General features: G+C 70.0%; 54 protein-coding genes and 1 riboswitch (1 of these 55 cut by a window edge). Of the genes, 29 read left to right on the top strand and 25 right to left on the bottom strand.

Annotation, left to right across the window (positions count from 1 at the left end):
• On the top strand, positions 1-385 hold the end of the coding sequence (locus PV721_RS03185; protein WP_319721223.1) for a glycosyltransferase. Its footprint begins 734 nt before the window's first position; the window shows 385 of its 1,119 coding nt (coding positions 735-1,119); the start codon falls outside the window, past its left edge; its stop codon occupies positions 383-385.
• 214 nt (positions 386-599) lie between these two features.
• On the opposite strand, the gene thiC is transcribed toward PV721_RS03185, so the two are convergent.
• On the bottom strand, positions 600-2,387 hold the full coding sequence (gene thiC, locus PV721_RS03180) for a phosphomethylpyrimidine synthase ThiC (protein WP_319721222.1): 1,788 nt from the start codon (positions 2,385-2,387) through the stop codon (positions 600-602).
• Positions 2,382-2,527: riboswitch (TPP riboswitch) on the bottom strand. (Overlaps the previous gene by 6 nt.)
• 72 nt (positions 2,528-2,599) lie before the next feature.
• Between thiC and PV721_RS03175 the strand changes: the two genes are divergently transcribed.
• The gene (locus PV721_RS03175) at positions 2,600-4,015 is read left to right on the top strand and encodes a YibE/F family protein (RefSeq protein WP_319721221.1); all 1,416 of its coding nucleotides are present in this window, start codon (positions 2,600-2,602) and stop codon (positions 4,013-4,015) included.
• A 126-nt stretch (positions 4,016-4,141) separates the two neighbouring features.
• On the opposite strand, the gene PV721_RS03170 is transcribed toward PV721_RS03175, so the two are convergent.
• From PV721_RS03170 to PV721_RS03155, 4 genes are all read right to left on the bottom strand, one after another.
• Complete coding sequence (locus PV721_RS03170) at positions 4,142-4,591, bottom strand: SsgA family sporulation/cell division regulator (protein ID WP_319721220.1); 450 nt, start codon at positions 4,589-4,591, stop codon at positions 4,142-4,144.
• Positions 4,592-4,688: 97 nt separating this feature from the next.
• Entirely contained in the window at positions 4,689-5,426 is a 738-nt protein-coding gene (locus PV721_RS03165) for an IclR family transcriptional regulator (RefSeq protein ID WP_416371013.1), read from the bottom strand.
• Positions 5,427-5,723: 297 nt separating this feature from the next.
• The gene (locus tag PV721_RS03160; protein ID WP_319721240.1) at positions 5,724-5,942 is read right to left on the bottom strand and encodes a DUF5326 family protein; all 219 of its coding nucleotides are present in this window, start codon (positions 5,940-5,942) and stop codon (positions 5,724-5,726) included.
• Between the two features lie 152 nt (positions 5,943-6,094).
• A complete protein-coding gene (locus tag PV721_RS03155) occupies positions 6,095-6,412 on the bottom strand; it encodes a cupin domain-containing protein (RefSeq protein WP_319721218.1) in 318 nt (105 codons plus the stop codon).
• Between the two features lie 89 nt (positions 6,413-6,501).
• On the opposite strand from PV721_RS03155, the gene PV721_RS03150 reads away from it, so the two are divergent.
• The 5 genes from PV721_RS03150 (at position 6,502) to PV721_RS03130 (ending at position 10,166) form a co-directional block, all read left to right on the top strand.
• Positions 6,502-6,882 (top strand): phage holin family protein, encoded by a 381-nt coding sequence (locus PV721_RS03150; protein ID WP_319721217.1) that lies wholly within the window; start codon positions 6,502-6,504, stop codon positions 6,880-6,882.
• Between the two features lie 11 nt (positions 6,883-6,893).
• A complete protein-coding gene (locus PV721_RS03145) occupies positions 6,894-7,391 on the top strand; it encodes a low molecular weight protein-tyrosine-phosphatase (protein ID WP_319721216.1) in 498 nt (165 codons plus the stop codon).
• On the top strand, positions 7,388-8,545 hold the full coding sequence (locus PV721_RS03140) for a cystathionine gamma-lyase (RefSeq protein ID WP_319721214.1): 1,158 nt from the start codon (positions 7,388-7,390) through the stop codon (positions 8,543-8,545). The genes PV721_RS03145 and PV721_RS03140 overlap by 4 nt, the downstream gene beginning before the upstream one ends.
• Positions 8,546-8,720: 175 nt before the next feature.
• Positions 8,721-9,626: a LysR family transcriptional regulator gene (locus PV721_RS03135; protein ID WP_319721213.1), complete on the top strand. Its 906-nt coding sequence runs from the start codon at positions 8,721-8,723 to the stop codon at positions 9,624-9,626.
• Between the two features lie 60 nt (positions 9,627-9,686).
• Positions 9,687-10,166, top strand: a complete 480-nt coding sequence (locus PV721_RS03130) for an NUDIX hydrolase (RefSeq protein WP_319721212.1) — start codon at positions 9,687-9,689, stop codon at positions 10,164-10,166.
• Between the two features lie 34 nt (positions 10,167-10,200).
• On the opposite strand, the gene PV721_RS03125 is transcribed toward PV721_RS03130, so the two are convergent.
• Together PV721_RS03125 and PV721_RS03120 are read right to left on the bottom strand one after the other, a co-directional pair.
• Positions 10,201-11,415 carry a globin domain-containing protein gene (locus PV721_RS03125; RefSeq protein WP_319721211.1) on the bottom strand — a complete coding sequence of 405 codons (1,215 nt, stop codon included), beginning with the start codon at positions 11,413-11,415 and terminating at the stop codon, positions 10,201-10,203.
• Between the two features lie 121 nt (positions 11,416-11,536).
• Positions 11,537-12,187, bottom strand: a complete 651-nt coding sequence (locus tag PV721_RS03120) for an HAD-IB family phosphatase (RefSeq protein WP_319721210.1) — start codon at positions 12,185-12,187, stop codon at positions 11,537-11,539.
• Between the two features lie 180 nt (positions 12,188-12,367).
• Here PV721_RS03120 and PV721_RS03115 point away from each other — a divergent pair, with 180 nt between their 5' ends.
• The 3 genes from PV721_RS03115 to PV721_RS03105 all read left to right on the top strand — a co-directional run bounded on the left by PV721_RS03115 (position 12,368) and on the right by PV721_RS03105 (position 14,981).
• Complete coding sequence (locus PV721_RS03115) at positions 12,368-13,270, top strand: GNAT family N-acetyltransferase (RefSeq protein ID WP_319721209.1); 903 nt, start codon at positions 12,368-12,370, stop codon at positions 13,268-13,270.
• An 83-nt stretch (positions 13,271-13,353) separates the two neighbouring features.
• A complete protein-coding gene (locus PV721_RS03110; RefSeq protein WP_323806073.1) occupies positions 13,354-13,749 on the top strand; it encodes a GNAT family N-acetyltransferase in 396 nt (131 codons plus the stop codon).
• 56 nt (positions 13,750-13,805) lie between these two features.
• Positions 13,806-14,981: a winged helix DNA-binding domain-containing protein gene (locus tag PV721_RS03105; protein WP_319721207.1), complete on the top strand. Its 1,176-nt coding sequence runs from the start codon at positions 13,806-13,808 to the stop codon at positions 14,979-14,981.
• Between the two features lie 39 nt (positions 14,982-15,020).
• On the opposite strand, the gene PV721_RS03100 is transcribed toward PV721_RS03105, so the two are convergent.
• Positions 15,021-16,406: a serine hydrolase domain-containing protein gene (locus tag PV721_RS03100; RefSeq protein ID WP_319721206.1), complete on the bottom strand. Its 1,386-nt coding sequence runs from the start codon at positions 16,404-16,406 to the stop codon at positions 15,021-15,023.
• A 9-nt stretch (positions 16,407-16,415) separates the two neighbouring features.
• The gene (gene dnaB, locus PV721_RS03095; RefSeq protein WP_319721239.1) at positions 16,416-17,879 is read right to left on the bottom strand and encodes a replicative DNA helicase; all 1,464 of its coding nucleotides are present in this window, start codon (positions 17,877-17,879) and stop codon (positions 16,416-16,418) included.
• Positions 17,880-18,332: 453 nt separating this feature from the next.
• Here dnaB and PV721_RS03090 point away from each other — a divergent pair, with 453 nt between their 5' ends.
• Entirely contained in the window at positions 18,333-19,670 is a 1,338-nt protein-coding gene (locus PV721_RS03090) for an MATE family efflux transporter (RefSeq protein ID WP_319721205.1), read from the top strand.
• 114 nt (positions 19,671-19,784) lie between these two features.
• Here the strand turns inward: PV721_RS03090 and rplI are convergent, their stop codons facing one another.
• The 4 genes from rplI to rpsF form a co-directional block, all read right to left on the bottom strand.
• Positions 19,785-20,231: a 50S ribosomal protein L9 gene (gene rplI, locus PV721_RS03085; RefSeq protein ID WP_319721204.1), complete on the bottom strand. Its 447-nt coding sequence runs from the start codon at positions 20,229-20,231 to the stop codon at positions 19,785-19,787.
• Positions 20,232-20,249: 18 nt separating this feature from the next.
• Positions 20,250-20,486, bottom strand: a complete 237-nt coding sequence (gene rpsR / locus PV721_RS03080; protein WP_005315025.1) for a 30S ribosomal protein S18 — start codon at positions 20,484-20,486, stop codon at positions 20,250-20,252.
• A 43-nt stretch (positions 20,487-20,529) separates the two neighbouring features.
• Positions 20,530-21,126 carry a single-stranded DNA-binding protein gene (locus PV721_RS03075; RefSeq protein WP_319721203.1) on the bottom strand — a complete coding sequence of 199 codons (597 nt, stop codon included), beginning with the start codon at positions 21,124-21,126 and terminating at the stop codon, positions 20,530-20,532.
• A gap of 72 nt (positions 21,127-21,198) precedes the next feature.
• Positions 21,199-21,489 carry a 30S ribosomal protein S6 gene (gene rpsF, locus PV721_RS03070; protein WP_004950685.1) on the bottom strand — a complete coding sequence of 97 codons (291 nt, stop codon included), beginning with the start codon at positions 21,487-21,489 and terminating at the stop codon, positions 21,199-21,201.
• Between the two features lie 248 nt (positions 21,490-21,737).
• Here rpsF and PV721_RS03065 point away from each other — a divergent pair, with 248 nt between their 5' ends.
• From PV721_RS03065 to PV721_RS03055, 3 genes are all read left to right on the top strand, one after another.
• Positions 21,738-22,043: a hypothetical protein gene (locus tag PV721_RS03065; RefSeq protein WP_319721202.1), complete on the top strand. Its 306-nt coding sequence runs from the start codon at positions 21,738-21,740 to the stop codon at positions 22,041-22,043.
• A 142-nt stretch (positions 22,044-22,185) separates the two neighbouring features.
• Positions 22,186-23,304: a lipid II:glycine glycyltransferase FemX gene (locus PV721_RS03060; protein WP_319721201.1), complete on the top strand. Its 1,119-nt coding sequence runs from the start codon at positions 22,186-22,188 to the stop codon at positions 23,302-23,304.
• Between the two features lie 43 nt (positions 23,305-23,347).
• Positions 23,348-24,379 (top strand): alanine racemase, encoded by a 1,032-nt coding sequence (locus PV721_RS03055; RefSeq protein ID WP_319721200.1) that lies wholly within the window; start codon positions 23,348-23,350, stop codon positions 24,377-24,379.
• A gap of 9 nt (positions 24,380-24,388) precedes the next feature.
• Here the strand turns inward: PV721_RS03055 and PV721_RS03050 are convergent, their stop codons facing one another.
• Both PV721_RS03050 and PV721_RS03045 read right to left on the bottom strand, forming a co-directional pair.
• Entirely contained in the window at positions 24,389-25,849 is a 1,461-nt protein-coding gene (locus PV721_RS03050; RefSeq protein WP_319721199.1) for a glycosyltransferase family 87 protein, read from the bottom strand.
• 94 nt (positions 25,850-25,943) lie between these two features.
• Positions 25,944-28,490, bottom strand: a complete 2,547-nt coding sequence (locus tag PV721_RS03045) for a transglycosylase domain-containing protein (protein ID WP_319721198.1) — start codon at positions 28,488-28,490, stop codon at positions 25,944-25,946.
• 274 nt (positions 28,491-28,764) lie between these two features.
• Here PV721_RS03045 and PV721_RS03040 point away from each other — a divergent pair, with 274 nt between their 5' ends.
• The 3 genes from PV721_RS03040 (at position 28,765) to PV721_RS03030 (ending at position 31,874) form a co-directional block, all read left to right on the top strand.
• Entirely contained in the window at positions 28,765-29,367 is a 603-nt protein-coding gene (locus PV721_RS03040; RefSeq protein ID WP_215139795.1) for a PadR family transcriptional regulator, read from the top strand.
• Positions 29,368-29,416: 49 nt separating this feature from the next.
• Positions 29,417-30,499, top strand: coding sequence for an inositol-3-phosphate synthase (locus PV721_RS03035; protein WP_319721197.1), 1,083 nt, complete (start codon positions 29,417-29,419; stop codon positions 30,497-30,499).
• A 106-nt stretch (positions 30,500-30,605) separates the two neighbouring features.
• A complete protein-coding gene (locus PV721_RS03030) occupies positions 30,606-31,874 on the top strand; it encodes an MFS transporter (RefSeq protein ID WP_319721196.1) in 1,269 nt (422 codons plus the stop codon).
• 64 nt (positions 31,875-31,938) lie between these two features.
• Here the strand turns inward: PV721_RS03030 and PV721_RS03025 are convergent, their stop codons facing one another.
• Positions 31,939-33,405: a CCA tRNA nucleotidyltransferase gene (locus PV721_RS03025; protein WP_319721195.1), complete on the bottom strand. Its 1,467-nt coding sequence runs from the start codon at positions 33,403-33,405 to the stop codon at positions 31,939-31,941.
• Between the two features lie 185 nt (positions 33,406-33,590).
• Here PV721_RS03025 and PV721_RS03020 point away from each other — a divergent pair, with 185 nt between their 5' ends.
• From PV721_RS03020 to trxA, 7 genes are all read left to right on the top strand, one after another.
• Positions 33,591-35,855 carry a DUF6049 family protein gene (locus tag PV721_RS03020; RefSeq protein ID WP_319721194.1) on the top strand — a complete coding sequence of 755 codons (2,265 nt, stop codon included), beginning with the start codon at positions 33,591-33,593 and terminating at the stop codon, positions 35,853-35,855.
• A gap of 46 nt (positions 35,856-35,901) precedes the next feature.
• On the top strand, positions 35,902-38,076 hold the full coding sequence (gene murJ, locus PV721_RS03015; protein WP_319721193.1) for a murein biosynthesis integral membrane protein MurJ: 2,175 nt from the start codon (positions 35,902-35,904) through the stop codon (positions 38,074-38,076).
• Positions 38,077-38,193: 117 nt separating this feature from the next.
• Positions 38,194-39,903, top strand: a complete 1,710-nt coding sequence (locus tag PV721_RS03010) for a protein kinase family protein (RefSeq protein WP_319721192.1) — start codon at positions 38,194-38,196, stop codon at positions 39,901-39,903.
• Positions 39,904-40,027: 124 nt separating this feature from the next.
• The gene (gene sigM, locus PV721_RS03005) at positions 40,028-40,723 is read left to right on the top strand and encodes an RNA polymerase sigma factor SigM (protein WP_319721191.1); all 696 of its coding nucleotides are present in this window, start codon (positions 40,028-40,030) and stop codon (positions 40,721-40,723) included.
• The gene (locus tag PV721_RS03000; RefSeq protein ID WP_319721190.1) at positions 40,720-41,646 is read left to right on the top strand and encodes a hypothetical protein; all 927 of its coding nucleotides are present in this window, start codon (positions 40,720-40,722) and stop codon (positions 41,644-41,646) included. The genes sigM and PV721_RS03000 overlap by 4 nt, the downstream gene beginning before the upstream one ends.
• A 123-nt stretch (positions 41,647-41,769) precedes the next feature.
• Entirely contained in the window at positions 41,770-42,729 is a 960-nt protein-coding gene (gene trxB, locus PV721_RS02995; protein ID WP_319721189.1) for a thioredoxin-disulfide reductase, read from the top strand.
• Between the two features lie 50 nt (positions 42,730-42,779).
• Positions 42,780-43,121, top strand: coding sequence for a thioredoxin (gene trxA / locus PV721_RS02990; protein WP_319721188.1), 342 nt, complete (start codon positions 42,780-42,782; stop codon positions 43,119-43,121).
• A gap of 64 nt (positions 43,122-43,185) precedes the next feature.
• Here the strand turns inward: trxA and PV721_RS02985 are convergent, their stop codons facing one another.
• The 9 genes from PV721_RS02985 to rpmH all read right to left on the bottom strand — a co-directional run bounded on the left by PV721_RS02985 (position 43,186) and on the right by rpmH (position 49,641).
• A complete protein-coding gene (locus PV721_RS02985; RefSeq protein WP_319721187.1) occupies positions 43,186-43,803 on the bottom strand; it encodes a GNAT family N-acetyltransferase in 618 nt (205 codons plus the stop codon).
• Positions 43,804-43,905: 102 nt separating this feature from the next.
• Complete coding sequence (locus tag PV721_RS02980) at positions 43,906-44,997, bottom strand: ParB/RepB/Spo0J family partition protein (RefSeq protein WP_319721186.1); 1,092 nt, start codon at positions 44,995-44,997, stop codon at positions 43,906-43,908.
• Entirely contained in the window at positions 44,994-46,082 is a 1,089-nt protein-coding gene (locus PV721_RS02975) for a ParA family protein (RefSeq protein WP_319721185.1), read from the bottom strand. Before PV721_RS02975 ends, PV721_RS02980 begins: the two co-directional genes overlap by 4 nt.
• A 264-nt stretch (positions 46,083-46,346) precedes the next feature.
• Positions 46,347-47,063, bottom strand: a complete 717-nt coding sequence (rsmG, locus tag PV721_RS02970) for a 16S rRNA (guanine(527)-N(7))-methyltransferase RsmG (protein ID WP_319721184.1) — start codon at positions 47,061-47,063, stop codon at positions 46,347-46,349.
• A 131-nt stretch (positions 47,064-47,194) separates the two neighbouring features.
• Positions 47,195-47,707: a protein jag gene (locus PV721_RS02965; RefSeq protein WP_030008408.1), complete on the bottom strand. Its 513-nt coding sequence runs from the start codon at positions 47,705-47,707 to the stop codon at positions 47,195-47,197.
• 15 nt (positions 47,708-47,722) lie between these two features.
• Positions 47,723-48,826 (bottom strand): membrane protein insertase YidC, encoded by a 1,104-nt coding sequence (gene yidC / locus PV721_RS02960; protein ID WP_319721183.1) that lies wholly within the window; start codon positions 48,824-48,826, stop codon positions 47,723-47,725.
• Between the two features lie 3 nt (positions 48,827-48,829).
• Positions 48,830-49,111 carry a membrane protein insertion efficiency factor YidD gene (gene yidD, locus PV721_RS02955; protein ID WP_076043740.1) on the bottom strand — a complete coding sequence of 94 codons (282 nt, stop codon included), beginning with the start codon at positions 49,109-49,111 and terminating at the stop codon, positions 48,830-48,832.
• Entirely contained in the window at positions 49,108-49,482 is a 375-nt protein-coding gene (gene rnpA, locus PV721_RS02950; protein ID WP_078892724.1) for a ribonuclease P protein component, read from the bottom strand. The genes yidD and rnpA overlap by 4 nt, the downstream gene beginning before the upstream one ends.
• 21 nt (positions 49,483-49,503) lie before the next feature.
• Positions 49,504-49,641 carry a 50S ribosomal protein L34 gene (gene rpmH / locus PV721_RS02945; RefSeq protein WP_008741645.1) on the bottom strand — a complete coding sequence of 46 codons (138 nt, stop codon included), beginning with the start codon at positions 49,639-49,641 and terminating at the stop codon, positions 49,504-49,506.
• Positions 49,642-49,997: 356 nt separating this feature from the next.
• On the opposite strand from rpmH, the gene dnaA reads away from it, so the two are divergent.
• The 5 genes from dnaA to PV721_RS02920 form a co-directional block, all read left to right on the top strand.
• On the top strand, positions 49,998-51,797 hold the full coding sequence (gene dnaA, locus PV721_RS02940) for a chromosomal replication initiator protein DnaA (RefSeq protein ID WP_319721181.1): 1,800 nt from the start codon (positions 49,998-50,000) through the stop codon (positions 51,795-51,797).
• Positions 51,798-52,672: 875 nt separating this feature from the next.
• Complete coding sequence (gene dnaN, locus PV721_RS02935; RefSeq protein ID WP_319721180.1) at positions 52,673-53,803, top strand: DNA polymerase III subunit beta; 1,131 nt, start codon at positions 52,673-52,675, stop codon at positions 53,801-53,803.
• Between the two features lie 247 nt (positions 53,804-54,050).
• Complete coding sequence (gene gnd / locus PV721_RS02930) at positions 54,051-54,926, top strand: phosphogluconate dehydrogenase (NAD(+)-dependent, decarboxylating) (RefSeq protein WP_319721179.1); 876 nt, start codon at positions 54,051-54,053, stop codon at positions 54,924-54,926.
• A 77-nt stretch (positions 54,927-55,003) separates the two neighbouring features.
• Entirely contained in the window at positions 55,004-56,140 is a 1,137-nt protein-coding gene (gene recF, locus PV721_RS02925; RefSeq protein WP_319721178.1) for a DNA replication/repair protein RecF, read from the top strand.
• On the top strand, positions 56,137-56,716 hold a 580-nt coding region (locus PV721_RS02920; RefSeq protein ID WP_416371011.1), incomplete at its 3' end, for a DUF721 domain-containing protein. The genes recF and PV721_RS02920, both read left to right, overlap by 4 nt.

Here is a 56,716-nt window from a genome sequence, read left to right as displayed (position 1 = left end):
GAGCCTCAAGAAGCCGCCGGCCGAGGTCGTGGACCGCTTCCTCCGGGCACACGAGAGCCGCCCCTCACGCGCGGAGGCGCTCGGCAGTCTCGCCCGCCTCTGCCGCAACGAAAGCCGCTGGCCGCTGGCGTACCTGTTCGCCCGGCAGGCGGTCCGCGTCCCCCGCCCGGACGACATCCTCTTCGTCGAGTTCGACTGGCACGACTGGCGCGCACTCGACGAACTCGCCGTTGCCGCCTACTGGGTCGGCGAGTACCAGGAGTCGCTGGAATGCTGCGAACGCCTGCTGGCGGAAGGCAGGCTTCCCGCCGACCAGCACGACCGGGTCACCGCCAACCTCGACTTCGCCCGCCGCAAGGTGGACCCGTACCTCGTCGTCGCCTGACGCCGGAGGGCGGGTGAGACCGAGGCCGGCTCCGGGTCCGGACCCGGCTCGGTCAAGACGGATACGGGGACCTGGGACCTGGGACCTCGAAACGGAACCACCGTCCGGGGCGGGCCACCGCGGTCGACGGTCCGCATCGACGGCGGCGGAGAGCGCTCGATGAGCGGCGAAGGCCCGGACGGGATCCTCCGCCGCTCACACGGAGCGTGAGTGGTCAGTCGGCCAGCGGCAGGTAGACGCGGTTGCCCGAGGCCGCGAACTCGGCGGACTTCTCCGCCATGCCCGCCCGGATCTCGTCGGCCTTCAGGTCGCCGCCGTGCTCGCGGCGGATGTCCTGCGAGATCTTCATCGAGCAGAACTTCGGACCGCACATGGAGCAGAAGTGCGCGGTCTTGGCCGGCTCGGCGGGAAGGGTCTCGTCGTGGAACTCGCGGGCCGTGTCCGGGTCGAGGGCCAGGTTGAACTGGTCCTCCCAGCGGAACTCGAACCGCGCGTCCGACAGGGCGTCGTCCCACTCCTGGGCGCCGGGGTGCCCCTTGGCCAGGTCGGCGGCGTGCGCCGCGATCTTGTACGTGATGACGCCGGTCTTCACGTCGTCGCGGTTGGGCAGGCCCAGGTGCTCCTTGGGCGTGACGTAGCAGAGCATCGCGGTGCCCCACCAGGCGATCATCGCGGCGCCGATGCCCGAGGTGATGTGGTCGTACGCGGGCGCGACGTCCGTGGTGAGCGGGCCGAGCGTGTAGAACGGCGCCTCCTCGCAGATCTCCTGCTGGAGGTCGATGTTCTCCTTGATCTTGTGCATCGGGACGTGGCCCGGGCCCTCGATCATGGTCTGGACGTTGTGGCGCTTGGCGATCGTGTTCAGCTCGCCCAGCGTCTTCAGCTCCGCGAACTGCGCGGCGTCGTTGGCGTCCGCGATGGAGCCGGGGCGCAGGCCGTCGCCGAGCGAGTACGTGACGTCGTAGGACGCCAGGATCTCGCAGAGCTCCTCGAAGTTCGTGTAGAGGAAGTTCTCCTTGTGGTGCGCCAGGCACCACGCGGCCATGATCGAGCCACCGCGCGAGACGATGCCGGTCTTGCGGCGGGCGGTCAGCGGCACGTAGGGCAGCAGCACGCCGGCGTGGACCGTCATGTAGTCGACGCCCTGCTCGGCCTGCTCGATCACCGTGTCCTTGTAGATCTCCCAGGTCAGGTCCTCGGCGCGGCCGTCGACCTTCTCCAGCGCCTGATAGAGCGGCACGGTGCCGATCGGGACGGGGGAGTTGCGCAGGACCCACTCGCGGGTGGTGTGGATGTTGCGGCCCGTCGAGAGGTCCATGACCGTGTCGGCGCCCCACTTGGTCGCCCAGGTCATCTTGTCGACCTCCTCCTCGATGGAGGAGGTGACGGCCGAGTTGCCGATGTTGGCGTTGACCTTCACCAGGAACCGCTTGCCGATGATCATCGGCTCGATCTCGGGGTGGTTCACGTTCGCCGGAAGCACGGCCCGGCCTGCGGCGATCTCCTCGCGCACGACCTCGGGGGAGACGTTCTCGCGGATCGCGACGTACTCCATCTCCGGGGTGATCTCACCCCGGCGGGCGTACGCGAGCTGCGTGACGGCGGCGCCGCCCCGGCCGCGGCGGGGCTGGCGCGGGCGGCCCGGGAAGACCGCGTCGAGGTTCTTGAGGCCACCGCGCGGCGAGGTGTGCTTGATGCCGTCGTCCTCGGGGCGCACGGGACGGCCCGCGTACTCCTCGGTGTCGCCGCGGCCGATGATCCAGTTCTCGCGCAGCGGGGCGAGGCCCCGGCGGACGTCGGTCTCGATCTGCGGGTCGGTGTACGGACCGGACGTGTCGTAGAGCGTCACGTCCTTGCCGTTGGTGAGGTGGACCTGGCGGACCGGCACCCGGAGGTCCGGGCGGGAGCCCGCCAGGTATCCCTTGTGCCAGCCGGGCTGGCGCTCGGTCTGGCCGTCGGCGTCCTGGCTGACGGCAGGCGTGCGTGCGTCCTGAATGGTCATGAGACCTGATCTCCCTACGCCGGCATTACCCGGTAACAGGTTCGGCGGTCGACGCAGCCTCTTCCCGTACGCATCTGTGATGCGCGTACGGTGATCAGCGTCCTCTCAGCCCGGTGCTCCGAGCTCCCGCGTTGTGCAAAGTAGCCCCCACGCTAGCGTCATCCATGGCGTGCTGAACAGTGGGCCCCCTCATCTCTTGCGATGATCTGCTGGTGACGTCCTCGCCGCAGCCCCCCACCGAGCCCACAGAGCCCCACGGCCACACCGGCCACGCGCACGACGGCCCGGGGCACTCCGCCGGGCACTCGTCCGATACCTCCGCCGGTCATTCCCACGGCCACGGGCACAGCCACGGACACGGACCGGCGGCCCCCGTTTCGAAGCACCTGCGCAAGGTCATCGCGGCCGTACTGATCCCCTTCGCCACCGCCGTCTTCATCGGCATGGTGGTGCTCTGGCCGGGCGGCGCCCCCGCCCACGAGCGCACGGGGGTGGGCTTCGACCGCCAGACCCAGCAGGGCAAGGTCGTCTCCCTCGAACACGTCGACTGCAAATCGGTGAACGCCGCACAGGTCCCGCCGACCGCGGACCCCTCGACCCCCCAGGGCCGTGAGGCCCAGGCCGCGCAGACCGGCGAGTGCAAGAAGGCCACCGTCGAGGTCGGCACCGGCCCGGACAAGGGCCGCACCTTCGTCGAGATCGTCCAGCCGGGAGCGCCACGGCAGTTGACGGACGGCCAGGAGGTGGTCGTGGCGTACGCGCCCGACGCCCCCCGCGACCTCCAGTACTCGGTGATCGACGTGAACCGCAAGATGCCGCTGGCGGTGCTGGCCGGCATCTTCGCGGTCGCGGTCGTCCTCGTCGGGCGGATGCGCGGGCTGTTCGCCCTGATCGCGCTGATCGTCAGCTTCGGCGTGCTGACGCTGTTCATCCTCCCGGCCATCCTGCAGGGTTCGAACCCGCTGGTGGTCGCGGTGGTCGGGGCGAGCGCCATCATGCTGATCGCCCTCTACATGTGCCACGGACTGACCGCCCGTACCTCGGTCGCCGTCCTCGGCACCCTCGTCTCGCTGCTGCTGATCGGCCTGCTGGGCTCGGTGTTCATCGACTGGGCGTCCCTCAGCGGCAACACGGACGACAACACCGGGCTGATCCACGGCCTGTACCCGGACATCGACATGAGCGGCTTGCTGCTCGCAAGCGTGATCATCGGATCGCTGGGCGTGCTCGACGACGTGACGGTCACCCAGACCTCGGCTGTCTGGGAACTGCACGCGGCGGACCCCTCGATGGGGCCGCGAGGCCTGTACCGGGCGGCGATCAGGATCGGCCGCGACCACATCGCGTCGGTGGTCAACACGCTGGTGCTGGCCTACGCGGGTGCCGCACTGCCCCTGCTCCTGCTGTTCTCGATCGCGAACAGCAGCATGGGATCGGTGGCGAACAGCGAGCTGGTCGCGGTGGAAATCGTACGGACCCTCGTGGGCTCGATCGGACTGGTGGCCTCGGTTCCCGTCACGACGGCGCTGGCCTCGCTGGTGGTCTCCGCGGACCGGCCGGGATCCCCGGACGTCGCGCCGGCCGCGGGGCCGGTCCGCGGCGGCCGGGGCCGGCGGCGCAAGCGCTGAAGGGTCTTCCCGAAGGGCGTTCCCGAGGGGCGTTCCCGAGGGGCGTTCCCGAGGGGCGTTCCCGTCTTCCCGAGGGGCGTTCCCGTCTTCCCGAGGGGCGGGCGCGTGTGAGCGTGAGCCCGCGCGTCAGCCGGCGTTCTGCTCGTTCTGCTTCGACTCGGCCAGGATCTTGCCGAGCGCCTCGTCGAGGTTCTCCTCGAAGTCGCCCAGGTTCCGCTCCTGTCCGAGCGGAACGATCCGGTCGGTGCGGTCGAGGAACGCGACGAGCGGCGCCGCGCTGGCGCGGAACAGGGCCCGGTCGCCGCCGACCTGCAGCCGGATGTGGACGTCGGACAGTTCCTCCGGATCGGTGGGGGCGATGTGCACGTCGCCGTCACCGCACGGCTTGTTGATGCCGTCGAGGAGGAGCTCCCGGCCGAACGCCCAGGTCACGGGCGCATCTCCGGGAAGGTGGAAGGTCAGGCGGACTGCGTAGGGATCACGGGCGTCGTACCGGAGTTCCACCGGAATCCTGAACGAGAGCTCCTCGGAAACGAGGAAACTCATCATGACCTCTGCCTGTACCGACTCGCGCATTGCCTACCCCGCTGTAGTGGAAGTGGCCAGGAATGATCCCCCAGGCTCCTCTTGACAAGGGTGGTGGAAGCGCTAGCAGATCACAAGGAGTGAGTTTTCAGATACTGATAGAGAACGAGAGGGTGCTCAACAGCGCGCCTACTTCACTCCGTAGTCGATCGACTACACAGCGCAATCGATCTTCCTGGTGCAAGGGGAGAGAAATCGCCATAGTTGCGGCGGTATCGCCCGCTGTGATGGGGATGGCCGCACAGACCGTGCCGAGGGCATATTCCTGACGTTCGGTTACCGGCTGCATTCGCCCGAGGGCCCCGATCCGGTGCTCGAGCGACCGGAGATCCCGCACGGTATAAGCGGTGATCGGCTCGACCGGATATCGGTCGTAATGGTCCTTGCGCGTTTCCTCGTCGAGTTGTCCGAGCAGGCACTGCCCGATGGCGTGCGCATGGCCGGTCGCACGGAAGTCCGCCCACTCCTCGCAGGCGGGGCTGGCCTGGGTGTCCGAGACGCCCACGACCTCGATCTCACCCTCGCGGTATACCGCGAAGTAGACGGGGGCCCCGACCACGTCGCGAAAGTGCGCGAGGGAGTCGAGGATCATGCTGCGACGTTTCTGCTGGAGTCCCCCGACGGCCAGCCGACCCGCGGCGTCGCCGAGTACGAACACTCCGCCCTCCCTGCGCAGATAGCCCTCGTGGGTGAGGGTGCGCAGCAGGTGGTACGCGGTGGGGAGCGGGAGCCCGGCCTCGCGCGCGAGCTGTTTCGCCGGGGCTCCCTGACCATGGGACCCCACTGCTTCGAGCAGTCTCAGCGCCCTCTGGACCGAGCCGATCAGCGTCGGCACACCGGCGTTGTGAAGCGGAGACAAAGCTCACCCCCAGGCGTGGCGGCGGGCCTTCGGGGAGGCCCGCCCTGCGGGGGCCGCCCCCGCGCATGCCGTGACTCCTGGGGGTCGTACTCGGCGGCTCGTTAGCATCACCGCAGGTCAGAGCGGCAGTACCGGCTTTCGATGCCCAGGGACCGGCGCAGATTGCCACTCTATCCGCCGATTCCGGTGGTGTGAGCGGTTTAGTGCCTCACGTTCCCTCACCTGGCTCAATCCCGGACCCGCCGGGCTCGTCCCCGTCGTGTCCTACCAGTCGCCGGAGGAGGACTTCGTGCGGCCTCCGCCGACCTTCTTCACGACGAACACCAGGCCGGCGACCAGGCCGACGAAGAGGAGCACCTTGAAGACGAGGCCGATCAGCACGGTCAGGATGCTGGTGATCACACCGCCGAACACGAACAGCGCCAGCAGCGGAACGGCGACCCACTTAAGCCACCAGGGCATGCCTGCGAATGTCTCTCGGATGCCGTCCATGTCCTCGACCTCTTCCTCGTCCTTGACTTCCTGCTCTCGATGCTAGGAGTCCACGCCCCCGTATCGGGGCCCGCGAGCCCCCGGACTCCCCTGACCCGCCCCTTAGGGGAATCGGGACCCCGACCCTCAGCCGCCCGGTGCGCTCAGCTCTCCGGCGGGGAGAAGACCACCATCACCTTCAAGTCCTCGGTGATGTGGTGGAACTTGTGCGGGACGCCCGCCGGGACGTAGACCACGCTGCCGCGCGCCACGGTGGTCGTCTCCTCCCCGACGGTGATCGAGGCGCGCCCGCTCACGACGAAGTACACCTCGTCCTGGCGGTGGGGCTGCTGCGGATCGACCTGCCCGGCGTCGAGCGCGTACAGCCCGACCGACATGTTCCGCTCGCGCAGGAACTGCAGATAGGCGCCGTCGTTGGCGGCCCGCTCCGCTTCGAGCTCGTCAAGCCGGAAGGCTTTCATCGTGGTTGTGCCCCTTGTGCTCGGTAGCGCCGTCGCATCCGCTGATCTGCGGATGTCCCCCCGGGATCATCTCTGCCACGATCAGACACATGATGAATTTCGTAGTCAAGACGCTCGCCAACGCGGCGGCCCTGGCCGTCGCCATCTGGCTGCTCGCCGGCATCACCCTCGACGACGGCAGCAGTCTGGGCCGCCGGACGATCACCCTGCTCCTGGTCGCCCTGGTCTTCGGCCTGGTGAACCTGATCGTCAAGCCGTTGGTGAAGCTGCTCTCGCTGCCGCTGTTCGTCCTCACCCTGGGCCTGTTCACCCTCGTCGTGAACGCCCTGATGCTGCTCCTGACCTCGTGGCTGGCCTCGAAGCTCGAGCTCAGCTTCCACGTCGACGGGTTCTGGACCGCGGTCCTCGGCGGCCTGATCATCTCCGTTGTCTCCTGGGCCGTGAACATGGTCCTGCCCGACAAGGACTGAACGGGACGCCCATGACGCCCATCTACCGCCTCTGCTTCGTCTGCACGGGCAACATATGCCGCTCCCCCATGGCCGAGTCCGTCTTCCGTGCCCACGTGGCGCAGGCCGGCCTCGACGGCCTGGTCGAGGTGGACAGCGCCGGGACCGGCGGCTGGCACGAGGGTGACGGCGCCGACCCGCGCACCGTCTCCGTCCTGGAAGCCGCGGGCTACGAGCAGGACCATCGGGCCCGGCAGTTCCGCTCCTCCTGGTTCGACCGCCTGGACCTCGTCATCGCGCTCTACGCCGGACACCTGCGGGACCTGCGGGCCCTCGCACCCACCCCGCAGGACGCCGCCAAGGTCCGGCTGCTGCGGTCCTACGATCCGGCCGCGGCCGCGGAGAGCGACGTACCGGATCCCTACTACGGGTCCCTCGACGGGTTCGAGGAGTGCCTGGAGCTGGTCGAGGCGGCCAGCCCCGGTCTGCTGGACGCCGTACGCGAGGCCGTGAAGGAGCACACCGCGTGAACGAGTACGCCCCCGAAAGAACCGCCGAGGCGATCGGCGACGGCACCCGCGCCGTCCGCGCCGGGCTGCCGGAGCCCGTGAAGAACGAGCCCACCCTGCCCGGACCGGTCTTCGCCGCCCACTTCCACCTCCCGGGCGACGTCGAAGGCCCGTACGCCTACGGCCGGGACACCAACCCGACCTGGACCCTGCTGGAGCGGGCGATCGGGGAACTGGAGGCCCCCGGCGAGGAGGTGCACACCACCGTCTTCGCCTCCGGCATGGCGGCGGTCTCCGCCGTCCTCCTCTCCCAGGCGCGCACCGGCGACACCGTGGTCCTGCCCGACGACGGCTACCAGGCGCTGCCCCTGCTGCGGGAGCAGCTGGAGGCGTACGGGATCCACGTGCGTACGGCCCCGACCGGCGACGACGCCCAGCTCACGGTCCTCGACGGAGCCGGGCTGCTGTGGATCGAGACCCCGTCCAACCCCGGGCTCGAGGTGTGCGACGTACGGCGCCTCGCCGACGCGGCGCACGCCGGCGGGACCCTGGTCGCCGTCGACAACACCCTCGCCACCCCCCTCGGGCAGCGGCCCCTGGAGCTCGGGGCGGACTTCTCCGTCGCGAGCGGCACGAAGGGCCTCACCGGCCACGGCGACCTGCTGCTCGGGTACGTGGTCTGCCGCGACCCGGAACTCGCCGCCGGTGTCCGGCGCTGGCGCAAGATCGTCGGCGCGATCCCGGGCCCGATGGAGGCCTGGCTCGCCCACCGCTCCCTGGCCACGATCCAGCTGCGCGCGCACCGGCAGTGGGCCAACGCGCTGGCCGTCGCCGAGGCGCTGACCGGCCGCCCCCACGTGACCGGGTTGCGCTACCCCGGCCTGGCCACGGACCCTTCACACAAGACGGCCGCCCGCCAGATGCGCGGCTTCGGCTCGGTGGTCTCCTTCACCCTGCCCGACCGTGCCCACGCGGAACGCTTCATGGCCGCCCTGCACCTGGTCGAGGACGCCACGAGTTTCGGTGGAGTGCGGTCCACCGCCGAGCGGCGCGGACGGTGGGGCGGCGACGCCGTGCCGGAGGGCTTCATCCGCTTCTCCGCCGGGGCCGAGGACACCGAGGACCTGGTCGCGGACGTCCTGCGCGCCCTCGACCTCGCGGGCGGCGCCGGCTGAGCAGGCCCTGGGTCGACGGTCCGAGCCTCCCCCCTCGTGGCTCGGACCGCCCGGGTTCCGTGCACGAGGAACCACGCGACTAGGCTAATTGACTCTGCGTCAGAGTCCAATCACGGTAACGACAGGGGCCTATCGGCATATTTATAGTTGAAGGCCCCCACCGAGAGGTGCCGCGATGGACCTGGCCCTGCTGCGCACCTTCGTCGCCGTCCACCGGGCCGGGTCGTTCACCCGCGCCGCCGCCCTCCTGGGCCTGTCCCAGCCCGCCGTGACCTCGCAGATCCGCACGCTGGAACGCCAGTTGGGGCGCCCCCTCTTCCACCGCCGGGCCCGCGGTGTCACCCCCACCGCGGTCGGCGACGAACTCGCCCACCAGGCCGCCCCGCACCTCGACGCGCTGCTGCGGATCACCGAGGCCGGGCGGGAGGCCGCCGGTGCACTGCGCACCCTCCACGTCGCCGGGCCGCCCGAGTTCCTGTGCCTGCGCGTGCTGCCCGCCCTGGCGCCCCTCGTCGGCCAGGGCCACACCCTGCGCGCCGCCCTGGAGACCGGCGCCGAAGCGACCCTCGACGGGCTCGCCGCCGGTCACCACGACCTCGTCGTCACCACCGCCCATCCGCGCGGCGGGCTCTTCACCGCCACCGCCCTGTGCGACGAGGAGCACGTCCTGGTCGCCGCGCCCTACTGGGCCGCACTCGTCGATACGGAGCGGCTGCGCAAGGAGGGTCCGGCGGCTCTCGACGGCATCCCGGTCGTGGAGGTCCACGAGACCCTGCCGCTCGTCACCCGCTACTGGACCGCCGTCTTCGACACTGCGCCCGGTGCCCGGTCCCTGGCCGCCACCGTGGTGGCGCCCGACCTGCGGGCCGTACTGGAATGCGTCGGGGCCTGCGCCGGGCTCGCCGTCCTGCCCCGCTACCTGTGCCGGGAGGCCCTCGACAGCGGCCGGATCGTGGCCCTGGCGGAGCCCTCAGTGCCGCCCCTGCGCACCTGGTTCCTGGTCGTGCGGACCGGGAGCCTCGCCCTCGCCCACCTCGCGCGGGCGCACGACCGGCTGGTGGAAGCCGCCGTGCACTGGTGAGCCCCCCTTTTCCGGCCCGTGACGCGTTTCAGAAGCGGAGTGGTGGGCCACTCTTCTCCCATGACCGAACGTCCCGTGGTCAAACGCACCGCCCGCGCGATCCTGCTCGACGGTGACGACCTGATCCTCATCAAGCGCACCAAGCCCGGCGTCGATCCGTACTGGCTCACCCCCGGCGGGGGAGTGGAGTCCTCGGACGCCACTGTCGTCGACGCCCTCCACCGAGAGGTCCACGAAGAACTCGGCGCGAAGATCACCGACGTGGTGCCCTGCTTCGTCGACACCGTCGAGCACATCGCCGACGGGGGGGTGACCGGCGTGAAGGTGCAGCACTTCTTCGTCTGCCGCCTCGAATCGATGGACCCGAGCCAGCGGCACGGCCCCGAAATCGACGAACCCGAGGGCGAGTACGAGATCGTCCGCGTGCCCTTCAGCCGCGTGGGGATCGCCGCCGTCCATCTCGTCCCGCTGTCCTTGCGGCACTACCTCGACGGCAACATCGAGGGCGTACGCGCCATGCACGCTCCCGACCTGGGCTGAGCCCGGCCTGGGACCGGCGGGCTGCCCGCCGGTCTCAGCCGGCGATGCCGACCAGTTCCTCCACCGCGTCGTGCCGGATCCGCTCGCCGGGGATGCCGATCCGAAGAAGCTCGTCCACCCCGCTCCGGATCATCGCGGGCGGTCCCGAGATGAAGGCGTCGTACGAACTCCACGGACCGTGTTCACCGACGGCCTGCGGGAGTTGACCGGCCAGCCCGTCGCCCACCACCGGGCGCACCGACAGCCACGGATGCGAGCGCTGCAGCCCGAGCAGCGTGTCCTTGTCGTACAGGTCGTTGTCGCTGCGCGCCCCGAAGAACACCTCCACCGGCCGCCGCTCGCCGTGCTCGGCCACGTCCTCGATCAACGCCTTGATCGGGGCGATGCCGGTGCCGCCGCCCAGGCACAGCATCCCGTTGTCCGTGGTGTGGTCCACCACCATCGACCCGGCCGGCGGTCCGAGGCGCAGCACGTCCCCCGGGCGGGCGTGGCGCACCAGCGCGTTGGAGACCCAGCCCGCGGGGACCGCTTTGACGTGGAACGACAGCAGCCCGTCGGCGCGCGGCGCCGAGGCGAAGGAGTAGTGCCGCCACACTCGCGGCCACCACGGGGTCTCCAGGCTCGCGTACTGGCCGGCCAGGAAGGCGTACGGCTGGTCGGGGCGGACCGTCAGAACCGCGATGTCGGGAGTGCGCAGATCGTGTGAGACCACCTCCGCGTGCCACCACGGCGGGGCCTTCACCTCGTCCTCGGCCGCCGCGTCGATCATGATCTGGGAGATCGCGGTGTACGCGCGCACCCATGCGGCCTCGGTCTCCGGCCCCCAGCTCTCCACCGCGTACCGGGCCAGGGCGCCGACGAGGGCCTCGCCGACCGCCGGATAGTGGCCGGCCATGGTGCCGTACTTGCGGTGCCCGGTGCCCAGTCGGCGCAGGTAGGGGACGAGTACCTCGGGATTGTCGATGTGCTCGGCTGCGGTCAGCAGCGCCTTCAGCAGCCGGTCTCGCTGCGCGTCCATGGCTGCGGGGAACATCCCCCGCACTTCGGGGTGGCCGGTGAACACCAGAGCGTAGAAATAGGAGGTCACCTTGTCGGCTATGGGGGCGACCTCCGCGAGGGTCCGGCGGATGAGGACGGCATCCGGTGAGGGCTCTGCCGTACCACCACCGCCTTCGGCCGGTATCCGGGCCGCATCGCGTCTGGCCGATCTGGTGGGCGGAGCGTCCATGCGGTGCCTCGCTTCGAGCATCTCGGTCGGTCTGCACACGCCACGGTCTGCGAATCCGTGGTTCCGGGTTTCACAGCGTGCCAGCCGACTCGGAGGCCGGTGGGGAAATGCGGAAAATCCGCGTTTCGAACCCACTTTCCTCCTAAGATGCCTGAACTTCCGGGCGTGCCACCCCTACGAGCTGGTATGCGTCCCGCAGGTCCCGGCCCTCGTAGACATGGGTCGCACGCTCCGCCAGATAGGGCCGTGCGTTGACCGCCACCGACACCGGCACCACCTCGAAGAGCACCGAGTCGGTCACCGAATCCCCGTACGCGACGCAGTCGCCCCGGCTCACACCGAACTGCTCGCACAGCCGGTCCGCCACCGTGACCTTGCCCTCGGGCGTGAGGATCCCGGCGGCGTCCACCGGCCGGGTGAACGGCACCTCCGGGAAGACCGAACCGTGCGCGGCGTGCGCGCCCCAGTCCAGCAGCAGCTCCACGAAGAAGGACGGCGACAGGGAGATCACCGCGCAATAGTCCCCGCGCTCCCGGATCTCCTGCCAGACGTCCCGGATTCCCGCGAGCCAGGGAGACCCGTCGAACGCCGCCCGGACATGCGCGGGCGTGAGCTCTGCCCAGAGCGCGTGGGCGGCCACCGAGAACTCGTGCGGCCCGATCTTGCGCGCGCCGAAGGCCCGCTCCAGCTCGGCGATCTCGGCACTCAGACCGAGTTGGCGGGAGATCTCGACCGGCGCGGCCGAGCCGTACATCAGCGTGCCGTCGAGGTCGAAGAGGTGCAGGCGGGTCATAGCCACCGAGATTAGTGGGTTGTTTCACGTGAAACAGCGTGTTTCGCCGGGAGCGCCTGCCAGCGCCAGCTGAGGAAGAAACATCGCCCAGCGGCCGCCACCGGCTGGGGCGTGTTTCACGTGAAACATCTCGCCCCAAATCCTCTGGACGGCTCCCGGTCCATGATCCAGTCTGAGCCGGTGACACCACCACACATCACCGATCTGCCGATCCGGGCGCTGACCGTGGACGATCTCCACCGTTGCGCCGACCTGTCCGAAGATCGCGGCTGGCTCCGCGAGGACCACAAGTGGGGTCTGCTCCTCGCTGCCGGAAAGGGGTACGGCGTCGACGCCCCGGACGGCCGGGGACTCGCGGCGGCGTGCATCGTCACCAGATACGGCCACACCGGCGCCGGCCCGGAACTCGCCGCCATCGGCATGGTCCTCGTGGCCGACCGCTACGCCCGTCAGGGCCTCGGCCGGCGCCTGATGACCCACGTCTGCGACGACGTGCTCAAGGGCGTTCCCCTCACTCTGCACGCCACTCCCTACGGCCGACCCCTCTACGAGGAGCTCGGTTTCAAGACCACGGGCCGAGCCGAGATGCTGAAGGGCATCTTCCGGCCTGAAGGCACTCCTGGCACCCCCGGCGCCCACGGCGCCCCCCGGGTCCGGCCGGCCACCGCCGCGGACCTCCCGAGCATCCTGCGTCTGGACGCCGAGGTCTTCGGCACCGACCGCACCCACATGATCACCAGGCTTCCCGCCTTCGCCGACCAGCTGCTCGTCGCCGAGGGCAGCAGCGGAGACGGCACCCTCACGGGCTACGCGGCAGCCTGGCCCAACATGGACACCCATGTCATCGGCCCGCTGATCGCCAAGGACACCGGCACCGCCCAGGCACTGGTCACCGCACTCGCCACGGGTACGGACCGGGCGCTGCGCACCGATGTCGACGTACGGCACGAGGAGCTCCTCGCCTGGCTCAAGGACCGCGGTCTCGACTCCGTGGCCTTCAACGCCGTCATGACCCGAGACATCCCCGACCTGCCCGGTGACTGGACCCGCCGCTGGGCTCCCCTCACCGTGGCGGCGGGCTGAGAGAGGAAACACCCCTCGTGACCGACACCCCCGAGTTGGCCATCCGGCCGGCGACCGAAGCCGATCTGCCGGCCATCGTCGCCATGCTGGCCGACGACCCGCTGGGCGCCACCCGTGAGTCCCCGGAGGACCTCACCCCGTACCGCGCGGCCCTCGCCCGCCTCACCGGCGACCCCAACCAGCACTTGGTCGTCGCCGTCCGCGCGGACCGTGTCGTGGGCACCCTCCAGCTGACCGTCGTCCCCGGACTCTCCCGCAAGGGAGCCACCCGCTCCATCATCGAGGGCGTCCGTGTCCACGCGGACGAGCGAGGCGGCGGGCTCGGCACCCGGTTCATCGAATGGGCCGTGGAGAAGTCCCGCGCCGAGAACTGCAGCCTCGTGCAGCTGACCTCGGACGTGACCCGCACCGACGCCCACCGCTTCTACGAGCGGCTCGGATTCACCGCGTCCCACGTCGGGTTCAAGCTGCAGCTCTGAGCGCCCGGCCGGCAGGCCGGGCCACCGTGTCGGCGGCCCGGCCTACGATCGGGAGGATGAGCCCCAGCCTCCCCCTCGTCACCACCGCCGAGCGCCGCCACCGGCTCGGCCGACGGCACCGCCTCGCTCCCTCGGCCCGCGCCGCCACGGTGGCGGAGGCAGCGGACTCCGTGGTCGCCCTGCACGCCACCGACGCCGCGACGATCTTCCTCTCCGCCCGGGCCCGGCTCGCCGAAGGCGGTCCCGGTGTGGTCGAGCGGGCTCTCTACGAGGACGTCAGCCTCGTGCGGCTGCTCAGCATGCGCAACACGCTCTTCGCGGTCTCAACGGAACTCGCCCCCTACGTCGACGCCTCGACCGCCCGGGCCATCGCCGTGAAGGAACGCCGCACTCTCCTCAAGCACCTCGACGAGGACGGTCAGGGGCTCGACTCCGAGTGGCTGGCTCGCGCGGAGGCCGCCGCGCTCGACGCCCTGGACAGCCACGGGCCGGCCACCGGAAGCCAGTTGTCGGCCGCCGTGCCCGCACTGCGCCAGAAGATCACCATCGGCCGGGGCAAGAAGTACGAGACGGAGACGGGTGTCGCGACCCGTGTCATCCGGCTGCTGGCCGCCGACGGCCGGATCCGCCGCGACCGGCCGCGCGGGTCGTGGACCTCCAGCCAGTACCGCTGGGTCCACACCGAGCCGTGGCCCGCGGTACCCGCCGTCGAGGCCCGCGCGGAGATCGCCCGCCGCTGGCTCCACGCCTACGGCCCCGCCACCGAGGCCGACCTCAAGTGGTGGACCGGCTGGACCCTCACGGACGTCCGCAAGGCCCTCGCCGCCGTGGGCCCGGACCAGGTCCTCCTCGAGGACGGCAGCACCGCCCTCGTCGGCCCCGGGGACACCGTTCCCGACCCGGCCCCGGAGCCCTGGGCCGCGCTGCTGCCCGGCCTCGACCCCACCGCAATGGGCTGGGCCGACCGCGGTTTCCACCTCGACCCCGCCTTCAGGCCCGCGCTCTTCGACTACGCCGGCAACATCGGCCCCACCGTGTGGTGGAACGGCGAGATCGTCGGCGGCTGGGCCCAGCGTTCCGACGGCGAGATCGTCTGGCGGCTGCTGGGCAGCCCCGGCCGCCCCGCCGAGGAGGCCATCACCGCCGAGGCCGCGCGCCTCGCCGCATGGGTGGGCGACGCCCGCATCACCCCGCGCTTCCGTACCCCGCTGGAACGCGAACTCGTCGCCTGAGCCCGGCCCCCAGCCCGAGGCCTGTCCGGATCCGGCCCGTCAGCCGATGCCCCGCCAGCCCTGCGGGTCCACCCCGCCGGGCACCGGAGCCCGGGGGTCGTACGGCTCGCGCGTGAACACGAAGGACGCCAGATCGAGGTGGCTCACCGAGCCGTCCTCGCGGCGCACCGCCCTCAGCGTCTCACCGGCGTAGTAGCCGGACAGTCCGGTCCAGGTGCCGTCCGGCCCGGGCCGGAAACGGGCCGTCCGCCCGGTCACGCCCACCGGGCCCAGCTCCAGCAGCCCGTCCGCCGTCAGCCGCACCACCTGCGCCGAAGTCCCCCAGTACCAGGGGCCGCACAGCTCCAGCGGTACCCGGTCCGACTCCAGGAAGGGCCGCCACGGCTTCGGGAACCGGGGCTCGGCGTCCGCCACGATCCCGACGAGTTCCACGGCCACCGTCGCGGCCGCAAGCCCCGAGGTGCAGTTCGCCAGCACCACCGCCGCCACGTCGTCCGCCTCGCTCAGCCACAGCCCCGCGACGAAACCGGGCAGCGATCCGCTGTGACCCGCGAGCCTCCGCTCGCCGTCGGCCGTCAGCTGCACGCCCAGCCCGTAGCCGAGGTCCGCGAAACCGGGCTCCGGAGGCGCCGCCGGCGTGCGCATCTCCCGTACGGAATCCGCGCTCAGGACCCGCTCGTCACCGCGCAGCAGGAAGTCGGCGAACCGGGCCAGGTCGCTGGTCGTGGACCACAGCTGCCCCGCCGGGGCCATCAGCCCCAGGTCCTCCAGCGGCTCGGGCATCATCAGGTCCGCCCACGGGTGCACCGCCCAGCCGCCCGCGTGCGGGGCCTGCGGCTGCCCGCTCGTGCGGTCCAGCCCCAGGGGCTCCAGCACCTCGGCCCGCAGGACCTCTTCCCAGGGCTGCCCGCGCAGCGCCTCCACCAGCGAACCCAGCAGCGTGTAGCCCGGGTTGGAGTAGTGGTGGCGGCTTCCCGGAGTGTGGGCGAACGGCTCGTCACCCAGGACATCGGCGAGCTCGGGCCGCAGTGCGCCGGGGGTGCGCTCCCACCATTCGCCAGGGGTCTCCGCCGCCAGTCCACCGGTGTGGGACAGCAACTGAGCGATGGTCACGTCACCGGCGCCCGTCCCCGGCAGGTGCTTCTCCAGCGGATCCGAGAGCGCGAGCAGTCCCTCGTCCCGCAGGCGCATCACCAGAACAGCCGTGAAGGTCTTGGTGATCGAGCCGATCCGGTACTGGACGTTCCCGTCCGGGCCGTGCCCTTCGACCGAGGTCCGAGAGCCCTCCCAGACCACCTCCCCGCCGCGCACGACGGCCGCCACGACGGACGGAGCGCGTCCCGCGCTCTGCGCGACGGCGATCCGGTGCCTGAGGGCACGCCGGGTGGCAGGGAGAAGTTCCAGGTCCTCAGAAAGATCGTCCATGCCCGGATGCTACGTGTTGGCCATGTCCACGAAGCGTGAATAGTGGCCCTGGAAGGCCACGGTGATCGTGGCCGTGGGGCCGTTGCGGTGCTTGGCCACGATCAGGTCCGCCTCACCCGCGCGGGGGGACTCCTTCTCGTACGCGTCCTCGCGGTGCAGCAGGATCACCATGTCCGCGTCCTGCTCGATCGAGCCCGATTCACGCAGGTCGGAGACCATCGGCTTCTTGTCGGTGCGCTGTTCCGGACCACGGTTCAGCTGGGAGAGCGCGATCACGGGGACCTCGAGCTCCTTCGCCAGCAGCTTGAGGTTTCGGGACATGTCCGAGACCTCCTGCTGACGGCTCTCGGGACGGCGCGAGCCGCCCGACTGCATCAGCTGGAGGTAGTCGATGACCACGAGTGAGAGATCGTTGCGCTGCTTGAGCCGGCGACACTTGGCCCGGATCTCCATCATCGACAGGTTGGGGGAGTCGTCGATGTAGAGCGGGGCGGCGGAGACGTCCGGCATCCGGCGGGCCAGCCGGGTCCAGTCGTCGTCCGTCATCGTGCCCGAGCGCATGTGGTGCAGCGCCACCCGGGCCTCCGCCGAGAGCAGGCGCATGGCGATCTCGTTGCGCCCCATTTCGAGGGAGAAGATCACGCTCGGCAGGTTGCTCTTGATGGAGCAGGCCCGGGCGAAGTCCAGGGCGAGCGTGGACTTGCCCATCGCGGGACGGGCCGCGATGACGATCATCTGTCCCGGGTGCAGGCCGTTGGTGAGCGAGTCCAGGTCCGTGAAACCGGTGGGGACGCCCGACATCTGGCCGCTGCGCGAACCGATGGCCTCGATCTCGTCGAGGGCGCCCTCCATGATGTCGCCGAGCGGCAGGTAGTCCTCCGAGGTCCGCTGCTCGGTGACGGCGTAGATCTCGGCCTGGGCGCTGTTGACGATCTCGTCGACGTCGCCGTCGGCCGCATAGCCCATCTGTGTGATCTTCGTGCCGGCCGCGACCAGGCGGCGCAGGACGGCCCTCTCGTGGACGATCTCCGCGTAGTACTCGGCGTTCGCCGCCGTCGGCACGGACTGGACCAGGGTGTGCAGGTACGAGGCCCCGCCGACCTTGCTGATCTCGCCGCGCCGGGTCAGCTCCGCGCCGACGGTGATCGGGTCGGCCGGCTCGCCCTTGGCGTACAGGTCGAGGATGGCCTGGAAGATCGTCTCGTGCGAGGGCCGGTAGAAGTCGTGGCCCTTGATGACCTCGACCACGTCGGCGATGGCGTCCTTCGAGAGCAGCATGCCGCCGAGCACCGACTGCTCGGCGTCCAGGTCCTGCGGAGGCACGCGCTCGAAGCCGCCACCGCCGCCGTCCCAGGAGCCGCCCTCGCGGCCCCGGTCGCGCTGTTCGTCCCCGCGGCCGCGGCCTTCGCTGTTCCGGCGCGAACGGGCGGGCAGACGGTCACCTGGACCGCTGTCGGCCCAGGGGTCGTCCATGGGCTCGGGCATGCTCACCGGGCCGCCTCCTCCCGTCCGCAACGCGGACCTCGCCGTGCCACTCTTTCTAGGACACGGCTCTGACATTTGGGGCACCCGAATCGGCTGTTCGGCGAGTCGGGCAACGCACCACGGTAGGGCCGGGAGCGGCGTCAGCCAATCTTGTTATCCACAGGCTGTGTGGATGAGATGTGGATGACGGCGCCAATGCTGTGGGTAACTCGCCGGAAGCTGTGCACGGACCGGGGGACGACACTGTGGACAAAATCACCCGCGCCACCCCGTTACCCCACCTGACCTGGGAATTTCCCCTCCGAGGACGGTGGGGAAGAAAAATCTTGGGCACTGCCCCGAGATCGCCTCCAACGAGTCGAGGAGAAGGCTTACATCGGCGCCTCAGTAAGGATCACAGATGGGTTGTATCTATTACCTGTGGAAGATTAGATTGAGCGCATGACACAGGCCCTCACAGCACCCGAGGCTGGGCCGAGACGGCACGACCGAGAGATCTTCGCGCTCGCTGTCCCCGCCTTCGGCGCGCTCGTCGCCGAGCCGCTCTTCGTGATGGCCGACAGCGCCATCGTGGGACACCTCGGCACTCCCCAGCTCGCCGGCCTCGGCATCGCCGCCGCACTGCTCACCACGGCCGTGAGCGTCTTCGTCTTCCTCGCCTACGCCACCACTGCGGCCGTCTCCCGCCGGGTCGGCGCGGGCGACCTTCAGGCGGCCATCCGGCAGGGCATGGACGGCATCTGGCTCGCCCTCCTGCTCGGCGCGGCCGTCGTCGTCGTGCTGCTGCCCGCGGCGCCGTCGCTGATCTCCCTCTTCGGAGCCTCCGACACCGTCGCCCCGTACGCCGTCACCTATCTGCGGATCTCCGCCTTCGGCATCCCGCCGATGCTCATGGTCCTGGCCGCCACCGGGGTCATCCGCGGCCTTCAGGACACCCGCACCCCGCTCTACGTGGCCATCGGCGGCTTCACCCTCAACGTGGCCCTGAACGCCGCCCTCGTCTACGGTGCGGGGCTCGGCATCGCCGGCTCCGCCTGGGGCACGGTCATCGCCCAGTGCGCGATGGCAGCCGCCTATCTCGTCGTGGTCGTCCGCGGAGCCCGGCGGCACGGCGCCTCCCTGCGCCCGGACCCTGCCGGCATACGGGCCTGCGCCCAGGCGGGAGCGCCCCTGCTGGTCCGCACCCTGTCCCTGCGCGCCATCCTGATGATCGCGACCGCCGTGGCCGCCCGTCTCGGCGACGCCGACATCGCCGCCCACCAGATCCTGCTCGCCCTGTGGAGCCTGCTCGCCTTCGCGCTCGACGCCATAGCGATCGCCGGGCAGGCCATCATCGGCCGCTACCTGGGCGCGGGGGACACGGAAGGCGCCAAGGCCGTCTGCCGCCGCATGGTGCAGTGGGGCATCGCCTCGGGCGTCGTGCTCGGCCTGCTGGTGGTCCTGGCCCGCCCGGTGTTCATTCCGCTGTTCACCAGCGATCCGGCGGTCGAGGCGGCCCTGCTGCCCGCCCTGCTGGTCGTGGCCCTCTCCCAGCCGGTCTCGGGCATCGTCTTCGTGCTGGACGGGGTCCTCATGGGCGCCGGCGACGGCCGCTACCTGGCCCGGGCCATGCTCCTGACCCTTGCCGCGTTCGTCCCGGCCGCTCTCCTCGTCCCGGTCGTGGGCGGCGGCATCACGACGCTCTGGTGGGCCATGACCCTGATGATGCTGGTCCGGATGGTCACCCTCCGGGTGCGCGCCCGCTCGGGCCGCTGGCTGATCGCGGGAGCCACCCGCTAACCGGTGCTTCCCGATGTTTCACGTGAAACACGTGGGAGCACGGGGAGCACCGACGAGCATCCGGAAACGACGAAGGGCCGCACCCCGAGGGGTGCGGCCCTTCACGTGCAGCCCTTAGGCGGCGACGACCTCGATGCCGACGTTCGCGGCGACCTCGGCGTGCAGACGCACGGAGACCTGGTACGAACCGAGGGTCTTGATCGGGGCGCCCAGCTCAACGCGGCGCTTGTCGACCTTCGGACCACCGGAAGCCTCGATCGCCGTGGCGATGTCGGACGGGGTCACGGAGCCGAAGAGACGGCCGGCGTCACCCGCACGGGTGGCCAGACGCACCTTCACGCCCTCGAGCTTGGCCTTGACCTCGTTGGCCTGCTCGATGGTCGCGATCTCGTGGATCTTGCGGGCGCGGCGGATCTGCGCCACGTCCTTCTCGCCACCCTTGGTCCAGCGGATCGCGAAACCACGCGGGACCAGGTAGTTGCGAGCGTAACCGTCCTTGACGTCGACGACATCGCCGGCGGTGCCGAGGCCAGAGACCTCGTGGGTCAGGATGATCTTCATTAGTCGGTCACCCTTTCCTTATCGCGCGGTGGACGTGTAGGGCAGCAGCGCCATCTCACGGCTGTTCTTGACGGCCGTGGCGACGTCACGCTGGTGCTGCGTGCAGTTGCCGGTAACGCGGCGGGCACGGATCTTGCCGCGGTCGGAAATGAACTTCCGCAGCATGTTCGTGTCCTTGTAGTCCACGTACGCGGTCTTGTCCTTGCAGAATGCGCAGACCTTCTTCTTAGGCTTGCGCACAGGCGGCTTCGCCATTGTGTCTCTCCTGTGTGATCAAGAAGTGGGGATGCGAGCTGCCCTAGAAGGGCGGCTCGTCCGAGTAGCCACCGCCGGAGCCGCCGGAGCTTCCGCCCCAGCCGCCCCCGCCGCCGCCCTGCTGCTGGCCACCGGCCGGCGCGCTGGACGCCCACGGGTCGTCGGAGGGACCTCCGCCGCCCTGCGGGGCGCCGCCGCTGGGGGCTCCGCCCCAGCCACCGCCGCCACCCTGCTGCTGGCCGCCACCGCCGCCGTACCCACCCTGGCCACCGCGACCGCTGGTCTTGGCGACCTTGGCCGTGGCGCTCTTCAGGCTGGGGCCGACTTCCTCGACGTCCAGCTCGTAGACCGTGCGCTTGACACCCTCACGGTCCTCGTACGACCGCTGCTTCAGCCGGCCCTGCACGATGACGCGCATGCCCCGCTGAAGGGACTCGGCGACGTTCTCCGCCGCCTGACGCCAGACCGAGCAGGTCAGGAACAGGCCTTCGCCGTCCTTCCACTCATTGGTCTGCTTGTCGAAGATGCGGGGAGTGGACGCGACACGGAACTTCGCGACCGCCGCACCCGAGGGGGTGAAGCGCAGCTCGGGGTCGTCGACGAGATTGCCGACGACCGTGATGACGGTCTCGCCTGCCATGGATGAACCTCTCGGCGGGGATTGCTGCTGGGCTGCTGTGCTACTCGGTCCCGATTACCGCTGAACCGAAGTTCAGTGGGTCTCGGGGCGAAGGACCTTGGTCCGGAGAACCGACTCGTTCAGGTTCATCTGTCGGTCAAGCTCCTTGACGACCGCAGGCTCGGCCTGAAGGTCGATGACCGAGTAGATGCCCTCGGGCTTCTTCTTGATCTCGTAAGCGAGACGACGACGGCCCCAGGTGTCGACCTTCTCGACCTTTCCGTTGCCCTCACGGACGACGGAGAGGAAGTTCTCGATCAGCGGGGAGACAGCGCGCTCCTCGAGATCGGGGTCGAGGATGACCATCACTTCGTAGTGACGCATGTGGAACCCACCTCCTTTGGACTCAGCGGCCACGGTCGTTCCGTGGCAGGAGGGTCGTGATGCGTGCGCACGGTGTCCGAAAGCAGACACCGCGCAGCTGTACAGACTACCTCCTCGACTCCTTCCGGTTGAAATCCGACGGGAGGGGGCCCCAATCTGTATCCATCGGGTGTGCTCGGTGCTATGCCCCGGCCCTTGTCGGAGGCGGCTCCCAGCACCGCTCTGCTTCAGCCAGGAGGTGCCTTCCGATGGCACAGGCAATGCGACCGCAGTCCCAGATCTCGCTCCTCGCGACCGACGGCAAGCCCCACCCGCTGCAGGACACCCTGATGGCGGCCACCCTGATCCTCGGAGCCGTGGCGTTCGTCACGGCTTTCTTCCACGGTCTGCACCTGCTCACCACCTGGGCCGGCCTGATCGGGATCCTGACCGGCGCGTACGGACAGTTCGTCTCCGTGACGACACGCGAGCGCTTCGCCCTGATCATCGGCCTTGGCGCGTCTGCCATCGGCTTCTTCATCGGCATGTTCCACGGCGGCCTCTTCGGCGGCTGACCGGGCCGACCGGGGCACCTCCGCGGCAGGGCGCCGGCTCCGCACCGGCCCGGGCCTCCGGCCCGTCCCCCAGATGGGTGGCGCCCTTGTCGCAGTAGGCTTCGCGCCATAGCCAGCGAAGCCGCCGGAGGAGACGCCCCGCATGAGCCTGTCCCTGAGGACCATCAGCCGAGAGCAGCATCTGGGTTACCTCCAGAGCCTGCCCTCGGCTAGCCACTGCCAGGTCCCGGCGTGGGCCGACGTGAAGAACGAGTGGCGCTCCGAGAACCTCGGATGGTTCAACGAGTCCAATGAACTCGTCGGTGCCGCCCTCGTGCTGTACCGCCAGCTGCCCAAGGTGAAGCGGTACCTCGCCTACCTCCCCGAGGGCCCGGTCATCAACTGGTACGCCCCGAACCTGGAGGAGTGGCTCCAGCCGATGCTGGCCCACCTCAAGCAGCAGGGCGCCTTCACCGTGAAGATGGGCCCGCCCGTCGTCATCCGCCGCTGGAACGCGACCGCCATCAAGGCCGGCATCCAGGACCCGGGCGTGAAGCGCCTGCGCGACGTGGAGGCCTCGGTCATCGAGCCCCGCGCCTTCGAGGTGTCCGACAAGCTGCGCCGCATGGGTTGGCAGCAGGCCGAGGACGGCGGCGCCGGATTCGGTGACGTCCAGCCCCGCTACGTCTTCCAGGTGCCGCTGGCCAACCGCTCGCTGGACGACGTCCTCAAGGGCTTCAACCAGCTGTGGCGCCGCAACATCAAGAAGGCCGAGAAGGCCGGCGTCGAGGTGGTCCAGGGCGGCTACGACGACCTGCCGACCTGGCAGCACCTGTACGAGATCACGGCCGAGCGCGACAAGTTCCGCCCGCGCCCGCTCAGCTACTTCCAGCGCCAGTGGACGGCCCTCAACGCCGAGGACCCGAACCGGATGCGCCTGTACATCGCCACGCACGAGGGGGAGCCGCTGGCCGCCGCCACGATGCTCACCGTCGGCCAGCACGTCTGGTACTCGTACGGCGCCTCCGCCAACCACAAGCGCGAGGTCCGGCCCTCCAACGCGATGCAGTGGCGCATGCTGCGCGACTCGTACGCGCTCGGCGCCAGCGTCTACGACCTGCGCGGCATCTCTGACACGCTGGACGAGAACGACCACCTGTTCGGGCTGATCCAGTTCAAGGTCGGCACGGGCGGCGAGGCCGTCGAGTACGTCGGCGAGTGGGACTTCCCGCTCAACAAGGTGCTGCACAAGGCGCTCGACATCTACATGTCGCGCCGCTGATCCCCTGACCCCCACTGTTATCGAGAAAGGTGCCGGACGGGCCATGGCGCTCACGCTCTACGTCGACACCGCGCGCTGGCGTGCGCACCAGAAGCAGATCCAGGACCAGTTCCCCGGAATGGTCCCGGTCTGCAAGGGCAACGGTTACGGCTTCGGCCACGAGCGGCTGTGCGAGGAGGCGACCCGGATGGGCGCCGACGTACTCGCCGTCGGCACGACGTACGAGGCCGCGAGCATCAAGGACTGGTTCGGCGGCGACCTGCTCGTCCTCACCCCGTTCCGGCGGGGCGAGGAGCCGGTGCCGCTGCCGGACCGGGTCATCCGCTCGGTGTCCTCGCTGGACGGGGTCCGGGGTCTGGTCGGCGCCCGCGTGGTCATCGAGTGCATGAGCTCGATGCGCCGCCACGGCATCTCCGAGCAGGATCTGGGCCAGCTGCACGGGGCCATCGAGGACGTCCGGCTGGAGGGCTTCGCCCTGCACCTGCCGCTGGACCGTCCGGACGGCTCGGACGCCGTCGAGGAGGTCATCGGCTGGATGGACCGGCTGCGCGCGGCCCGGCTGCCGCTGCACACCATGTTCGTCAGCCACCTGCGGGCGGAGGAGCTGGCACGGCTCCAGCAGCAGTTCCCGCAGACCCGTTTCCGGGCCCGCATCGGCACCCGGCTGTGGCTGGGCGACCACGAGGCGACCGAGTACCGCGGTGCGGTCCTCGACGTCACGCGCGTGGCCAAGGGCGACCGGTTCGGCTACCGCCAGCAGAAGGCCGCCTCCGACGGCTGGCTGGTCGTGGTCGCCGGCGGTACCTCGCACGGAGTCGGCCTGGAGGCCCCCAAGGCGCTCCACGGGGTGATGCCGCGCGCCAAGGGCGTCGCCCGGGCGGGCCTGGCCACCGTCAACCGGAACCTTTCGCCCTTCGTCTGGGCGGGCAAGCAGCGCTGGTTCGCGGAGCCGCCGCACATGCAGGTGTCGATCCTGTTCGTGCCCTCGGACGCGACCGAGCCGAAGGTCGGCGACGAGCTCGTGGCGCACCTGCGCCACACCACCACGCAGTTCGACCGGGTGCTCGACGCCTGAGCCGGCCCGTCAGTCCTTGGGGCCCGCGCCCCAGTCGACCCGCTGTCCCCCCGAGGGCGCCGCGTACTGCGGCGCCCTCGCCGCGTCCGACAGCACGAACACGTCCTCGGCCCCGTCCAGGACGCCGCCCGAAGGATCGTCCGAGCCGTCGCGGCGTACGACGTCCCGCTCGGGCAGCAGGACGTCCCGGACGATGACCGCGCACAGATACAGGGTGGCCAGCACGTGGGCGGCGATCGCCAGCTGGTAGCCCTCCACGGGCAGGCCCTGGTGCTTGTCCCCGCTGGTCGTGTAGGCGAGGTAGAACCAGATCCCGAGGAAGTAGGCGACCTCGCCGGCCTGCCAGATCAGGAAGTCCCGCCAGCGCGGCCGGGCCAGCGCGGCGAGCGGGATGAGCCACAGCACGTACTGGGGCGAGTAGACCTTGTTGCACAGGATGAAGACGGCGACGACCAGGAAGCCCAGCTGCGCGAACCGGGGCCGCCGCGGGGCGGTCAGGGCGAGCAGTCCGACGGCCCCGCACAGCAGGAGCGTGAGCCCGGTCGCGTACGTGTTGGCGTCTTCCAGGGGGTTGCCCGAGCGCTGCGAGATCAGCAGCCACACGGAGCCGAAGTCGATGGGGCGTTCCTGGCTGAAGGTGTAGAATTTCTTCCAGCCGTCCCAGGCGAAGAGCATGACGGGCAGGTTCACCACGAGCCAGGCCCCGGCCGCGCCCAGGACGGCCGCGCCGAATGCGCGCCACTTCCCGGCCCGCCAGCAGAGCACGAACAGCGGCCCGAGCAGCAGGACGGGATAGAGCTTGGCGGCGGTGGCGAGGCCGATCAGGACGCCGAAGAGGACCGTCCGCCCGCGGGACCACATGAGCATCCCGGCGGCGGTCAGGGCGATGGCCAGCAGGTCCCAGTTGATCGTCGCCGTCAGCGCGAAGGCGGGCGCGAGGGCGAAGAGCAGGGCGTCCCAGGGCCGGCGGCGGTGGGTGCGCGCGACACACACGGCGATGACCGCCGCGCAGGCCATCAGCATGCCGGCGTTGACCATCCAGTACATCTGCTCGCGGTGCTCCATGGAGCCGCTGCCGGGGGTCAGCCAGGAGGCGATCTCCATGAAGAGCCCGGTGAGCACCGGGTACTCCAGGTACTCCATGTCACCGGGCAGCCGGTCGAAGTAGGGCGTCAGGTTGTCGGCGAAGCCGCGTACCGCGTACAGGTGCGGGATGTCGGAGTAGCAGGCGTGCGTGTACTGCGAGCCCGCTCCCCGGAACCACGCCCAGTCGTAGCAGGGCAGCTTCTGCACCATGCCGAGCGCGAACATGCCGATGGCGAGGAGGGCCACGACGCGGACCGGCCCCAGCCAGTGGCCGCCGAGCCGGGCGTAGCGGCCGAGCGGGCCTCCGATGAGCTCACTGCCGGCTGCGGCGACCTCGTCCTGCTGCGTCGGCAGTACGGGGCGGTCCTCGTGCACCTGGGTCATGGGGGTCATCCTGCCGTACGGAGCCGGACACGGGGGGAGGCCGTCGCACGACGCGTGCGACGGCCTTCCTCTGTTCACGGGGCGGTGGGGCGGATCAGTCCGGCACGGTGCCGGTGGTCCCTCCGGTGCTGCCGCCCGGGCGGTTCGGTCTGCCGGTGGGCGACGGGGACGGCGATCCGCTGCTCCCGCCCTGGGTGCCGGCGATGATCCCCGAAGTGGTGCCGGTGTCCGTGCCTCCGTTGGTCGTCCCGCGCGTGGAGTCGTCCGGGTCGCAGTACAGCTTCCACGGCGGGCAGGACGGCTTCCCGCCCTTGGACGGGCTCGGGGACGGCGTGGGTGAGGGGGCACCGGCGGAGTCGGCGGTGACGCCGACCTCCTCGGGCTCCGGGAAGTCCGATTCCGGAGTGCCCTTGAGCGCTTCGCTCATGTACTCGGTCCAGATCTCGGCCGGGATGTCACCACCGTGGATGGACGGGATGCCGCCCACGCCGTTCATGGACTGCAGCTTCCGGTCCTGCGAGTTGGGGTCGGTGCGGAAGAGGGCGACGGAGGTGGACAGCTCCGGGGTGTAGCCGACGAACCACGCCGACTTGTTCTCGTCCGTGGTACCGGTCTTGCCCGCGGCGGGCCGGTTCAGCTTCTTGGCCTTCTTGCCGGTGCCGTTCTGGACGACGTTCTCCAGGACCTTGGTGATGTTGTCCGCGACGGCGTTGTCCATGGCCCGCTGGGCCTTGGGGGGCTCGAAGCCGGACAGCTTCTCGCCGTCCTTCTCGACCTCGATCACCGAGTAGGGCTCGTGGTGCGTTCCGGACGCGGCGAACGTGGCGTACGAGTCGGCCATCCGGATGGCGCTGGGGGTCGAGGTGCCGAGGGCGGAGGAGGCGTCCGTGTTGGGGTTGATCGACTCCTCGAGGATGCCCGTGGACTTGGCCAGCTCCCGCACCTTGGTGTGGCCGACGTCGAAGATCAGCTGGGCGAACGGGACGTTGATGGACTTCTCCATCGCCTCGTTGAGGGTGACGTATCCGTACGCGGTCGGGCTCTCGTTCTTCTGCTTGAACGGCTGGCCCTTGGCGTCGCGCAGCGGCTGGCCCTCACGGTTGTTGATCACGGTGAGGTCGTTGGCCTGGTACTTGCTGTCGGCCGAGATGCCCCGGCCGTTGGAGTTCTGGGTGCCGTGCTGCATGGCTGCCGCGAGCACGTACGGCTTCCAGGTCGAGCCGACCGGGACACCGCTGGTGTTGGCGTTGTTGCTGAAGTACTTCTGGTCCCAGCCCGGGCCGCCGTACAGGGCCACGAGCGCCCCGGTCTTCACGTCCACGGAGGCCGCGCCGAACTGGACGAAGGTGTCGGTGTCGGGCCGCTCCTTCTCGTCGATGAAGCCGTTGCGGGTGTCCTCCACGGCCTTGGCCAGGGCGTCCACCTTCGGCTTCTGGAAGGTGGTCTTGATCCGGTAGCCGCCCAGGGCCATCTGCTCGACGGTGATGCCCTTGGTCTTCATCACGTACGCCTTGGCCGTGTCGACCAGGTAGCCGATCTGGCCGGTCATGCCGCGGGCCTGCTCCGACTCGACGCGCGCGGGGAAGTCCGAGTCCTTGTACTTCGCCCGCTCGGCCTTGTCCATCCGGCCGACCTCGACCTCGCGGTCCAGCACCCAGGCCCAGCGCTTGCGGGCCCGTTCCTCGTTGAGTTCGGGGGTGGCCGCGGCGCCGATGCCGCCGTCCGGGTTGTAGAGGTTCGGGCCCTTGAGCACGGAGGCCAGGAAGGCGCACTCGGCGGGGTTCAGGTCCTGGCTGTCCTTGCCGAAGTAGGCGCGGGCCGCGGCCTGGATTCCGTAGGCGTCCCGCCCGTAGTAGGCGGTGTTGAGGTAGCCAGCGAGGACCTTGTCCTTCGGCTCGGAGACACCCAGCCTTATCGCGATGAAGAGCTCCGTGACCTTCCGCTTGAGCGTCTGGTCGGAGTCCAGGTAGGTGTTCTTCACGTACTGCTGGGTGATGGTCGAGCCGCCCTGGGTGGAACCGCCCGTGGCCATGTTCCACACCGCGCGGCCGACACCCATCGGGTCGACGCCCTTGTCCGTCTCGAAGGACTCGTTCTCCGCGGCGATCACGGCGTCCCTCATCGACCGGGGGATGCTCGAGATGGGCACGATCTGCCGGTTCATCGAACCGCCCGTCGCCACCATCTGGCTGCCGTCGGCCCAGTAGAAGACGTTGTTCTGCGCCTTGGCCGCCTTGTTCGGGTCCGGCGTGCCCACCATGGCGATGCCGACGCCGGCCCCGGCGATGACGACCGCGAAGAAGCCGAGGGCGGTGCCCGAGACGAACTTCCAGGAGGGCACGAAGCGCTTCCAGCCGTCCCGGTCGGACCGCGGGTAGTTGATCAGCCGCTTGTCCGGGCGGCCCGTGCCGCGAGCGGTGTTCGCGGAGCCCCGGCCACGCCCCCCGGCCCCTCTCTGGGCAGCCCGGCGGGCCTCGGCACGGCTGGCCGGCACGGGCTGCTCGTACGGGCCGCTGTGCGACGCGGTGGGGACGTCACGTCCGGCGGGGGCGCCCCTGCCGGGGCGCTGCGGAGCGGCGCGGCGGGCTGAGGCCCGCCCGCCACCCTGGGGCTGCGGCGGTTTGCGGCGGTGCTCGCTCATCGAACGACTACTCCTCGGGCAGGCGAGTGGCCTGGAAGCGGCAGATGAATTCCGGTTCCCCCGGTGTCATGGCGCACAGACTACGCACGCTCAAAACCCGACCAGTGCCGAAGTTCACCCCAAATCAGGCATCTCTCCTGGTGCGAATTGGTGATGTGACACCGGTCACCAGATCACCCCTTGTCGATCAGGGCGCCCCGTTCTATCGTCTGGATGTATCGAGTCGATACATCAGCTCGGTATAAAGACTCAGGGGCGGAGGAGAGGCAGGCGGATGAGCAGACGCTCAGGCATCCTCGAGTTCGCCGTCCTCGGCCTGCTGCGCGAGTCCCCCATGCACGGCTACGAGCTGCGCAAGCGGCTCAACACCTCACTGGGGGTGTTCCGGGCCTTCAGCTACGGGACGCTCTACCCCTGCCTCAAGACGCTCGTCGCCAACGGCTGGTTGATCGAAGAACCGGGCAACGCTCCGGAGGACGCTCTCGCCGCTTCACTCGCAGGGCGCCGCGCCAAGATCGTCTACCGGTTGACGGCCGCGGGTAAGGAGCACTTCGAGGAGCTCCTCTCCCACACGGGCCCCGACACCTGGGAGGACGAGTCCTTCGCCGCCCGCTTCGCCTTCTTCGGCCAGACCGAACGAGACGTGCGGATGCGGGTTCTGGAGGGCCGCCGCAGCCGGCTGGAGGAGCGTCTGGAGAAGATGCGCGCCTCCCTCGTCCGAACGCGGGAGCGCCTCGACGACTACACGCTCGAGCTGCAACGGCACGGCATGGAGTCCGTCGAGCGCGAAGTGCGCTGGCTGAACGAGCTCATCGAGAGTGAGCGGGCGGGACGGGATCGGAGAAGACCCGGTCCGTCCGACGAAACTGAAAAATGAGGCCTGCATCTCGCAGGCCTCGTCCGAGAACAAACAGGGAGCAACCGGAATGGGTTCGGTTCGCGTAGCCATCGTCGGCGTAGGCAACTGCGCCGCCTCGCTGGTGCAGGGCGTCGAGTACTACAAGGACGCCGACCCGGCGGCCAAGGTCCCCGGTCTGATGCACGTCCAGTTCGGCGACTACCACGTGAGTGACATCGAGTTCGTCGCCGCGTTCGACGTCGACGCGAAGAAGGTCGGCCTCGACCTTTCGGACGCCATCGGCGCCAGCGAGAACAACACCATCAAGATCTGCGACGTCCCGAACGCCGGTGTGACCGTTCAGCGCGGCCACACCCTGGACGGCCTGGGCAAGTACTACCGCATGACGATCGAGGAGTCCGCCGAGACTCCGGTCGACGTGGTCCAGGTCCTCAAGGACCGCGAGGTCGACGTCCTGATCTGCTACCTGCCGGTCGGTTCCGAGGACGCGGCGAAGTTCTACGCCCAGTGCGCCATCGATGCCAAGGTCGCCTTCGTCAACGCCCTCCCGGTCTTCATCGCCGGCACCAAGGAGTGGGCCGACAAGTTCACCGAGGCCGGTGTCCCGATCGTCGGCGACGACATCAAGTCCCAGGTCGGCGCCACCATCACGCACCGCGTGATGGCGAAGCTGTTCGAGGACCGCGGTGTCCGTCTCGAGCGCACCATGCAGCTCAACGTCGGCGGCAACATGGACTTCAAGAACATGCTCGAGCGCGACCGCCTCGAGTCGAAGAAGATCTCCAAGACGCAGGCCGTCACCTCGCAGATCCCCGACCGTGAGCTCGGCGAGAAGAACGTCCACATCGGCCCGTCCGACTACGTCGCGTGGCTCGACGACCGCAAGTGGGCCTACGTCCGCCTCGAAGGCCGTGCCTTCGGCGACGTCCCGCTCAACCTCGAGTACAAGCTCGAGGTGTGGGACTCCCCGAACTCCGCCGGTGTCATCATCGACGCCCTGCGCGCCGCGAAGATCGCCAAGGACCGCGGTGTCGGCGGCCCGATCCTGTCGGCGTCCAGCTACTTCATGAAGTCCCCGCCGGTGCAGTACTTCGACGACGAGGCGTACGCCAACGTCGAGAAGTTCATCAAGGGCGAGGTCGAGCGCTAGTCGAACCCCAAGGGTCCGCAAGGACACCTGGACTTCGGCTGTTCTTCCGCGGAGGGTCCCCGGGCAATATGCCCGGGGACCCTCCGCGTATGTGACCCTTGCCCTCATGCCTGTCGTACGTGATCTGCGCGTACTCCTGCGCCTGAGGGACTTCCGCAACCTGCTCGCCGTACGGCTGCTCTCCCAGGCGGCGGACGGCGTCTACCAGGTCGCCCTCGCCACCTATGTGGTCTTCTCGCCGGAGAAACAGACCTCGCCGGCGGCCATCGCCTCGGCCATGGCGGTACTGCTGCTGCCCTACTCGGTGATCGGCCCCTTCGCCGGAGTGCTGCTCGACCGCTGGCGCCGCCGCCAGGTCTTCCTCTACGGCAATCTGCTGCGGGCCTTCCTCGCCTGCGGCACCGGGATGCTGATCGTCGCGGAAGTACCCGACTGGCTGTTCTACGCCTCGGCCCTGTCCGTGACCGCCGTCAACCGCTTCGTGCTGGCCGGGCTCGCCGCCTCGCTGCCCCGCGTCGTCGGCCCCGGCCAGCTGGTCACCGCGAACGCCCTCTCCCCCACCGCCGGAACCCTGGCGGCGGTCGCCGGCGGAGGGCTGGCCTTCCTCGTCCGGCTGCTGGCCTCGGACTCCAACGCCGTCGTCGTCCTGCTCGGGGCCGGGCTCTACCTGTGTGCGGCCCTCGTCTCCCTGAACCTCGCCATCGGCCTCCTCGGGCCCGACCACCCCCCCGGCCGGGTCCACCCCTCCGTCGCCGAAGGGGTCGCCCTCACCGTGCGGGGCATGGCCGAAGGCCTCCGGCACCTGGCCGGCCGGCGGGAGGCGGCCCGGGCGCTCGCCGCGATGACCGCGATGCGGTTCTGCTACGGGGCCCTGTTCGTCATGCTGCTGATGCTCTGCCGCTACTCCTGGTCGGACAACGAGGCCGACGGGCTGGCCCTGCTCGGCGTCGCGGTCGGAGCCTCCGGAGCGGGATTCTTCGCGGCCGCCGTCGTGACCCCCTGGCTGGCGGGCCGGCTGGGCACCCTCGGCTGGATCACGGCCTGCTCGGCGGGAGCCGCGGTCCTCGTGCCGGCCCTCGGCCTGTTCTTCGCCCCGGGACCGATGCTGGTCGCCGCCTTCGTTCTCGGCCTCGCCACCCAGGGCGCGAAGATCGCCACCGACACGGAGGTGCAGTCGCGGGTGGACGACGACTACCGCGGCCGCGTCTTCTCCGTCTACGACGTGCTCTTCAACGTCGCCTTCGTGGGAGCGGCGGCGGTGGCCTCCCTCATGCTCCCCCCCGACGGACGGTCCGTGACCCTGATCCTCTGCGTGTCCGCCCTCTACGCCCTGACCGCGGTCCTGCTGGGCCGGCAGGAGCGACGTCTCGTGTGAGGCGCCCCCGACCGACCGCCGACGTCGATGTTTCACGTGAAACATCGATGCCGACGGTCGTCCCTCAGGCCTGCGCGGCCCACCACTCCTTGAGCGCGACGACGGCGGCGTCACGCCCCATCGGGCCGTTCTCCAGACGCAGCTCCAGCAGGAAGGCGTACGCCTTGCCGATCACCGGGCCCGGGCCGACGTCCAGCACCTGCATGATCTCGTTGCCGTCCAGGTCGGGCCGGATCGCGTCCAGCTCCTCCTGCTCCTGCAGCTGCGCGATGCGTGCCTCCAGCCCGTCGTAGGTCCGGGAGAGGGCGCTGGCCTTGCGCTTGTTGCGCGTGGTGCAGTCGGAGCGGGTCAGCTTGTGCAGGCGCTCCAGCAGCGGACCGGCATCGCGGACGTAGCGCCGCACCGCGGAGTCGGTCCACTCGCCGTCGCCGTAGCCGTGGAAGCGAAGGTGCAGCTCCACCAGCCGGGACACGTCCTTGATCATGTCGTTGGAGTACTTCAGCGCGGTCAGCCGCTTCTTGGTCATCTTCGCGCCCACCACCTCGTGGTGGTGGAAGGAGACGCGGCCGTCGCTCTCGAAGCGGCGGGTGCGGGGCTTGCCGATGTCGTGCAGCAGGGCCGCGAGCCGCAGCACCAGGTCCGGGCCGTCCTCCTCGAGGGCGATCGCCTGCTCCAGCACGATCAGCGAGTGGTCGTAGACGTCCTTGTGCCGGTGGTGTTCGTCACTCTCCAGCCGGAGGGCGGGCAGCTCGGGGAGGACCCGGTCCGCCAGACCCGTGTCCACCAGCAGTCCCAGACCGCGGCGAGGGTTGGCCGAGAGGATCAGCTTGTTCAGCTCGCCCTGGATCCGCTCCGCCGAGACGATCTCGATACGGTCGGACATCGCCTTCACGGCCGCCACGACCTCCGGGGCGACCTCGAAGTCCAGCTGCGCGGAGAACCGCGCCGCCCGCAGCATCCGCAGCGGATCGTCGGAGAAGGAGTCCTCCGGGGTCCCGGGGGTGCGCAGCACACCGGCGGCCAGGTCCTCCAGGCCGCCGTGCGGGTCGATGAACTCCTGCTCGGGCAGGGCCAGAGCCATGGCGTTGACCGTGAAGTCGCGCCGGACCAGGTCCTCGTCGATCGAATGGCCGTAGGAGACCTCCGGCTTGCGCGACGTGCGGTCGTAGGCCTCCGAGCGGTACGTCGTCACCTCGATCTGGAAGTTCCGCACGACGTCCCCGACGCGGGCGCTCTTCTGCGCCCCGACGGTGCCGAAGGCGATGCCCACGTCCCACACCGAGTCGGCCCACGGCCGGACGATCTTCAGCACGTCCTCGGGGCGGGCATCGGTGGTGAAGTCGAGATCGTTGCCGAGACGCCCGAGCAGCGCGTCGCGGACGGACCCACCGACCAGGGCGAGGCGGAAGCCCGCCTCCTGGAATCGGCGGCCGAGCTCGTCGGCGACAGGGGCGACCCGCAGCAGTTCACTGACCGCGCGGCGCTGCACCTGACTCAGGGCACTGGGGGTGTCTTCGTTGGCGTTCGGCACAACAGAAAAGGGTACGTGCCCGGCCCACCAGGGGCCGCCTCGTTTTGCGCGACCCCGGTCCCCGGCAGCCCCGGGGCCGGTCCGATCATGTGGAGCAAGGCGCGGCACTCGCACACAGCGGGCCTCGTTACCATGCGTGGACGCACAAAAGACGACCACTGACACTTCGAGGAACGGGCTAGCGCGTGGCCGAGGCGGCAGACATCCAGGGGGCGTCCCCCGCTCCTGTCCGGCGCCGCTGGCTGCGGCGCGCGATCGTCCTGCTCGCCGGGACGCCCGTGATGGCCGCCCTGGTCTACTCTCCGGCCCCCAAGGCCCAGGCCGTCCAGGCGACCGGCGTGGACGTCCAGCTGACCTCCATGGCCCCCGCCGCCCCGGTCAAGGGCGACACCCTGACCATCACGGGGACCGTGGTGAACACCGGCTCCGAGACGATCAACGACGCGCACGTCGGCCTGCGGGTCGGGCCCGCGCTCGCGGACCGGTCCTCCATCGACGAGGCGGCGGAACGCAACGGCTTCCGGGCCGGCGCCGACCTGGGCGAGATCGATCCGGCCTACGCCGTGAAGATCGCCTCGCTGCCGTCGAAGGTCCGCCAGGAGTTCACCCTGACCGTCCCGGTGAACAAGCTCGAACTGGACAAGGACGGGGTCTACCAGCTCGGCGTCTCCCTGTCCGGGGCGACCGAGAGCCGCCCTTCCGAACAGGTCCTGGGGATCAAGCGGACCTTCCTGCCCTGGCAGCCGGAAGCCGCCTCGAAGCGCTCCCAGATCACCTACGCGTGGCCGCTGATCTCCACCACCCGCGTGACCGCGGAGACCGGATCCGACGAGCTGCAGACCCCCGTCTTCCTCGACGATTCGCTCGCCGACGAGCTCAAGCCCGGCGGCCGCCTGGAGCAGATGGTCGCCCTCGGCAAGGACCTGCCGATCACCTGGGTCATCGACCCCGACCTGCTCTACACGGTCGACGCGATGACCAAGGGCTACCGGGTCCGCAGCCCGGGCGGCAAGCCCGTCCAGGGGAAGAACAAGGCCGTCGCCGAGCAGTGGCTGAGCTCCCTGGAAGCAGCGGTCCAGGGCAAGAAGGTCGTCGCCCTGCCCTTCGCCGACCCCGACCTCGCCTCCCTCGCCCACCACGGCAAGGACGTCTCGGGCACCCTGGGCCAGCTGCGGCCCGCCACCGACAAGGCGAAGCAGGCCGTCGAGACCGTGCTGCACGTCACGGCGTCCACCGACTTCTCCTGGCCCGTGAACGGCGCCATCGACCCCTCGATCGTCAACGTCGCCACCTCGGCCGGCGCCCACAACGTCCTCACCCGCAGCGACAGCCTCGTGGAGAGCGGAGCCCTCGGCTACACGCCCTCGGCCGCCCGTCCCATCGGCGCCGGCACCACCGCCGTCGTCGCGGACGCCGATCTGTCCACCGCCTTCGAGGGCGACATGCTGAACGCCGGGTCCGCCACCCTGGCCGTGCAGCGGTTCCTCGCCCACAGCCTCGCCCTCAACCTGCAGAAGACCGACGAGCAGCGCAGCTTCGTCGTCGCCCCGCAGCGGACGCCCACCGTCAGCCAGGTGCAGACGATGGCCGCGGCCGTACGCGGGCTCCAGGCGGGCCGCTGGACGCAGCCCGGGGACCTCGAGGCCGCGGCGGCCGCCAAGCCCGATCCCGGCGCCGCCACCCAGGTGCCGGGCGCCGGACAGTACCCAGAGGCCCTGCGCAAGCAGGAGCTGCCGGTGTCGGCCTTCGAGAAGATCCGCACCACGCAGGCCACCCTCGACCACTTCAAGGTGATCCTGGCCGCGCCCGACCGCGTGGAGATCCCGTTCGGCAACACCACCAACCGGGAGATGTCCACCTCCTGGCGCGGACGTCCGGAGGAGGCCCGCCTCTACCGGGACCAGGTGCAGGAGTACCTGATCGGTCTCACCGAGAAGGTCAAGGTCATCCCCAAGTCCGACGCCACCCTGTCCGGACACAGCGCCACCATCCCGGTCAGCGTCCAGAACAGCCTCGTCCAGGACGTCCACAACCTGGTCCTGCGGGTGAAGTCCGGCAATCCGACCCGCCTGATGTTCGGCGACAGCGGCCAGGCCGAGCAGCAGGTGACCGTCCAGGGCGACCACACCCAGACGTTGAAGTTCCCGGCCAACGCCAATGCGAGCGGTCCGGTCGAGGTCACGGCGCAGCTCTTCACCGAGGACGGCGTCCCCTACGGCAAGGAGCGACGGTTCACGGTCGAGGCCACCGAGATCACCCCCACCGTCATGCTCGTCATCGCCGGCGGTGTGCTCCTCCTGGTCCTGGCGGGCATCAAGATGTACGCCAGCCGCAAGCGCGTCGCGGCCCGCGCGGCCGCCGAGGAGAGCACGCAGCCGAGTGACGAGTCCCCGGACACCGGACCGCAAAGCACCGAGGGGTCCGGCACGGGTGAGACAGTGGACCGTTGAGCGATGCCGTGGCCGGTCGGCCTGGGGACGATGAGGTGGGGTTTCGATGAACGCGCCGTACGACGGTGACCGCGCGCAGGGCACTGGTGGGCCTGCGCCCTCCCAGGGCACTGCCCCGGGCACCCCGGTGCCCGGGCAGGTTCCCGCGCCTGCGCCCGCGCCGGACCGCGACCCGTATGTCCAGGACGCCTACGACTACGACCCGTACCGGTCCCAGGACCTGTCCGCCCAGGACCCCGTCGCCGAGGTCCTCTACGACCGCGCCTCGCACCCCCCGCCGCCGCCCGGCACCTACCAGGAGCCCGGCCCGCTCTACGCGGCGCCGACCGCGCCCTCGTACTCTCCCGATCCGCGCGTCTGGGCCCAGACCCCGCCGCCCGAGCCGGACGGCCCCTCCCGCCACCTGCCCTACGGCGACCACGCCGCCACGACCCAGTTCGTCGGCGTCGACTCCCTCGTCACCCAGGCCTCGGAGGACCAGCCGGAACCCGACGCCTTCGCGCACCTCTACCGGGACCAGGAGGCGGCCCCCCGCACCCCCGCCGAGGAGGCTCCCGTGGCGGCGCCGGCACCGAGCAAGCCCGCCGGACGCGCCTCCAGCCTCCTGAAGTCCAGCGCGCTCATGGCCGCGGGCACGATCGTCTCCCGCATCACCGGCTTCCTGCGGACCCTGGTGATCGCCGGCGCCATCGGCGTGGGCACCTTCAACGACACGTACCAGATCGCCAACACCCTGCCGACGATGATCTACGTGTTGGTCGGCGGCGGCGCCCTCAATGCCGTCTTCATCCCGCAGCTGGTCCGGGCCATGAAGAACGACAGCGACGGGGGAGAGGCCTACGCCAACCGGCTGCTGACCCTCGTCGTGGTCCTGCTGGCCGGCATCACCACCATCTGTGTCCTGGCGGCACCGGTGTTCATCACGATGATGTCGCCGAAGATCGCCTCCGACCCGCAGCAGATGGAAGTCGCGGTCGCCTTCGCCCGCTACTGCCTGCCCACCATGTTCTTCATGGGCGTCCACGTGGTCCTGGGTCAGATCCTCAACGCCCGCGGCCGGTTCGGCGCGATGATGTGGACCCCGGTCCTCAACAACATCGTGGTCATCGCCACCTTCGGCGCCTTCATCTGGGCCTTCGGCGGCTTCACGACCTCCGGTGTCAACGCCACCACCGTCACCGCCGACGGTGTGCGCCTGCTGGGCGTGGGCACGCTGCTCGGACTCACCGTCCAGGCCCTCGCGATGCTGCCGTACCTGCGCGATGCCGGCTTCCGGCCGCGCCTGCGCTTCGACTGGAAGGGCCACGGCCTCGGCAAGGCCGCCCGCCTGGCGAAGTGGACGTTCTTCTTCGTCCTCGCCAACCAGATCGGCCTCGTCGTCGTCACCCAGTTCGCCACCTGGGCCGGGTCCGTCGCCGAGAAGCAGGGCCACCCCGGTACCGGCATCACCGCCTACAACTACGCGCTGCTGCTGTGGCAGATGCCGCAGGCGATCATCACCGTCTCCGTCATGACGGCCGTGCTGCCCCGCATCTCCCGCTCCGCCCACGACGGGGACGCCGCCGCGGTCCGCGACGACATCTCCTACGGGCTGCGCACCTCGGCCGTCGCGATCGTGCCGTGTGCCTTCGCGTTCCTCGCGCTCGGCGTGCCGATGGCCACCCTGCTCTACGCCGGGTCGGGCTCCGGCGCCCAGAACATCGGCTACATCCTGATGGCGTTCGGCCTCGGCCTGATCCCCTACTCCGTCCAGTACGTCGTCCTGCGCGGCTTCTACGCCTACGAGGACACCCGGACGCCCTTCTACAACACCGTCATCGTCGCCGCCGTCAACGCGGCGGTCTCCGCGGCTTCCTTCTTCGTGCTCCCCGCCCGCTGGGCGGTCGTCGGCATGGCCGCCGCCTACGGCCTCGGCTACACCGTGGGCGTGGGCGTCGCCTGGCGCCGTCTCAAGACCCGCCTCGGCGGCGACCTCGACGGCGCCCACGTGATGCGCACCTACGCGCGCCTCACCGGCGCCTGTGTCCCCGCCGCCGCGGTCGCGGGCGCCGCCGCCTATGGAGTCACCCAGTGGCTGGGCAGTGGAGTCGCCGGTTCCGCCGCTGCCCTCGTGGCCGGAGGCATCGCCCTGGCGGCCGTGTTCCTCATCGCCGCCAAGCGGATGCGGATCGAAGAGCTCAACGCGATGGTCGGAATGGTCCGCGGACGTTTGGGGCGCTGATGCGCACAACCGTCGCCCCCGTTCGTGTGTCGTGCATAGCGTCGGACTGTGGGCACAATTGGCATGGCTTCGCAGGCTGGCCTACAGCGCGCAACGGATGGGGAGGCAGGAACGACGGTGGCGGAACGTAGCACGGCTGCCGTCGACGTGGCCGACAACGGCGGCGATGAGCCGCTGGCCGCGCAAGCGGCAAAGGCCACGTCCGACGGGGTGGACACCCAGAACGGACGAGCCGCGGACGGACCCATGCCCGACAAGGACGGCGAACGCACGAAGGCGGCCCCCGCGGCCGCACCCGAACTCCACAGCGGCCACAAGCTCGCCAGACGCTACCGGCTGGAAGAGTGCGTCACCCGTGTGGACGGATTCAGCAGCTGGCGCGCGATGGACGAGAAACTGCGGCGTGCCGTGGGCGTCCACCTGATGCCCGCCGACCACGCGCGGGCACGCTCCGTCCTGGCTGCCGCGCGCTCCTCCGCCCTCCTCGGCGACCCCCGGTTCGTCCAGGTCCTCGACGCCGTGGAGGAGAACGACCTCGTCTACGTCGTCCACGAGTGGCTGCCCGACGCGACCGAGCTCACCGCCGTCCTCGCCGCAGGCCCCCTGGAGCCCCACGAGGCCTATCAGCTCGTCAGCCAGGTCTCCCAGGCCATGGCCGCCGCGCACCGCGAAGGCCTGGCCCATCTGCGGCTGACGCCCAGCGCGATACTGCGCACCTCCACGGGCCAGTACCGCATCCGCGGCCTCGCCGTGAACGCCGCCCTGCGCGGCATCACCAGCGACACCCCGCAGCGCGCCGACACCGAGGCCATCGGCGCCCTCCTGTACGCCGCCCTCACCCAGCGCTGGCCGTACGAGAGCGACGCCTACGGCCTCACCGGCCTGCCCAAGGGCGTGGGCCTGATCGCCCCCGACCAGGTGCGCGCCGGCGTCCACCGGGGCCTGGGCGAACTCGCCATGCGGGCACTCGCCAACGACGGGGCCACCGCCTCCCGCCAGGAGCCCGCCTGCACCAGCCCGGAGGAGCTGGCCAAGGCCGTCGCCGCGATGCCCCGCATCCGGCCGCCGGAGCCCGCCTTCACGGCCCCGCCGGAGTACCAGCACACCACCTACCAGCAGGGCAGCTACGGCCGTCCCACACCTCCCGGGTCGCCCACCACCCAGATCCGGCCCGTCCCGCCGCCGCCCCCGCTGCAGAGCCGTACGGGCCGGGCCCTCAAGTGGGGTGTCGCCGCCCTGCTCATCGCCGCCCTCGGCCTGGGCAGCTGGCAGCTGGCCGACACCCTCCTGGACCGGAGCAGCCAGAAGGGCAACAGCGGCACGAACAACACCAAGACCGGCACCGAGGACAACCCGAAGCAGAGCGAGCCCGGAAAGCCCCTGCCGATCCACGGCGTCTCCGTCCTCGGAGGCTCGGTGAAGCCCCTTCTGGCCCCGAAGACCATCGACGGCAAGCCCGATTCCGCCTGGATCACCCCCGAGTACTACAACTACCCCGACTTCGGCCGGCTGGAGACGGAGAACAAGGGCAGCGGGATCATCGTCGACCTGGGCGAGCTCAAGAACGTGACCGGCCTCGACATCGACATGTACGTGCCCGGGCAAACGGCCGAGGTCTTCGCCGCCGCCGCGGATGCCGGCAACCCCGACACCCTCGGCGCGTTCACCCAGCGGCTCACCGAGCTGAAGGTCACGGACAAGAAGCTCCAGGCCACGTTCGACACTCCGGTCCGTACGCGCTTCATGCTGATCCACATCACCGAACTGCCCCCTTCCGGCGGGGGCTACCGGGGTGGAATCAGCGAGATCAAGGTGCTCGGCCCCTAGTGCCGGGCCCGTAGTCCCGAGCACGCCCGCCTCGGCTGCGTGCGGCCCGCTGCGGCCGGCCGCGTGATTCTTTACGCGCCCGGCCGACGCACCTAGTCTCCATTCGGGGAGGAAGCAGGGTGTGATGCGAGAAGGAACCACGGAAGGCAGTGACGACCGGGAACTCCTGGCCGCGCACGTGGCCGGCGACCCCGATGCGTTCGGAGAGCTCGTGCGGCGGCACCGGGACCGGTTGTGGGCCGTGGCCCTGCGGACCCTCGGCGACCGCGAGGAGGCCGCGGACGCCGTGCAGGACGCCCTGGTCTCCGCCTACCGGGCCGCCCACACCTTCCGCGGGGAATCCGCCGTCACCACGTGGCTGCACCGCATCACCGTCAACGCCTGCCTCGACCGCGCCCGCAAGGCCGCCACCCGCAGGACCTCTCCCCTCGACGACACGGACCGCCTGGAGCGGCTCCTGGAGCCCCACGAGTCCGCCGAGGCCCCCGCGGAGCGCCAGGACCTCCACCGCCAGCTCCTGGCCGCCCTGGGCACCCTCCCGGCCGACCAGCGGGCCGCGCTCGTCCTCGTCGACATGCAGGGATACCCCGTCGCCGAGGCCGCCCGCATCCTGGAGGTCCCCACCGGCACCGTGAAAAGCCGGTGCGCCCGCGGCCGGGCGAAACTCGTCCCGCTCCTCACTCATCTGCGCACGAATGCCGGGGATAACACCGCCACCGAGCGGGGAAGGAACCGGACGCCGGGCTCACCCGTCCCACCAGCGGCAGAACCCAGGCATCCAGACCCAGACGCTGTGAAGGGCGGAGGTGGACGACCGTGAGCCCCACTACCGGCACGACCGGCACGATCCGGCACCCGGACGTCTCGGAGATCTCCGACCTGACCGAAGGTCTCCTCTCCCCGTCCCGTACCGCCGAAGTCCGCCGCCATCTCGATGACTGCGCGCTGTGCGCCGACGTCCGCGCCTCCCTGGAGGAGATCCGCGCGCTACTCGGCACCCTGCCGGGGCCGGCCCGGATGCCCGCCGACATCTCCGGCCGCATCGACGCAGCCCTCGCCGCCGAGGCCCTCCTCGACGCGACCAAGCCCCGGGCCGAGACCCCACCGGCCGCCCGGCCGCGCACGCCGGGCCGCGATGTTTCACGTGAAACATCGCCCGCCGGTCACCCGACCGGCCCAACCGGCCCGGGCAGACGCCGTGCCCGCCGCCGGATCGCCGTGCTCTCGGGCCTGGCCGGAGCCGCCGCCTGCGCCCTCGGACTCTTCCTGTTCGGCGACTTCGCCGGCACCCCCACCAGCGACACCGCCGCCCGCAGCGAGGCCTCGGACTCCCCCGCCGAGCCGCCCGCGGCCGCCTCGGCCGACGGCGCGTACACCGCACAGGGCCTCCAGGACAGCGTGCGACAGCTCGTCACCCCCGCACCGGGCGCCAAGACCACCCCGGGGGAGCAGAACAACACCTACGGCATGGAGAACACCGCTCCCGGCCCGGGAGTCGCTCCCGGCGACAAGCGGGCAGCACCTCCCGTCCCCCCCTGCGTCCAGAACGCCACCGGCCGCGCCGACTCCCTGCTCGCGGCCGAGCGCGGCACCTATCAGGGCGCCGCGGTGTACCTCCTCGTCCTGCCGCACCCGGCCGACTCCTCGCGCGTGGATGCCTACCTCGTCAACACGGACTGCGAGAGCACCGGCTCGGCCACCCCCGGAAAGGTCCTCCTGACGCGTACCTACCCCCGGGGCTGAACGTTCAGGGCCGCGGTGGGGCGGGCGGGGAATGCAGGCGCCGTAGGATCCGTTGGGTGGGGTGAGAGTCCGCACCGGCCCCCGGTAGGCAGCACGCAGTCCGCAGAGACGAGGAAGAAACCCGTGAGCGACGTACGAAACGTGATCATCATCGGCTCCGGGCCGGCCGGTTACACCGCCGCCCTGTACACCGCACGCGCTTCGCTCAAGCCCCTGGTCTTCGAAGGTGCCGTCACCGCCGGTGGCGCCCTGATGAACACCACCGAGGTGGAGAACTTCCCGGGCTTCCAGGACGGGATCATGGGCCCGGACCTCATGGACAACATGCGGGGCCAGGCCGAGCGGTTCGGCGCCGAGCTCGTCCCGGACGACATCGTGGCCGTGGACCTCACCGGTGAGATCAAGACCGTCACCGACACCGCCGGCACCGTGCACCGCGCCAAGGCCGTCATCGTCACCACCGGCTCCCAGCACCGCAAGCTCGGCCTGCCCAACGAGGACGCGCTCTCCGGCCGGGGCGTCTCCTGGTGCGCCACGTGCGACGGGTTCTTCTTCAAGGACCACGACATCGCCGTCGTCGGCGGCGGCGACACCGCGATCGAGGAGGCCACCTTCCTCTCGCGCTTCGCCAAGTCCGTCACGATCGTCCACCGCCGCGACAGCCTGCGCGCCTCGAAGGCCATGCAGGACCGCGCCTTCGCCGACCCGAAGATCAAGTTCGCCTGGGACAGCGAGGTCGCCGAGATCCACGGCGAGCAGAAGCTCTCCGGCCTCACCCTGCGCAACACCAAGACCGGTGAGACCTCCGCGCTGCCCGTGACCGGCCTGTTCATCGCCGTCGGCCACGACCCGCGCACCGAGCTGTTCAAGGACCAGCTGGACCTCGACGACGAGGGCTACCTCAAGGTCGACGCCCCCTCCACCCGGACCAGCGTCACCGGCGTGTTCGGCGCCGGCGACGTCGTGGACCACACGTACCGTCAGGCCATCACCGCTGCGGGCACCGGTTGTTCCGCCGCCCTCGACGCCGAGCGCTTCCTCGCCGCCCTCGCGGACGCCGAGAAGGCCCACGCGGCGGTCTGACCCCCACGCCCCCACCCCACACACCCCGCAGGAAGAAGAAGGAGGCCGCTGTGGCCGGCACCCTCAAGAACGTGACCGACGCTGACTTCGATGCCGAGGTCCTCAAGAGCGACAAGCCCGTACTGGTCGACTTCTGGGCCGAATGGTGCGGACCGTGCCGCCAGATCGCGCCGTCCCTCGAGGCCATCGCCGCCGAGTACGGCGACCAGATCGAGATCGTCAAGCTCAACATCGACCAGAACCCGGCCACGGCTGCCAAGTACGGCGTCATGTCCATCCCGACGCTGAACGTCTACCAGGGCGGCGAGGTCGCCAAGACGATCGTCGGTGCCAAGCCGAAGGCCGCCATCCTGCGTGACCTCTCGGACTTCGTCGAGGTCAAGACCGCCTGAGGTTCCACGTGAAACGGGGCCGCCCCTCCTGGGGCGGCCCCGTTTCGCACATCCCGCTCCCCGCTCAGAGGGGACGCAACGCCGGCTCCTTGCGCGCCGCGCCCAGCAGCCGGTCGAGCGCCAGCTCCACGTCTTCCTTCCAGGACAGCGTCGACCTCAGTTCGAGGCGCAGCCGCGGATGCACCGGGTGCGGTCGTACGGTCTTGAAGCCCACGGCCAGCAGGTGGTCCGCGGGCAGCAGACAGGCCGGACCCTCCCACCGAGCATCCCCGAAGGCCTCGATCGCCCGGAACCCGCGCCGCAGCAGATCCTTCGCCACCGTCTGCACCATGACCCGCCCCAGGCCCTGCCCCTGATACCCCGGCATGATCCACGCGGTGATCAGCTGCACCGCATCCGGCGAGACCGGACTGGTCGGAAACGCAGTGGCCCGCGGCACGTACGCCGGCGGCGCATACAGCACGAACCCCACCGGGACCTCGTCCACATAGACCACTCGGCCGCAGGATCCCCACTCCAGAAGGACGGCGGAGATCCACGCCTCCTTCTCCAGTGCCGGAGTCCCCGCCTTCACGGCGGCGTCACCACTGACCGGATCCAGTTCCCAGAACACGCAGGACCGGCAACGACGCGGCAAGTCCTGGAGGTTGTCCAGCGTGAGCGGTACCAGCCGACGACCCATGACCGCATCGTATCCACTGGCCTCTCGTTCTTCGACAGCACAGCGAAGGGGCGGGTCGTGCCGGTTCGCACCGGCACGACCCGCCCCTCGGCGGCCCTGGGATCACTCCCCGGAAAGACCCTGCTCCAGAACCCGGCCCTCGCCCGGCGCCAGCGTCCCCAGAATCCGCTCCAGATCCTCCATCGACGCGAACTCGACGGTGATCTTGCCCTTCTTCTGACCCAGGTCCACCTTCACCCGCGTCTCGAACCGGTCCGACAGCCGCGTCGCCAGCTCGCTGAGCGCCGGAGCCACCCGGGTACCCGCCCGCGGACCCTTCGGCTTCACCGCGCTCGAAGGCTCCGAGGCCATCAGCGTCACGATCTCCTCGACGGCTCGGACCGACAGCCCCTCGGCCACGATCCGGTGGGCCAGCCGGTCCTGCTCCTCGGAGTCGTCCACCGAAAGCAGCGCCCGTGCATGCCCGGCCGACAGCACACCCGCGGCCACCCGGCGCTGAACCGAAGGCGACAGCTTCAGCAGCCGCAGCGTGTTCGACACCTGGGGACGCGAGCGACCGATCCGGTCGGCCAGCTGGTCGTGCGTGCAGTTGAAGTCCTTGAGCAGCTGGTCGTAGGCCGCGGCCTCTTCCAGCGGGTTCAGCTGGGCCCGGTGCAGGTTCTCCAGCAGCGCGTCCAGCAGCAGCTTCTCGTCGTCGGTCGCCCGGATGATCGCCGGGATGGCCTCCAGCCCGGCCTCCCGGCAGGCACGCCAGCGCCGCTCACCCATGATCAGCTCGTAGCGGCCCGGAGCCGACTGCCGCACGACCACCGGCTGGAGCAGGCCCACCTCCTGGATGGAGGTCACCAGCTCGGCGAGCGCGTCCTCGTCGAACACGTCACGCGGCTGGCGCGGGTTCGGCGTGATCGCGTCCATCGGGAGCTCCGCGAACGTCGCGCCCGCCACCACGTTGGTCTCGGCAGCCGCCGGTTCCGGCTCCTGCGCCGGGACGACCGCGAGCGATGTTTCACGTGAAACATCGGCCTGCGCAAGGGAGGCGAGCTTCGCCGCCGCGACCCCGCGCTCCGCCGTCATGACCGGCACCGCCGACGGAGACGTCGAGCCGGAACTGATCACCGGCGGCGTCTTCTCCTGCGGGGCCGCGGGGATCAGTGCACCGAGCCCCCGCCCCAGACCTCTACGTCGCTCACTCACTGGATCCCCTCCGCCACACTCTGCGTGCTGTTCATGCCCGGACCCAGATGGGCCTGCTGGGCGTCGTACTGCATTCCGACCCCTCGATACGCGATCTCTCGCGCCGCCTCCAGATAGGAGAGGGAACCACTGGAACCCGGGTCGTAGGTGAGCACCGTCTGCCCATAGCTCGGCGCCTCGGAAATGCGCACCGACCGGGGGATGCTCGTCCGCAGCACCTCCTTGCCGAAGTGGCTGCGCACCTCCTCCGCCACCTGCGAGGCCAGCCGGGTCCTGCCGTCGTACATCGTCAGCAGGATGGTCGACACGTGCAGCGTCGGGTTGAGGTGGGCCCGCACCAGATCGACATTGCGCAGCAGCTGACCCAGGCCCTCCAGCGCGTAGTACTCGCACTGGATCGGGATCAGCACCTCCGCGCCGGCCACCAGCGCGTTCACCGTGAGCAGCCCGAGCGAGGGAGGACAGTCGATCAGGATGTAGTCGAGAGGCTGGTCGTACGCCTGGATCGCCCGCTGCAGCCGGCTTTCCCGCGCCACGAGCGACACCAGCTCGATCTCCGCGCCCGCCAGATCGATCGTGGCCGGAGCACAGAAGAGCCCCTCCACATCCACGACCGGCTGGACGACCTCCAGGAGAGGCCGGCTGTCCACGAGCACGTCGTAGATCGACGGCACATCCGCGTGGTGGTCGATGCCCAGAGCCGTGGACGCATTGCCCTGGGGGTCGAGGTCGACCACGAGGACCCGCGCCCCGTGCAGGGCCAGCGAGGCCGCCAGGTTCACGGTCGTCGTGGTCTTGCCCACGCCGCCCTTCTGGTTGGCGACCACGATGACCCGGGTCTGCTCCGGCCGGGGCAGCCGTTCACCGGTGCGCCCCAGCGCCTCGACCGCCAGCTGGGCGGCTCGGCCGATGGGGGTGTCGTTGTCTACAGGCGGGGGAGGCAATGTTTCACGTGAAACATCCTCACCCGCCGCTTCAGAGCGGGGACCGGGGACCGGGTCGGCCATCGGCCCCGCGAGGTTGGCGTCGGACCGCACGGTGTCACTCTCCTCGACATCAGGCTCGCGATGAACAGAGCCTCCCATGTCACCGGGGTCGCGAACCAGCGGGGCCCGTACTCCTGTGGATGAATCCACCGATGTGGACAACTCCGTCCCCCTTGCGTCCTTGCGGTGAAGGGGGGACGCAGCCGCACGACCGCGGCTGATGATTCCGTGCAGCAGAGAGCGACGTTTCACGTGAAACACGATGCCCGGACGGAGTCTTCAGGCCGCTACGACACTCCGAAATCCATACCTATAGGGCCCAACGCAGACGAAATCTCCGCCGGGCCCCCACACCTCAGAAGATCAACGGCGCCGGCGGGTGCGTCCCACCCGGGCCGCCTTAGCCCGCTTGGCCGCGAACCTCACCCCACCGGGGCTCTCTCCGACCTCGACGCGGACCACCGTCGACAACGGGTCCACCAGACCCTCGCCCACGTGCAGCACTGAGGTCTTCACCACACCGAGCTTCGCCAGTGCGGCCTTCGCCGACACCAGCTCCTCTTCGGCGGTGTCGCCCTTGAGCGCCAGCATCTCTCCGTACGGACGCAGCAGGGGCACGCCCCAGCCGGCCAGACGGTCCAGGGGCGCCACGGCACGCGCCGTCACCACGTGCACGGGCTGCACCTTGCCGAGAACCTCCTCGGCCCGCCCGCGCACCACCGTGACGTGGTCCAGGCCCAGCAGCTCCACGGCCTCCTGGAGGAAGGTCGTCCGCCGCAGCAGCGGCTCGAGCAGAGTGATCTTGAGATCCCGGCGCACCAGCGCCAGCGGGATGCCGGGCAGCCCGGCGCCCGAACCCACGTCGCACACGGTGACGCCCTGAGGCACCACCTCCGACAGCACGGCGCAGTTCAGCAGGTGCCGCTCCCACAGCCGCGGCACCTCACGCGGCCCGATCAGGCCCCGCTTGACTCCCGCGTCCGCCAGCAGCTCCGCGTACCGCACAGCTTCCGGGAAAAACTCACCGAACACCGCGCGCGCCTCTTCAGGCGCCGGGGGAAGCTCAGCTGCCTCCGTCACGGGGACCGTCCTTCCGTACCGCATGGTTCTGAAAAAACCACGTCTTCAAGATGCCGGGTCATTCACATGCCAGGCTGACAAACATCGGCCCCGCCTGCGACACAGACGGGGCCGCATACTCGCGCCGGGGGTCAGGCCGGGAGCACAACGACGAAGCGCTGCGGCTCCTCGCCCTCGGACTCGCTCCGCAGACCGGCGGCCGCCACGGCGTCGTGGACGACCTTCCGCTCGAACGGGGTCATCGGGGCCAGCTTCAGCGGCTCGCCCGAAGCCTTCACGTCCGCCGCCGCCTGGGCGCCCAGCGCCGCCAGCTCCTCGCGCTTCTTCGCACGGAACCCGGCGATGTCCAGCATCAGCCGGCTGCGGTCCCCGGTCTCCCGGTGTACGGCGAGGCGGGTCAGCTCCTGCAGAGCCTCCAGAACCTCGCCGTCACGGCCCACGAGCTTCTGCAGATCACGGCTTGCGGAGTCACTGACGATCGACACCGCGGCCCGGTCGGCCTCGACATCCATGTCGATGTCGCCGTCCAGGTCGGCGATGTCCAGCAGACCCTCGAGGTAATCGGCCGCGATCTCACCCTCCTGCTCGAGGCGGGTCAGGGTGTCGCCACTCTCAGCGGCGGCGGTGGTGGTGCCTTCCGTCACGGGAGGGACTCCTTCTTACTTCTTGGGAGAGGGCTTGCTGGGCGTCTGACGCTGCGACTTCGACTGCCGCTTCGGCTGCTGCCGCTTCGCGACACCACCGCTCGCCGCATCCGAATCCGCCGTGGCCTCGGAACTCTTGATCACGGAGCCGTCCGGCTGGGCGGCCAAGCCCTGCTTCGTCAGAGCCGTGATGAACTTCCGCTCGTTGTCGTTGCGGTCCGGGCCCTTGGCCACGATCGCCGCGACGATCTTCTTCTTGCTCCGGCCCTTGACGTCGCCGTGCGAGCTGATGTGCTTCAGCAGGCGCGTCAGGTACTGGTCCTGCGCCTTGCTGCCCGGCGTCGGGTTCTGGTTGATCACGTACATCTGCTGACCCATGGTCCACACGTTCGTGGTCAGCCAGTAGACGAGAACGCCGACGGGGAAGTTGATGCCCATGACCGCGAAGATCACGGGGAAGATGTACATCAGCATCTTCTGCTGCTGCATGAACGGCGTCTTGACCGACAGGTCGACGTTCTTCTGCATGAGCTGGCGCTGGGTGTAGAACTGCGACAGCGACATCAGGACGATCATGATGGCGGTCACGATGCGCACGTCGGTGATCGAGGCGCCCAGGGCGGCGACATCCGCGGCGCTGTCGGTGAACTTGGAGGCCAGCGGGGCCCCGAAGATGTGGGCCTCACGCGCGCTGGCCAGCAGCGGACCGTCGATGTAGCCGATCTCTTCACCGTTGGCGATGCTCGCCAGCACGTGGTAGAGCGCGAAGAAGAACGGGGACTGCGCCAGGATGGGAAGGCACGAGGAGAGCGGGTTGGTACCCGTCTCCTTGTACAGCTTCATCATCTCTTCGGACTGACGCTGCTTGTCGTTCTTGTAGCGCTCCTGGATCGCCTTCATCTTCGGCTGGAGCGCCTGCATGCCTCGCGTCGCCTTGATCTGCTTCACGAAGAGCGGGATCAGACAGATGCGGATCAAGATCACCAGGGACACGATGGACAGGCCCCAGGCCCATCCACTGTTCGCGCCGAAGATCGCTCCGTACAGCGAGTGGAACTGAACGATGATCCACGAGACGGGCGTGGTGATAAAGCTGAACAGACTGGCAATCGTGTCCACTAATCAGGCTCCTTGAGCATTGCGAGATCTACGCAACGCACTGCGCAGCTGCTCGTGCCAACGCGGGCGTTTACGGGGTGGGACATGGTCCACACCACCCGGGGACCACGGATTGCACCGCAGGATCCGCCAGGCGGTCAGGGCCGTCCCCTTCACCGCACCATGCCGGTCGATGGCGGTGTACCCGTAGTGCGAACACGACGGGTAGTACCGGCACACCGGGCCGAGCAGCGGACTGATCGTCCACTGGTACAGCTTGATCAAAGCGAGCAGCGGGTACTTCATCGAGCCACGCCTCCCAGGAGCCGCACCAGAGCGGCATCCAGGTCCCGGGCCAGTTCCTCGGGGCCGGCATCGCCCGCTCCGGGCAACGCACGTACCACCACCAGGCTACCGGCGGGCAGCTGAGACAGCCGCTCCCGGACCAGATGGCGAAGACGGCGCTTCACCCGGTTACGTATGACGGCGTTGCCGACAGCCTTGCTGACGACGAAACCCGCACGCGACGAGGGATCGATCTCCCCCGACTCGTGCGGGTCCGTTGCACCGCTTGTACGTAGGTGGACGACGAGGAGCGGGCGACCAGCCCGACGACCTCGACGTACCGCGCTCGCGAAGTCCTCGCGCCGCCTCAGCCGATTTTCGGGAGACAGCACGACGTCACGACCTGCGTGTTGTTACGCGGAAAGGGCGGCGCGGCCCTTGCCACGACGGTTCGCGAGGATCGCGCGACCGGCACGGGTACGCATCCGGAGACGGAAGCCGTGGGTCTTGGCACGACGGCGGTTGTTCGGCTGGAAGGTGCGCTTGCTCACTCGGGGGCTCCAGAGAATGAATCGTTGTGGCGGGACATCGCCTGGCTGTCACCGTGCGCCCACGAGGAAACTCGCGTGTTCGCCCGAGTGGCACCGCTAAATGATCACTATCAGTGACCTTCGCCCATCGGTAGGCAGGCGGCAGCAGCCATCGACAACTCGACCTCGTTACGGTACGCGCGGCTACGCCATCCGGTCAAACCGAGCCGACGTGGCCCCACACTGTGCACAGGCTGTGGACAACGACTTGAACCGTACCCGTTGGCCTGACTACCGTTGCCTGACCCCGGATTTTTTGTCCCGACCGTCCCAAAGAACCACACATTCGTGGGACCCCCTGTGAGAGAGCGTGCTCTGTGGCTGACGTACCTGCCGATCTTGCCGCAGTGTGGCCAAGGGTGCTCGAAAAGCTCCTCGGGGAGGGACAGCCGGGGATCGAGCCGAAGGACAAGCAGTGGGTCGAGAGGTGCCAGCCCCTGGCACTCGTCGCCGACACCGCACTGCTGGCCGTCCCCAACGAATGGGGCAAGCGCGTCCTCGAGGGCCGGCTCGCCCCGCTGATCAGTGACGCGCTGAGCCGCGAATGCGGCCGCCCCATCCGGATCGCCATCACGGTGGACGACTCCGCCGGCGAGCCCGCGCCCCCCGCCCCGCCCGCCCAGCAGCCCGGCGGGTACGAGCCGTACGGCGGCCAGCGCCCCGGCGGCGGCAACGGCGACGACCAGCTCCCCACCGCCCGCCCCGCCTATCCGGACTACCAGCAGCCGCGCCCCGAGCCCGGCGCCTGGCCCCGCGGCGGCCAGCAGGACGACTACGGCTGGCAGCAGCCCCGCCTCGGCGGTTTCCCCGAGCGCGACCCCTACGCCTCCCCGCAGCCGGGCTACCTCCAGCAGCCCGAGCCCTCCGGCTACGACCAGGGCTCCTACGAGCAGCAGCAGTACGAGCAGTCTCCGTACGAATCCCAGCAGCCCCATCAGTCGCACCAGCAGCACCAGTCGCATCAATACGAGCAGCAGCAGTACGAACAGCAGCAGTACGAGCAGCCCGCGCCGCGCCAGGCCCCCGGCCGGCCCGCCGCGCCCCCGGCCCCGTCCGGCGGCTCCACCTCGGGCCCGCTGGAGCCGACCGCGCGGCTGAACCCCAAGTACCTGTTCGACACCTTCGTCATCGGTGCCTCCAACCGCTTCGCGCACGCCGCCGCGGTGGCCGTCGCCGAGGCGCCGGCCAAGGCCTACAACCCCCTTTTCATCTACGGGGAGTCGGGCCTCGGCAAGACGCACCTTCTGCACGCCATCGGGCACTACGCGCGGAGCCTCTACCCCGGCACCCGCGTGCGGTACGTGAGCTCCGAGGAGTTCACCAACGAGTTCATCAACTCGATCCGCGACGGCAAGGGCGACGCGTTCCGCAAGCGCTACCGCGAGATGGACATCCTCCTCGTCGACGACATCCAGTTCCTCGCGAGCAAGGAGTCGACGCAGGAGGAGTTCTTCCACACCTTCAACACCCTGCACAACGCCAACAAGCAGATCGTGCTCTCGTCCGACCGGCCGCCCAAGCAGCTCGTCACCCTGGAGGACAGGCTCCGCAACCGCTTCGAGTGGGGCCTGATCACCGACGTCCAGCCGCCCGAGCTGGAGACCCGTATCGCGATCCTGCGCAAGAAGGCCGTCCAGGAGCAGCTCAACGCCCCGCCGGAGGTACTGGAGTTCATCGCCTCCCGCATCTCGCGCAACATCCGCGAGCTGGAGGGGGCGCTGATCCGGGTCACGGCCTTCGCGAGCCTCAACCGGCAGCCGGTCGACCTGGGCCTCACCGAGGACGTCCTGAAGAACCTGATTCCGGGCGGGGAGGACAGCGCCCCCGAGATCACCGCCTCCGACATCATGGCGGCCACCGCCGACTACTTCGGCCTGACCGTGGACGACCTGTGCGGCTCCTCGCGCAGCCGGGTGCTGGTGACCGCCCGGCAGATCGCCATGTACCTGTGCCGGGAGCTCACCGACCTGTCGCTGCCCAAGATCGGGGCGCAGTTCGGCGGCCGCGACCACACCACCGTGATGCACGCGGACCGCAAGATCCGCGCTCTGATGGCCGAACGGCGGTCCATCTACAACCAGGTCACCGAGCTCACCAACCGCATCAAGAACGGCTGAGAGCGGCCCCGTACCGCTCGCCAAGGGCCGCGCAAGGGCCCCTTCACACGCTTACAGAGGGCGCTCCCGGACGACAACGGGGGCGCCCTTCTTCATTCGCGCGCCCCTGACCTGTTCGAATACGCCCCCTGGGGAGCAACTCATCCACAGATTCTGTGACTTTCTTCCGTCCACACCCTGGGGACGGGTTCCGTCACCCACAATCTGTCCACAGGCATGCGGGGTGAGGCCCCATCAGGCCAGGTCAGCACCCTGTGGAATTGTGCGCAAGCGTCATCCACAACCTGTGGACAAACATTTCGTCCACAGGCCTGTCCACGACGTTGTCCACCGTCTCCCCACAGGTTCGCGCACCCTGTGCACAGGATCCGGTCTCTTCTCCACACCCTTGTCCACTGTTCGGCAACGCACCACCCCCTCTCACCGCCCGGAGTGAAAGCGGTCACACGGATGTAGACGTTTGGGTTGTGGAGTACCGGGGGAAAGCTGGGGACACACCTGTGGAGTAGTCGGGGTCCCCTGGGGACGGCCTGTGCAGAACTTTTCGTTCTCCACAGAGACACGGGGTTGTCCACCGGTGTCGCCCACAGGGCCGGTGGATAAAAAACGCGGTGTGACCTGCGAGAACGGGCTTATCCACCGTTTCCACAGGCCCTACTACTACCCCCATAGAGAGTTAGCCCGGTTTCGGTTTTCAAGCAGGTCCTGTGCACAACTCGTCGGAAGCCCGCCCCGACGTCTCGCTCCCGACTTGACCGCCGGCCGCACCGAGTGTCGGCGCCGTACGTCAGACTGGTCCCCGGCATCGGTCGAGGCATCGACGAGCCGACGACGAAGGCCGGCAGACGAGCGAGCAACAGCAGGAGGCGGTTCCGGTGAAGATCCGGGTGGAGCGCGACGTACTCGCGGAGGCGGTGGCCTGGGCTGCCCGTAGCCTCCCGGCCCGGCCGCCGGTGCCCGTTCTCGCGGGCCTGCTGCTGAAGGCCGAGGACGGCACGCTGAGCCTCTCCGGCTTCGACTACGAGGTCTCGGCCCGCGTCTCCGTCGAGGCGGACGTCGAGGAGGACGGGACCGTCCTGGTCTCCGGCCGGCTGCTCGCCGACATCTGCCGCGCCCTCCCCAACCGCCCGGTGGAGATTTCCACAGACGGTGTACGGGCGACCGTGGTCTGCGGCTCCTCGCGATTCACACTCCACACCCTGCCTGTGGAGGAGTACCCGGCCCTGCCGCAGATGCCGACCGCGACCGGCACCGTGCCCGGCGAGGTCTTCGCCTCCGCCGCCAAGCAGGTGGCCACCGCCGCCGGCCGTGACGACACCCTGCCCGTGCTGACCGGTGTCCGCATCGAGATCGAGGGCGACCGCGTCACCCTGGCCTCCACCGACCGCTACCGCTTCGCGGTCCGCGAGTTCCTGTGGAAGCCGGAGAACCCGGACGCGTCGGCTGTGGCCCTGGTGCCCGCCAAGACGCTCCAGGAGATCGCCAACTCTCTGACCAGCGGTGACACCGTGACCCTGGCGCTGTCCGGCTCCGGCGCGGGCGAAGGCCTGATCGGCTTCGAGGGCGCCGGCCGCCGCACCACCACCCGGCTGCTCGAGGGCGACCTGCCCAAGTACCGGACGCTCTTCCCGACCGAGTTCAACTCCGTCGCCGTGATCGAGACCGCGCCCTTCGTCGAGGCCGTCAAGCGCGTGGCCCTGGTAGCCGAGCGCAACACCCCGGTCCGCCTCAGCTTCGAGCAGGGGGTGCTGATCCTGGAGGCCGGCTCCTCCGACGATGCACAGGCTGTGGAAAGGGTCGACGCCCAGCTCGACGGCGACGACATCTCGATCGCCTTCAACCCGACCTTCCTGCTGGACGGCCTCAGCGCGATCGCCTCCCCGGTGGCCCAGCTGAGCTTCACCACGTCCACCAAGCCCGCGCTGCTCAGCGGCCGGCCGGCGCTCGACGCGGAGGCCGACGAGGCCTACAAGTACCTGATCATGCCGGTGCGCCTGTCCGGCTGAGGCTCCGCCTGTCGACGTCGGGCCCGGTCTCGCGCGCTGCGGGGCCGGGCCCGACGCCGTCCACAGGCTGGGGAGGGCGCCGGGGAAAGAGCCCGGAAGCCGGACCAGGCGCCATGGAGCGCCCGCAGGGCCCGCCGCCACGGCCCGGCGTAGGCTCGGATCCGGTGGGCGACCCCCTGCACGTCCGGCGAGGACACGGCCGGGGAAGCCCCGGCAAAGACGGCCACAACGCTTAAGGAACCACCTGATGGAGCTTGGTCTCGTCGGTCTCGGCAAGATGGGCGGCAACATGCGCGAGCGCATCCGCCGCGCAGGCCACACCGTCATCGGATACGACCGCAACCCGGACCTCGCGGACGTCCACAGCCTGCGGGAACTTGTGGACAGCCTGCAGGCCCCCCGCGTCGTGTGGGTGATGGTCCCCGCCGGCGCGGCGACGCAGTCCACCGTCGACGAGCTCGCCGAGCTGCTCTCGATCGGCGACATCGTCGTCGACGGCGGCAACTCCCGCTGGACCGACGACGAGAAGCACGCCGGCGAGCTGGCGGCCAAGGGCATCGGCTTCGTCGACTGCGGCGTCTCCGGCGGCGTGTGGGGCCTGGAGAACGGCTACGCGCTGATGTACGGCGGCGCCAAGGACCACGTCGCACGGGTCCAGCCGATCTTCGACGCCCTCAAGCCCGAGGGCGAGTTCGGCGCCGTGCACGCCGGCAAGGTCGGTGCGGGCCACTTCGCGAAGATGGTCCACAACGGCATCGAGTACGCCATGATGCAGGCCTACGCCGAGGGCTGGGAGCTCCTGGAGAAGGTGGACTCGGTCACCGACGTCCGCGAGGTCTTCCGCTCCTGGCAGGAAGGCACCGTCATCCGCTCCTGGCTGCTGGACCTGGCCGTGAACGCCCTCGACGAGGACGAGCACCTGGAGCAGCTGCGCGGCTTCGCGCAGGACTCGGGCGAGGGCCGCTGGACGGTGGAGGCGGCGATCGACAATGCCGTACCGCTGCCCGCGATCACCGCGTCGCTGTTCGCGCGGTTCGCCTCGCGGCAGGACGACTCCCCGCAGATGAAGATGATCGCCGCGCTGCGCAACCAGTTCGGCGGCCACGCGGTCGAGAAGAAGTAGCAGCTCACAGGGCTGCAGGAGCACCAGCAGCACAGCACCACAGCGAGTAGTGGGAAGCCGGGGGAGGTCGGCGCCGTATGCATGTATCGCATCTCTCATTGGCCGACTTCCGCTCGTACGCCCGGGCCGAGGTTCCCCTCGACCCGGGCGTCACCGCTTTCGTGGGACCCAACGGCCAGGGCAAGACCAACCTCGTCGAGGCGATCGGCTACCTCGCGACGCTGGGCAGCCACCGGGTCTCCGCGGACGCCCCGCTCGTACGGATGGGCGCGGACCGGGCGATCATCCGCGCGGCCGTCACCCAGGGCGAGCGCCAGCAGCTGGTGGAGCTGGAGCTCAATCCCGGGCGGGCGAACCGGGCCCGGATCAACCGGTCCTCGCAGGTCAGGCCGCGGGACGTGCTGGGGATCGTACGGACGGTGCTGTTCGCGCCGGAGGACCTGGCCCTGGTCAAGGGCGACCCCGGTGAGCGGCGGAAGTTCCTGGACGAGCTCGTCACCGCGCGCTCGCCGCGAATGGCGGCGGTCCGCTCCGACTACGAGCGGGTGCTCAAGCAGCGCAACACCCTGCTGAAGTCGGCGGCCATGGCCCGGCGGCACGGCGGCCGCTCGATGGACCTCTCCACCCTCGACGTGTGGGACCAGCACCTCGCCCGCGCGGGCGCGGAGCTCCTGGCCCAGCGGCTGGATCTGATCGCGACGCTGCTGCCGCTGGCGGACAAGGCGTACGAGCAGCTCGCGCCCGGCGGCGGCCCGCTCGGGCTGGCGTACAGGTCCTCGGCCGGCGAACCGGTGGACAGCGGCGCGGCGCGCAGCCGTGAAGCGCTGTACGAGGTGCTGCTGGCCGCGCTGGCGGAGGTGCGCAAGCAGGAGATCGAGCGCGGCGTGACCCTGGTGGGTCCGCACCGCGACGACGTGCTGCTGCGGCTCGGGGAGCTGCCCGCGAAGGGGTACGCGAGCCACGGGGAGTCGTGGTCGTACGCGCTGGCGCTGCGGCTGGCCTCGTACGAGCTGCTGCGCTCGGAGGGCAGCGAGCCGGTGCTGATCCTGGACGACGTGTTCGCGGAGCTCGACGCGCGGCGCCGGGAACGCCTGGCGGAGCTGGTGGCGCCGGGTGAGCAAGTGCTGGTGACGGCGGCGGTGGACGACGACGTCCCGGGGGTGCTGGTGGGAACGCGGTTCGGGGTGTCCGGCGGTGAGGTGACCCGGCTGTGAGCGAGAACGGCAAGAACCCGCAGGAGAGCCGAAAGCCCCCGGAGGTCTCCGGGGTGGACCTCGCCCGCCAGGCCCTCGCGGCGGCGCGGGAGCAGGCACGGGCCCGGGGGAACGCGGCCGGCGCCAAGAAGGGCCGGCAGCCGGGGCTCCGCTCGGGCGCCCGCGCGGACGGCCGGGACCCGATGCCGCTGATGGCGGCGCTGGACCGGCTGCGCACCGAACGCGGCTGGGAGATGCCGATGGCGGTCGCGGGCGTGATGGAGCGCTGGCCGGAGATCGTCGGGCCGGAGATCGCGGCGCACTGTGAACCGGAGCGGTACGAGGACCGTGAGCTTGTCGTGCGGTGCGATTCCTCGGCGTGGGCGGCGCAGCTGAAGCTGCTCGCGCCGCAGCTGGTGGCGCGGCTGAACGCGGATCTGGGGCAGGGGACGGTGCGGATGCTCCAGGTGCGGGGGCCCGGGGGCGGCCGGCCGGAAGCCGGGCGCCCCGCCCGGGGCCCCCGCCCCACCAGGGAGCCGACGCCGCGCGGGTGTTGGGGCACCCCCGGCGCCACGCGCCCACGTGAGAAAACCACCC

Origin of the sequence: Streptomyces sp. MB09-01 (genome assembly GCF_033794505.1) — a bacterium.
Taxonomy (GTDB): Bacteria; Actinomycetota; Actinomycetes; order Streptomycetales; family Streptomycetaceae; genus Streptomyces.
This window is presented reverse-complemented; position numbering and strand designations above follow the sequence as displayed.

What these genes read in the sequence shown, in the direction of transcription:
- thiC (WP_319721222.1), bottom strand. Translation starts at nt 2,387, where the DNA reads ATGACCATTCAGGACGCACGCACGCCTGCCGTCAGCCAGGACGCCGAC.
- PV721_RS03170 (WP_319721220.1), bottom strand. Translation starts at nt 4,591, where the DNA reads ATGCGCGAGTCGGTACAGGCAGAGGTCATGATGAGTTTCCTCGTTTCC.
- PV721_RS03155 (WP_319721218.1), bottom strand. Translation starts at nt 6,412, where the DNA reads ATGAAAGCCTTCCGGCTTGACGAGCTCGAAGCGGAGCGGGCCGCCAAC.
- PV721_RS03150 (WP_319721217.1), top strand. Translation starts at nt 6,502, where the DNA reads ATGATGAATTTCGTAGTCAAGACGCTCGCCAACGCGGCGGCCCTGGCC.
- PV721_RS03145 (WP_319721216.1), top strand. Translation starts at nt 6,894, where the DNA reads ATGACGCCCATCTACCGCCTCTGCTTCGTCTGCACGGGCAACATATGC.
- PV721_RS03135 (WP_319721213.1), top strand. Translation starts at nt 8,721, where the DNA reads ATGGACCTGGCCCTGCTGCGCACCTTCGTCGCCGTCCACCGGGCCGGG.
- PV721_RS03130 (WP_319721212.1), top strand. Translation starts at nt 9,687, where the DNA reads ATGACCGAACGTCCCGTGGTCAAACGCACCGCCCGCGCGATCCTGCTC.
- PV721_RS03125 (WP_319721211.1), bottom strand. Translation starts at nt 11,415, where the DNA reads ATGCTCGAAGCGAGGCACCGCATGGACGCTCCGCCCACCAGATCGGCC.
- PV721_RS03120 (WP_319721210.1), bottom strand. Translation starts at nt 12,187, where the DNA reads ATGACCCGCCTGCACCTCTTCGACCTCGACGGCACGCTGATGTACGGC.
- PV721_RS03110 (WP_323806073.1), top strand. Translation starts at nt 13,354, where the DNA reads ATGCTGGCCGACGACCCGCTGGGCGCCACCCGTGAGTCCCCGGAGGAC.
- PV721_RS03105 (WP_319721207.1), top strand. Translation starts at nt 13,806, where the DNA reads ATGAGCCCCAGCCTCCCCCTCGTCACCACCGCCGAGCGCCGCCACCGG.
- PV721_RS03100 (WP_319721206.1), bottom strand. Translation starts at nt 16,406, where the DNA reads ATGGACGATCTTTCTGAGGACCTGGAACTTCTCCCTGCCACCCGGCGT.
- dnaB (WP_319721239.1), bottom strand. Translation starts at nt 17,879, where the DNA reads ATGGACGACCCCTGGGCCGACAGCGGTCCAGGTGACCGTCTGCCCGCC.
- PV721_RS03090 (WP_319721205.1), top strand. Translation starts at nt 18,333, where the DNA reads ATGACACAGGCCCTCACAGCACCCGAGGCTGGGCCGAGACGGCACGAC.
- rplI (WP_319721204.1), bottom strand. Translation starts at nt 20,231, where the DNA reads ATGAAGATCATCCTGACCCACGAGGTCTCTGGCCTCGGCACCGCCGGC.
- rpsR (WP_005315025.1), bottom strand. Translation starts at nt 20,486, where the DNA reads ATGGCGAAGCCGCCTGTGCGCAAGCCTAAGAAGAAGGTCTGCGCATTC.
- PV721_RS03075 (WP_319721203.1), bottom strand. Translation starts at nt 21,126, where the DNA reads ATGGCAGGCGAGACCGTCATCACGGTCGTCGGCAATCTCGTCGACGAC.
- rpsF (WP_004950685.1), bottom strand. Translation starts at nt 21,489, where the DNA reads ATGCGTCACTACGAAGTGATGGTCATCCTCGACCCCGATCTCGAGGAG.
- PV721_RS03065 (WP_319721202.1), top strand. Translation starts at nt 21,738, where the DNA reads ATGGCACAGGCAATGCGACCGCAGTCCCAGATCTCGCTCCTCGCGACC.
- PV721_RS03060 (WP_319721201.1), top strand. Translation starts at nt 22,186, where the DNA reads ATGAGCCTGTCCCTGAGGACCATCAGCCGAGAGCAGCATCTGGGTTAC.
- PV721_RS03055 (WP_319721200.1), top strand. Translation starts at nt 23,348, where the DNA reads ATGGCGCTCACGCTCTACGTCGACACCGCGCGCTGGCGTGCGCACCAG.
- PV721_RS03050 (WP_319721199.1), bottom strand. Translation starts at nt 25,849, where the DNA reads ATGACCCAGGTGCACGAGGACCGCCCCGTACTGCCGACGCAGCAGGAC.
- PV721_RS03045 (WP_319721198.1), bottom strand. Translation starts at nt 28,490, where the DNA reads ATGAGCGAGCACCGCCGCAAACCGCCGCAGCCCCAGGGTGGCGGGCGG.
- PV721_RS03040 (WP_215139795.1), top strand. Translation starts at nt 28,765, where the DNA reads ATGAGCAGACGCTCAGGCATCCTCGAGTTCGCCGTCCTCGGCCTGCTG.
- PV721_RS03035 (WP_319721197.1), top strand. Translation starts at nt 29,417, where the DNA reads ATGGGTTCGGTTCGCGTAGCCATCGTCGGCGTAGGCAACTGCGCCGCC.
- PV721_RS03030 (WP_319721196.1), top strand. Translation starts at nt 30,606, where the DNA reads ATGCCTGTCGTACGTGATCTGCGCGTACTCCTGCGCCTGAGGGACTTC.
- murJ (WP_319721193.1), top strand. Translation starts at nt 35,902, where the DNA reads ATGAACGCGCCGTACGACGGTGACCGCGCGCAGGGCACTGGTGGGCCT.
- sigM (WP_319721191.1), top strand. Translation starts at nt 40,028, where the DNA reads ATGCGAGAAGGAACCACGGAAGGCAGTGACGACCGGGAACTCCTGGCC.
- PV721_RS02985 (WP_319721187.1), bottom strand. Translation starts at nt 43,803, where the DNA reads ATGGGTCGTCGGCTGGTACCGCTCACGCTGGACAACCTCCAGGACTTG.
- PV721_RS02975 (WP_319721185.1), bottom strand. Translation starts at nt 46,082, where the DNA reads ATGGGAGGCTCTGTTCATCGCGAGCCTGATGTCGAGGAGAGTGACACC.
- yidD (WP_076043740.1), bottom strand. Translation starts at nt 49,111, where the DNA reads ATGAAGTACCCGCTGCTCGCTTTGATCAAGCTGTACCAGTGGACGATC.
- gnd (WP_319721179.1), top strand. Translation starts at nt 54,051, where the DNA reads ATGGAGCTTGGTCTCGTCGGTCTCGGCAAGATGGGCGGCAACATGCGC.
- recF (WP_319721178.1), top strand. Translation starts at nt 55,004, where the DNA reads ATGCATGTATCGCATCTCTCATTGGCCGACTTCCGCTCGTACGCCCGG.